Below are 57,671 nucleotides of genomic sequence, written 5' to 3'. Positions count from 1 at the left end.
ATAAATTTAATTCGTTTCGAATAATTATTATTTAAAAATATTTGTGTAATCGATTACAAAGATTATTTTTGTGTAATCTAAAATAAAAATATGACGAGTAAAATTGGAAAATACAGGTGGACTATTTGTGGACTCATTTTTTTTGCCACAACAGTTAATTATCTTGACCGAGCTGTAATAAGTCTATTAAAACCTTACTTGACATCGGCATTCAATTGGAATGAAGAGGAAGCCATTAAAAACTATGCCAATATTGAAATAGCTTTTAAAATCGCTTATGCATTAGGAATGACTTTTGCAGGGAAAGTGATCGATAAATTAGGAACAAAAATAGGTTATGCATTAGCAACAACGCTCTGGAGTATTGCTGCAATATGCCATGCTTTTGCCACTGGAACATTTGGCTTTAGTGTTGCTAGAATCTTTCTAGGAATTACAGAAGCAGGGAACTTTCCTGCCGCCATCAAAGCAACCGCGGAATGGTTTCCAAAAAAAGAGAGAGCGCTTGCAACTGGTATTTTCAACTCAGGGAGTAACATAGGCGCAATTGTTGCACCATTAACCGTTCCTTTTATTGCTGAAAAATGGGGATGGCAATGGGCTTTTATTCTCACAGGAGCCGTTGGTTTTATTTGGTTAATTTTATGGTTTATTTATTATGAAATTCCAACAAAACAGGCTAAACTAACTAAAGAAGAATACGATTACATCCTTTCAAGCGAAGAGAATTCTGAAGAGGATAATAGTGGTTCAGAAAACCAAAACTTTTCTTGGTTAAGCTTATTCAAATTCAAACAAACTTGGGCATTTGCTTTAGGTAAACTTCTTACAGATCCAATCTGGTGGTTTTATTTATTTTGGTTGCCAGATTTTCTGGACAAACAATATCATCTCAAAGGCACAGAAGTTGCACTTCCAGTTGCATTAGTATATATAATAAGTAGTTTTGGAAGTATCGGCGGAGGTTGGCTTCCAATGTTCCTTATTAACAACGGAATGTCATCTTTTATGGCGAGAAAAAAGAGTATGCTGATCTATGCTTTTTTAGTTATCCCAATCATATTTTCACAAATTCTAGGAAATATTAACATGTGGTTTGCCGTAATTGTTATTGGTATAGCAGCAGCTGCACATCAAGCTTGGAGTGCTAATATTTTTACCACAGTTTCAGATATGTTCCCAAAAAACACGACAGCATCAGTAACAGGAATTGGCGGTATGTTTGGTGGTTTAGGAGGTATTTTACTCTCTGCCTTAATTCAAAAAAAACTATTTGTGTACTATGAAAGTATTGGTCAAATAGAAATTGGTTACTACATCATGTTTGTTATTTGTGGCCTAGCTTACCTAAGTGCTTGGATTATAATGCACTTTTTAGTCCCTAGATTTAATAAAGTTACTATTTAATATTACAAAAAAAATGATCAACTATTCATTAAGATATTCTGCTCATCCTGAAGATGTTAAATCTTATGATACAGAAAAACTCAGAGCTCACTTTTTAATCGAAACACTATTTACAACTGATGAAATCAACATAGTGTATTCAATGTATGATAGATATATTGTTGGGGGAATCATGCCAGTAAAATCCACTATTAAACTAGATACAATTCCATACCTCAAATCAGAATATTTTTTAGAAAGACGCGAGCTTGGTGTTATCAATGTAGGTGAAAAGGGAATTGTTTCTGTAGATGGAGAAATTTTCGAACTAGAAAAAAAAGAAGCACTCTATATAGGCAAAGGGGCTAAAGAAATACTTTTTTCAAGTACACAAAAAAAACCCGCTTTGTTTTATATCAATTCAGCACCCGCACACAGCCACTTTCCAAATAAAAAAATCACGAAAGAAAATGCTGAAATAGTTCATTTGGGTGAAGAAAAGTTTGCGAACAAAAGAATTATAAACAAACTCATTGTGAATAGTGTCGTAACTACTTGTCAATTACAAATGGGGTTAACTGAACTTTTACCAGGAAATGTTTGGAACACAATGCCAGCACACACGCATAGTCGACGCATGGAAGCTTATTTTTATTTTGATTTAGAAGAAGGGCAAACCATAGCACATTTTATGGGTGAACCTCAACAAACAAGACATATTTTCATGCAAAACCACCAAGCAGTATTATCTCCTGAATGGTCAATACATTCGGGTTCGGCTACTTCAAGCTACTCATTCATTTGGGGAATGGCTGGTGAAAACCTTGACTATGGAGATATGGATATCTGTGCACCTAATGAATTAAAATAATACACATGAAACTATTTGACTTATCTAATAAAAATGCATTAATCACTGGTGGTACTCATGGACTAGGAATGGCTATTGCCGAAGGTTTAGCACAAGCAGGGGCAAATTTAGTGATCACAGGGACAACACCCTCTAAAATGGAGGAAGCTATCTCGTATTATCTATCTAAAGGATATAGTGCCAAAGGATATTTATTTGATGTTACGAATGAAATTGAAGCGGCAAAACAAGTAGAAATTATATCGAAAGAAATAGGTCAAATAGACATTCTGGTTAATAATGCAGGAATTATAAAAAGGGAATTAGCTACTACAATGCCAGTTGCTGATTTCAGAAAAGTGATAGATGTTGACCTAGTGGGTCCATTCATAATGGCACAACTTGTAGGAAGACAAATGATTGAACGCAAAGAAGGTAAAATCATTAATATTTGCTCAATGATGAGTGAACTGGGAAGAAATAGTGTGTCTGCTTATGCTGCTGCTAAGGGAGGTTTAAAAATGCTGACCAAAAATTTAGCCACCGAATGGGCTAAACATAACATACAAGTCAACGGAATAGGACCGGGATATTTCGCAACCTCACAAACGGCTCCTATTCGTGTTGACAATCACCCTTTCAACGACTTCATAATTAACAGAACTCCAGCAGCAAGATGGGGAAATCCCGAAGATTTAGCTGGTACTGCTGTTTTTTTGGCTTCAAAAGCTAGTGATTTTGTTAATGGGCAAATTATATATGTAGATGGAGGAATTTTAGCCACAATAGGTAAACCTTATAATGAAGAGTAAAAATGAAAAATAATTTTATACACGATAATTTCCTTTTAGAAAACAAATATGCTGAAGAATTGTATCATAACTACTCTAAAAATCAGCCTATAATAGATTACCATAATCATTTATCACCTAAACTAATAGCCGAAAACACAATATTTGAAAACATCACTCAAGGTTGGATTAACGGTGACCACTATAAATGGAGAGCAATGCGCACTCTAGGAGTAAATGAAACTTTTATTACTGGGCAAGCGGCAGATAAAGATAAATTCCTACAGTGGGGTAAAACAGTACCTTACACCATGCGTAACCCTCTGTATCATTGGACTCATTTAGAATTAGCTAGATACTTTGATATTTATGATTTATTAAATGAAAATTCAGCCGAAAAAATATACAATCAAGCTTCTGAAAAAATAAACTCTGCTTCATTTAGTACACAAAATTTACTTCGCAAAGTAAATGCTGAGGTCGTTTGTACTACAGAAGACCCTATTGATTCATTAGAATATCACCAACAATTATCTAAGAGTAATTTCGAAATTAAAGTAAGAACGGCATTTCGTCCTGATAAAGCAATCTTAATAGAAAATGAAGACTATATCGCCTACCTTGATAAACTTGCTTATACATCAGGCATAGCAATAAATAGTTTTACTAACTTATGTGAAGCACTTAAAAACAGAATTGAATATTTTCATCAAAATGGTTGTAAACTCTCTGACCATGGTTTGGATCAAATTCATTTTGAAAAATATACAGAAAATGAGGTAAACCAAATTCTACAAAAGAAAAAAAACAATCAATTTATTAGCAATGAAGAAGGCCGAAAGTTTCAAAGCGCTGTATTAGTTTTCCTTTGTGAAACCTATCATGAATATGGATGGATTCAGCAATTTCATTTAGGAGCGTTACGAAATAACAATTCTAGAATGCACAAACTTTTAGGTCCTGATACAGGTTGGGACTCTATTAGTGACTATCCTCAAGCTAAAAACTTATCCAACTTTTTAAACGCTTTAGACAGTAAAGACAAACTAACAAAAACCATTCTTTATAACCTCAACCCAGCAGATAATGAAGTTATGGCTACAATGATTGGTAATTTTAATGATGGAAGTGTTAAAGGCAAAGTCCAATTTGGTTCAGGATGGTGGTTTTTAGACCAAAAAGATGGCATGATTAAACAAATGAATGCACTTTCTAATATGGGTCTAATAAGCTGTTTCATTGGTATGCTCACAGATTCTAGAAGCTTTCTTTCTTTTCCTAGACATGACTATTTCAGACGTATTTTGTGTAATCTTTTTGGTGATGAAATTGAACGTGGAGAATTACCTAATGATATGGATTGGATTGGTAAAATTGTAGCAGACATAAGCTATAACAATGCAAAAGAATATTTCAATTTCTAAGCAGGAACTAATTAAAAACGATTTTTAAACATAAAGTAAAATCAAATGAGTAAAGTAGTCACCTTTGGCGAAATAATGTTGCGTTTGTCTACTGAGAGTAATCAACGTTTCTCTCAAGCTAAAACATTTTCAGCAAATTATGGTGGAGGCGAATTTAATGTTGCTGTTTCACTGGCTAACTATGGTATCGAAGCAGAATTTGTTACTCGAATTCCAGATAATGAAATAGGTCATGCTGCTTTACAAGAAATTCGAAAAATGAATGTAGGGATGAGTAACATTCAACTAGGCGGTGATAGATTAGGTATTTATTTTCTAGAAACTGGAGTAGGAAACAGAGGTAGTAACGTAGTCTATGATCGATCTAATAGTGCTATAGCTACTATTGAAGAAAACACATTTGATTGGGCGAAAATATTCGAAAAAAAAGATTGGTTTCACTGGAGCGGCATCACTCCTGCCCTATCAGAAAAGGCAGCAAAAGAATGTCTTAAAGCAATTAAAACTGCTCATCAGTTAGGTTTAAAAATTTCCTGTGACTTAAATTATCGTTCAAAACTTTGGAAATACGGTAAAGAACCATTTGAGGTAATGCCGCAAATGCTGAAATATTGTAACGTAATTCTTGGTGACATAGACACTGCTTTTTTTATGCTAGGCATAGATAAGGTAAATCCAGATTATGAAAATGACGAACAATTAAAAAAATATTATTCTAACATAACTGATTTGTGCCCTAATCTAGAAACTATTGCTACTACATTACGGTATTCTATAAATGCTTCACATCAAAAAATAGGAGGTGTTTTATTCAATAATAATAAAATTTATGAAGCCCCTATAACCGATGTTACTAATGTTGTTGACCGTGTTGGAACTGGTGATGCTTTTATGGGTGGGCTATTGTATAGTTTAATTAAAACATCAGATAATTTACAAAGATCCATAGAGTTTGCCGTAGCAGCTTGTAGTTTAAAGCATACCATAGTAGGCGACTATAATTTGGCAACGTTAGCTGAAATTGAAAAAATAGTAAATGGTGATAATTCTGGTAAAGTTTCTAGGTAAAAATTAATTCATTAAATGCTTCATTTTTAAACAATGATCACATTAAAAAAAATAGCACATGTAACTGGTTATTCCGTGTCTACGATATCAAAGGCATTGAATGGAAGGAATGATATTAGTGAGGAAGCAAAAAAAACAATTCTTGATTTTGCAAAAAAAAATCAATATGTACCTAATAAAAATGCTATAGCATTAAGAAGATGTAAATCAAATAATATCGCGGTTATATTACCCCAAATCAATCATAAATTTTATAGTGAAGCATTATCAAACATGCAAAGAATTGCATCTAAGAAAGGTTATAGAATTATGCTCTTTCAATCTTTTGAAGAGAGAGCCAAAGAAATTGAATGTTTGAATGAAGTGAAAGATGGAAGTGTAGACGGAGTTATTATTCTGTCTGTAAATGAAAATCAAAATTTTATCAATACTTACCGAATGTTACATTCAATTCCAGTGCAATTTATACAAATATCAGAAAATCAGCCATTAACTATTTTGAATGAAAACTGCATTTCTGATTTTAAAAATTTATTAAAAAAAATTAACTAAAAATGGCAAAATATAGCAGAATAGAAGTTGCTTTAGAAATGAAAAAAATAGGGATGATCCCTCTATTTTACACTTCAAATGCTGAGTTAGGTAAAAAAACACTTAAAGCTTGCTACGATGGCGGTGCTAGAATAATCGAATTCACCAGTAGAGGTGATTTTGCATTCGAGGTTTTTAATGAATTAAATAAATATGCATTGGCTGAATTACCGGGTATGATGTTAGGAGTTGGATCAATTACCGATGGTGCTGCTGCCTCACTTTATCTTCAAATGGGAGCCAACTTTATAGTCACACCTGTCTTAAGAGAAGATATAGCTATTATTTGTAACCGCCGAAAGGTACTTTGGGCTCCTGGATGTGGATCACTTACAGAGATTGCTAAAGCTGAAGAATTAGGTTGCGAAATCGTAAAACTATTCCCAGGAGATATTTATGGCCCTCAATTTATAAAAGCAATCAAAGGACCTTGCCCTTGGACAAGCATCATGCCTACTGGAGGCGTTTCAACAGACAAAGAAAATTTAAAAAAATGGTTTGAGGCTGGGGCTACTTGTGTAGGCATTGGCTCTCAATTAATTTCTGATGAAATCTTAAAAACACAAGACTTCAAAAAGCTAGAAAACATAATAAAAAACACACTTGAAACTATACATTCAATTAGAGTACAAAATAGTTAAGAATAAAAATCAGGATTTTTTAATCCTATATAACGACACAAAATGAAACAGTTAAACAGAATAAATACGGGATTTACACAACTAAATCCAATAAAAGTACTACAGTTTGGCGAAGGAAATTTCCTTAGAGCATTTGTTGACTTTGCTTTTCAAGAACTTAATGATAAGATCAATTTTAATGCTGGAATTGCTGTTGTTCAACCTATCGAAACAGGCATGATAAACATACTCAACGATCAAGATGGGCTATATACACTTTTTCTTAAAGGTCTTAGCAAAGGGAAAGAAATACAAGAAAAAAAATTAATCACAAACTTGGTCAAAGGAATTAATCCTTACACGCAGTATAGTGACTATCTTGATTTAGCAAAAGAGCCTGAATTATCATTTATTATTTCAAACACAACCGAATCAGGAATAGCTTATGATGCTAATGACAAACTAGATAGCCAACCTCCTTCCTCATTTCCTGCCAAATTAACGGTTTTCCTTTATGAGCGATTTAAGCATTTTAAGGGTGATCCTAATAAGGGTCTAACCATTATTCCTTGCGAATTAATAAACAATAATGCAACTACTTTAAAAGAAATTATACTCACCTATTGCCAAGATTGGAAACTAGAAGAAAATTTCAGTAAATGGATTTTAGAACACAATTCGTTCCATAATACCTTAGTGGATCGTATTGTTCCAGGCTATCCAAGAGCTGAAATTGAAATGTATAACCAACAATTAGATTATACCGACAATCTAATCGTTACCGCAGAAAGTTTCTTTTTATGGGTCATTGAAGGTGGAGAAGATTTAAAAAATAAACTTCCATTTCATAAAACAAATCTTGACGTGAAAATCGTTGACGATATGCAACCTTACAGAACTAGAAAAGTTCGCATTTTAAATGGAGCACATACAGCAATGGTTCCTTTTTCGATCATGTATGGCAGTAAGACAGTGAAAGAAGCAATAGATGATTCATTTATTGGCGAAATGGTCAATCAAATAATGTTTAATGAAATTAATGAAACCATAGCAATGGATAAAGCAGAATTAAATAGTTATGCAGAAGAAGTGCTAGATCGTTTTAGAAATCCTTTTATTAAACACAATCTTTCCTCTATTGCTCTTAATTCTATTTCAAAATTTAAAGTGAGAGTATTACCAAGTTTAACAGGTTTTATTGAAAAATACAATCAGTTGCCAGTTTACTTAACTTTCTCTTTTGCCGCTTTGATTCGATTTTATCAAGGGGAATGGAAAAATGAAAAATTGCCAGTAGATGATAATACTGAAATAGTTGACTTTTTTAATCAACTATGGAAATCAAATAACCTAAATGAAGTAGTCAATAAAACACTTTCCAATTTAGACTTTTGGGAAACTGATTTAAGAGAAATTAATGGCTTAAGTGAAGCTTTGGTTATTGCTTTACAAGAAATAGAAGAAAATGGAATTGAAAAAGGATTTCTGAACTTTAAATCTAAAATAAGTTAGTATGCAAAAGGAATTAATAAAAGTAAATGCTACAGATAACATTGCTGTGGCTTTAATTGATCTTAAAGCAGGAAGTACCATCTATTTTGAGGGAGAAGAGATAAACGTTTTAGAAGATGTAAAAGCAAAACATAAAATAGCATTACAAAACTTCGAAATAGGAGACAGAATCATAATGTACGGAGTGCTCATAGGAAAAGCGAGTGCAAAAATTGAAAAAGGAGGTTTACTCTCTACATTAAATGTAAAACACGAGAGCGATAAAGTAACTGGTAAAACAGAAACTATAGACTGGAACATACCCAATATAGAAAAATGGAAAAATCGCCATTTTATGGGTTATCATAGAGAAGATGGACAAGTAGGAACTGAAAATGTATGGCTATTTTTCCCTCTGGTTTTTTGTGAAAATAGAAATATTGAAATATTGAAGGATATTTTCGAAAAAGAGTTAATGAAGCCAAAAGAAAATGATTACCAACTATTACTAAGATCCCTTGTAAACTCAGAAAAAGGAAATTCAAATTCATTAGATAAAACAAGTGATGATTCGCTCTTCAATAACGTTGAAGTGAGATTCATTACACATCAAGGAGGCTGTGGAGGTATTCGTCAAGATTCACATAGTCTAGCAAAACTTTTGGCTGGTTATGTAAACAATCCTAATGTAGCTGGCGCTACCGTATTAAGTTTAGGATGTCAAAATTTACAAATTCAAATTTTTAAAGACGCTTTAAATGAAATAAATCCTAACCTAAATAAACCTGTATTGATATACGATCAGCAGCAAATAGGTACTATCGAAGAAATGTTGAGTCGTGTGGTAAAAGATTCCTTTGAAGCAATAAAAAAGGCAAATCAATTAAAAAGAGAACCTGCTCCACTTTCTAAACTAAAAATTGGTTTAGAATGTGGTGGATCAGATGGTTTTTCAGGTATTTCAGCTAATCCAACACTAGGGGTTATTTCTGATTTAGTAGCAGCACTAGGTGGTGTTACAATACTATCAGAATTTCCTGAACTATGTGGTGTAGAACAAGAACTGGTAAACAGATGTGTGGAAGAAGAATCAGGCAAACGTTTCCTTGAATTAATGAAATGGTACGAAAAAACGGTCATAGATGCGGGATCAGGATTCGATATGAATCCATCGCCAGGTAACATTAAAGATGGACTGATCACTGATGCTATGAAATCAGCTGGTGCTGCAAAAAAAGGAGGGACCTCTCCTATTGTTGGTGTTTCCGACTATGGAGAATATATTTCAAAACCAGGATTGCACTTACTTTGCACACCAGGTAATGATGTTGAATGTACCACCGCAATGGTTGGTTCTGGAGCAAACATGGTTTTATTTACAACTGGTTTAGGAACACCTACTGGAAATCCCATTGCACCCGTCGTAAAAATTTCCTCTAATTCTACATTAGCCAGCAAAATGTCAGATATCATTGATATCGATACTGGTGGAATTATAACGGGTGAAAAATCAATAGACGAAATGGCAGATGAAATGCTAGAATTTATTATAAATGTGGCAAGTGGTGAAATTAAAACTAAAGCTGCTATTTTAAATCAGAATGATTTCATTCCTTGGAAAAGAGGAGTTTCATTATAAATATAATTTTCTCAGATTTTATTGGTTAACTAAAGCTGTGGCATTGCCCAGCTTTTTCTTTTTTAATTACTCCTAGTTGAAGATTGTCTTATTTGTAATTCAGGTTTTAAAACAACTTTTTTTTCAATCTTAATATTATCTGTATTGTTGATTTGTTCCATAAAAACTTTAGCTGCCATTTTACCCATCTCTAAAGGCGACTGATCTACAGAAGAGATTGATAATTCAAGATATCTTGTAAAAGGCTCATTACCAAAACCAAAAACACAAAATTCATCAGGTATTTTTACCCCTCGTTCTTTTAACTCTTGAATAGCGCCCAAAGCAGCAAAATCACTGGAAGAAAAAATAGCATCTGGCACTTCATTTAATGCAAGTAATTGAACCACAGCATTTTTACCTGCATCCAGATTACTCTTGGTTTGTATCACGTAGTCTTGATTGTATTTTAAACCATTGTCAAGTAAGGCTTGCTTATAACCTTTTAAACGATTTTGATAAATTTCTAAAGATTGGTCACCACACAAATGAGCTATTTTAGTACACCCTTGTTCAATAAGATTTTTTGTTGCTAAATAGCCACCTTCAAAATCATCAATAGTTACAGAACTCACTCCATCAATACTCTTTTTTCTATCAAAAAATATGAACGGTACATTATTTTTAACAACTCTCTTTATTATAGGCTCATTCTCTTCTGACATTTTGGAAATTGACATTAAAATTCCATCGACTTGAGCATTTAATAATGTTGTAATATTATCTATTTCCCTCTTTTCGTCTTCATGCGTTTGACATATAATAACATGATATCCTTCAGGGTGCAACTCGTCTTCAACACCGCGAATAACAGAGGCAAAAAAATTACTATCTATTCTTGGAACAATAACGCCTACATTAAAGCTTTTACCATTGCGCAATGATTTTGCAAGCTTATTTTGCTTGTAATTCATTTTTGCTGCTGTCTCCAATACTAACTTTCGTGTATTCTCACTAATCTTAGGATTATTGTTTAATGCTCTTGATACTGTTGCCGCAGTAATATTTAGAGCTTTAGCAATATCATAAATGGTGTTTTTTTGCTCCATACAAGGATTATTTATCTTAAAGAGATGTAAAATTAATAAAAAATAACATCTTATAAGCAATGTTATCGATTACAATCAAACATAACTTCAACCACGCTCAAAAAGCGACAATATTGCTAAAAGATTATAAAGTAAAAAGGACAGCATATTAGCAATTACGCAATAAAAATATCTTTTTTTTTATTAAGTATTTTTTTTTAAGACATTTTTTTGTTTATGTAAAAAAATATTTTAGATTTGTGTAATCGATTACATAAAAACAACTCACAACATTAAGTAATACATTATGAATAAAAATTTTATTTCTGCTTTTACTTACTTACTACTTTTTTTATCTCTTCAATTCAAATCATTTGGACAGAATGAAGCATTCGATTTGCAAAATGGCTGGAAACAATTAAAAACTGTGGAAAAAGAAATAATTTATCCGCAATTTCAAAATAAAGACTATTCTATACTTGATTTTGGTGCGCAAGCAATTGAAAATTACAATAATTCTGAAGCATTTAGAAAAACAATTGAAACATGCTCAAAAAATGGAGGTGGTAGAGTTATTGTTCCAAAAGGGAAATTTCTAACAGGGCCAATTCATTTAGAAAACAATGTTAATCTGCATCTTGAAGAAGGATCTGAGATCTTGTTTAGCACAAATCCAGATGATTATTATCCACTTGTTCATACTTCATTTGAAGGATTAGAATTAATGAACTATTCACCACTAATTTATGCTTTTAATAAAAAAAACATTGCTGTAACTGGAAAAGGAGTTCTGAATGGTCAAGCAGATAAAAATAATTGGTGGCCATGGAAAGGAAGTAATTCAGAGAATATCGATTTTGGATATAAAGTAGGTGGCCCATCACAACAAGACGAATCAAATCTCCCTCAATTAATGTTAATGGCAGAAAACAACACTCCTGTTGACGAAAGAGTCTTTGGAAAAAATCATTACTTAAGACCAAATTTTATTGAGCCTTTTGAGTGTGAAAACATATTAATTCAAGGAATAAAAATAATTAATGCCCCTTTTTGGATAATCCATCCTGTAAAAAGCAAAAATATAACTATAGATGGTGTACATATAGAAAGTCATGGACCAAATAATGATGGTTGTGATCCTGAATACTCTAAAAATGTATTGATCAAAAACTGCATTTTTAATACTGGAGATGATTGTATAGCAATTAAAGCCGGAAGAGATAGTGAAGGCAGAAGAATAGCCATAAAAAGTGAAAACATTATTGTACGAGACTGTAAAATGATAGATGGTCATGGTGGAGTCGTAATTGGAAGTGAAATGTCAGCTGGTGTATCTAATGTTTTTGTTGTGAACTGCATAATGGATAGTCCTAATCTTGATAGAGCAATTAGAATCAAAACCAATACCAAAAGAGGTGGAACAGTAGATGGATTGTATGTACGAAACCTAAAAGTTGGAAAAGTAAAGGAGTCTGTATTGAGAATAAACATGAATTACTCTGTTTATGGAAATCAAACAGGAAATTTTATACCAGAGGTTAAGAATATTTACTTACAGAACATAACTGTAGAAGACGGTGGCAAATATGCAATCTATGCAGATGGTCTTGAAAAATCAAAAATAAAAAATGTAGTACTAAATAATGTAAAAATTAAAAAAGTAAAAGAACCTTTTTCGATAACACATATAGAAAATCTTAAAATAACCAATAGCAAAATTAACAACCAAAAAATTGAACACTATTAAAAACTAAAAATAAATTATGAAAAGAAAACTAAAAATCTTAAATAGACTAAGGTTGGCTTTAGTACTATTCACATTTTTTAATCTAATTTTTATTAATTCTGCGATTGCGCAAGAAAAAATAAAAATTACAGGGATAGTTTCAGATGCAACAAACAAAGAAACTATACCTGGAGCTAATATTGTTGAAAAAGGTTCGACAAATAATGCTAGCACAGATGTTTCAGGAAAATTTACTATTACTGTAAATGATCCAAATGCTATTCTAATGGTGAGCTTTTTAGGTTATACAACCAAAGAGGTATCTTTAAATGGCAAAAAAAATATTGCAATAGAGTTAAATTCAGAAACTCAAGCACTAAAAGATATTGTAGTTGTAGGATATGGTACTATAAAAAAGTCTGACGCCACGGGAACAGTAAGTACAATATCATCAAAAGATGTTACTAGTAGAAATACCACTGGCGTATTAGAAGCTATCCAAGGAAGTGTACCTGGAGTGCAGATTAGTTCTAACTCAGGAAGATTAGGTGATGGATACAAATTAACTATAAGAGGAAATAACTCAATTTCAGGAGGAAACCCTCTATATGTTGTTGACGGAGCCTTTGTGGATGATATCAGCTATCTAAACCCTCAAGATATTGATAGAATGGATATACTAAAAGACGCTTCTTCATCTGCAATATACGGATCAAGGGGATCAAATGGAGTTGTAATAATCACCACAAAAAGTGGCTCTACCTCAAAAAAGTCATTCAATGTGAACTTTGAAACATCATTTGGAACCAAAGAAGTCGCTAGATTACCGGAAATGATGGATGGACAAAAATGGTTTTATTATCACCAATCTGCATTTCTAGCGACCGTAAATGGTGGGAACTACGCTACAACAACTCCTGCTCAAATCGCTACAGCGGTTGGCGGACCTAACAATCAAGTGTTTTTAAAAAGAGTGGCAAACAATCAAACTTTCGATTGGTATGATGCAGTATTAAAAAGTGGTATTCAACAAAATAATTACTTAAATATATCTGGCAAATCAGAAGGTGGTATAGCTTACAATCTTGGCGTAGGAATACAAAAAGAAACTGGAAACCTAGAAAATGAATCAATTGATAAATATACTCTTAAAGCAGGTTTCAATCATAAAATCAACGAAAAATTTACAACGGGAGTAAATTTAACTATTGCTAAAACCAATGAACAATTGGGAAGTGATGTTGCAATGCGAGATGCATTTCGCTTAAATCCATTTTTGTCACCTTATGCTATAGATGCAAATGGAAATGAAATTATAGGACAATTAACAGATGTTCCTGGAAAACTCTTTTTCCCTAATGGTGCTGCAGCAATAGATAAAACTAGTACTTATAACCCTTTATTGGAAATTCAAAATTCGACTGATGAAATAAAAAAATGGAGACTATTAGGGAATCTATTTTTTGAATATTCGCCAACTAAATGGATGTCATTCAAAACCTCTTATTCTGGAAATTATTTCAATGCTAAAAGAGGAAGAGCATGGGGAATAAAAACAAACGTAGGAGTGGCAAATCAAAATCTTCCGTCATCTTCTCTACTTAATAATGATGGATATAATCAAACTTGGGATAATCAAATAAATATTAAAAAAGTACTTAATAAACATAGTTTCAATTTCTTAGCTTTACAAAGTATCAATACAAATGTTTTCGAATCTAGCAATATAAGTTCACGCTTACAACCATTTGATACACAATATTATAACAATGGGTTTGCTCCGCAAAGTACGTATAATTTAGGAACTGGGTATTCTAAGAAAACGTTGAGTTCATTTGCATTAAGATTAAATTATGCATTTAATAACAAATATTTATTGACCGTTTCAAATAGATGGGATGGTTCATCTGTATTATCACCTGGTAATAAATGGGATTATTTCCCTTCTGCAGCATTAGCTTGGAAACTAAATGAAGAGTCTTTCCTTGAAAATAGTAAAATAATTTCAAACTTAAAAGCAAGAGTCAGTTATGGTTTCACTGGTAATGACAATGTTAATGCTTACACAACTATGTTCACATTAAACCAACAGACTTATTACGATTTCAATAATACTATAGCAAACGGAGGTATCTCTGCTAGTTTACCTAATAAAGATCTCACATGGGAAAAAACTAGGGAAATTAATACTGGTCTTGACTTCGGCTTCTTTAACAATAGAGTAACAGGATCTATTGATGTTTATGACCGTTTATCAGAAAAATTAATATTCCAACAAAAACTACCATTAGAAACAGGCTGGGGAGTAACTTATTCAAACGTTGGTTCAGTTAGCAACAAAGGTGTCGAAGTTTTGTTAACAACAAAAATTATTCAAAAAGAAAATATTTCATGGGATGCCACTGTAAGTTTCACTAAAAATAAAAACAAACTAGAATCTATCTATAATCAAAGTGAGGTTAGTGATATTGGTAATAATTTACATATTGGCCATAGTTTAAATTCATATTATAACTATGTATTTGATGGCATTTGGCAAGAAAGTGAGCGCGCTCTTGCATTAACTTATGGACAAACTCCAGGTCAAGCAAAAGTAAAAGACCTTAATAATGACGGTAAAATTGATGCTAAAAATGACAGAACTATAATTGGTGATTCTGATCCGGATTGGGTAGGAACTTTTAACACTTCTTTGAGGATAAAAAACTTTGACTTATCGATTTCAGCTTTTACAAATCAAGGTGTATTAGCCTACAGCCAATTCCATGAAAACTTTACAGATATGCAAGACAGAGGTAGACAAAGATTAGACATTGCTGACTGGTACATTCCCGTTAATGGAGCTGGTATACAACCCCAAAATTCTAATTCTTACCCAATGCCAAGAAATGAAGGTGCTTACTGGAACACTGCAGGAAATGATCAAGGTCAAAAAATGGGTTATTATAGAGATGCATCATTTATAAAAGTGAAAAATATTACTTTAGGCTATAATCTAGATGCTAATTTACTTTCTAAACTAAAAATTAAAAATTGTAGAATTTATGCCAATGTGTTAAATCCTTTTGTCATTACAGAATATGAAGGATATGATCCAGAATGGGCTACTGCACCATTTACAACAGGTAGAGTTAGTTCAATTACATACCAACTAGGATTTAGTTTTAACTTCTAAAAAATTACAAAATGAAAAAAATACTTTTATATGGTTTATCATTAGTTTCTTTATTTTCTTGTTCAGAGTTTATAGAGGAAGAAAACTTAAGCTTTGTAAATGCAGATGAATACTACAGAACCGCAAGTGGTTACAACGCATTAGTGAATGCTAACTATGCTCAATTAAAAGAAATATATGGAAACGACGCCTATGTTTTTGAAGCTGGTACCGATCTTTGCGCGGTAGGTTCTGGTCGTGGAACAGAACCAGAAGGCTTATCTAGATATACACAATTAAATCCCTCATCAGATGGTGGAATACAAGAACTATATGCGAGTTGTTACAAAGCAATACAAACTGCCAACATGGCAATACACTACTCAACAATAACGGAGCAAAATAGTGATGTTGCAAAATTAGTAGGTGAAGTGAAATACTTAAGAGCAAATGCATATTTTTTATTGGTACAAACCTTTGGTGGAGTTGGAATTGTAACAGAATATTTTACCAGCCCTCAACTTAGCTTTGACAGAAATTCTGCTCAAGAAGTATACAATCTCATAATCAATGATTTAACTGACGCACTTAATAATGTCGGAACCGGAACGTTCAATGGACATGTAAACAAAAGAGCGGTACAACATCTATTAGCAAAAGTATATTTAACTCGAGCTTATGAATCTTTTGGATCAGCTACTGATTTTGCGACCGCTGCTTCTTATGCTGATGATGCTATTGCAGGTCAAGGTCTAACCATCCCTTTTGCAACTTTATGGGCACCACCTACTGGTAATGAGATTATAAATGCTGAAACCTTATTTTCAGTTCAATACTCACCCGCTTCTGCTAGTACAAGCCCAACACAATTAGGGCATAAACAAGCAAATTGGTACAGTTCTTATTTAGGTGGTCCTGAAGTAGCAACTAGTGCAGGCTGGAGAAGTTACAACTTACTCCCTACTCAGTTTGCACTTAGTCTTTATACTCAAGAAGATCAACGTTTTAGAGCAACATTTATGGTAGAGGTGTTATGGCGTTATTATGGTCACTTCGACGGTAACAATCCTACTGGAAAAACAAGACACTATTATGCTCCACAATGGGCAACTCCTGCTGATATTACTTCCTATATAGCATCACATCCAGGTGTTCAAGTGCATCAATGGGGAACTTATGGAGCAGGAGTAGTAAGTAGTGACTATCAAACTATACCTACAAAAAAGTTTGATGATCCTAAAGCTCCATACGCTACAAATGCAAAAGTAAGTACCAGAGACATCATTCTATCAAGATTAGGTGAAACATATTTAATTGCAGCTGAAGCTTATCTAAATACTAACCCAACGGTAGGTTTACAAAGATTAAACGCTGTAAGGGCTAGAGCTGGAATTACCACTCCTTTAACTACATATGATATAGATACGGTTTTAGATGAAAGAGCTAGAGAACTTTTTGGAGAATACCATAGATGGTTTGATTTGAAACGTACCAATAAATTAGTTGAAAGAGCATCACTACATAATTATCTTATCAACGCAGCTAACTTTAATGGAGCTAATGGTGTACTTAAAATTTTAAGACCAATTCCTCAATCAGCTATAGATTTAAACAAGAATAAAAATTTCCCTCAAAACCCTGCATATTTATAAGTTTGAGTAAGTTATATAGATAGTTGAAAATAAAGGGCTTAATCCAACTTTTAAGCCCTTTATGATCAAAATCTCTTATTTTTAAAAACATCAAAATACCATGAAATATTATAATTGCTTACTCTTTTTATCTATTTACTTTACTTCTTGTGGTCAATCTCAAAAAACAACCTCAAGAAATTCAAGTAATAATTCCACACTAGCCGAAATTTCTGTAAAAGAAGGCGGAAAATGGGAAGGAAGAAAATATATTGGTGGTACATTCAAAAATGTTGAAAAACTAAAATTAGCAAAAGAGCACACAGACCATTCTTTTGATATACGCTATGAAGGACCTGGCTGGGAAAGCAATAAAATTGGTTACAGATTGTACCTAGACTGGAGAAATGCTATTGATATTTTTGGTAAAAAAACGAATAAAATCATTCTTCCTCAAGTTGGTCAAGATGGCTTTGATTCCTATCATCAAATGAGTGATTGGGGTCAGGACATTTTAAAAGCTGGCAAAGGGATTGGTATAGGATCCATCGATCGATTCTATAATAAAGAAAGACAACACTTTTATGTAGTTGATTCAACAATCGCTTCTGTTCAAAATAGCACAAATACATCAACTGTAAAAATAAATTATCATGGATGGAAAACAGCAGATGATATAATTGATCTTAGATCAGAATTAACTATAGAAAAAGACCAGAGACATACTAAACATTCCTTTCAGTCATCAAAGAAAATTAACGGAATTTGCACTGGAATAGTGAAACAAAAAAATACCGAAATTCTAAAAGGAATTAGTAAAAATAAAAAATGGGCATACATTGCTACTTATGGGCAACAATCTTTGATTCCTGACAAATTAGGAATGGCAATTTTTTATGAAATGAATACAGTCGAAAATGAGGTTGAAACAGAACTAGATCATCTGCTAGTCTTCAAACCTTCAACTAATCTAGTTGATTTTTACTTTACTGCAGCATGGGAACAAGAGGTTAACGGAATTAATTCTAAGGAAGATTTTAAAAAATACTTAGATGAAAAATTAACACTTTTGAATACTAAAAATAAAATTTAATATTACTACCTATCTGAAGATGAAAAATACCTCCCCAAAATCTATCATCATAACTTTAATAAGCTGTTTTGCAATGCATTTAAATGCTCAAAACAGTATGATTTCAAAAAAACTGAAATGGTCTGAAAGAATGGCCTTAACGATTATGTCACAACATAAAGAATCCTACATGATCGATAATGCAACTTCACCAAAATGGGACTATGTTCATGGTCTAGTTTTAACATCATTTGAAGAACTAAATAAACAATTTCCAAAAAAAACATACCAAGACTATATTAAAAGTTATGCTGATAAATTAATTAAAAATGATGGTTCAATAGAAACTTATAAAATTGATTCATACAATATTGACATGATTGTTGCGGGTCGTTTATTATTTAATCTATACGACACAACAAAAGAAACCAAATATTTAACTGCTCTCCAAACACTAAAAAAGCAAATTGAAGAACAACCTAGAACTATAAGTGGTGGCTTTTGGCACAAAAAAATATATCCTAATCAAATGTGGCTTGATGGTTTGTACATGGGAGAACCTTTTTATGCTCATTACACAAAAACTTTTGAGAATGGTAAAAACTTTGATGATATTGCCAAGCAATTTGAGCTAATAGAAAAGAATGATAAAGATCCAAAAACAAAACTTTTATATCATGCTTGGGATGAAAGCAAACAAATGCCTTGGGCAAATCAATCAACTGGCTCCTCACCTAATTTCTGGTCGAGATCTTTAGGGTGGTATGCAATGGCACTAGTAGACGTACTTGATTATTTCCCAAAAGATCATCCTAAATATAACCAACTTGTTAATTATTTGAATGGACTAGCAGATGCATTAATCCCTTTTCAGGATAAAACAGGTTTATGGTATCAAGTCACTGATAAAGGAGAACTAAAAGGAAATTACCTTGAGGGTTCTGGCTCTGCAATGTTTGTTTATGCATTGGCTAAAGGAGTAAATAAAGGTTATCTCCCAAAAAAATACAAAAAGTTTGCTCTGAAAGGATTTGACGGGATAACTAAACATCTCATAAAAACAAACGAAAAAGGTGAAATCACAATTACACAAGTTTGTGCTGTAGCAGGATTAGGCGGTAATCCTTATCGTGATGGATCCTATGAATATTACATTAATGAAAAGAAAAAAGATAACGATCCAAAAGCTACTGGCCCTTTTATTTTAGCCGCTTTAGAATTAAATAAATAATTATGAAAACGGTGCTTCTATACATAATAGGTTATTTTACCAACTTGTTTGTTTTAGAAACACATCTTGATTACTGGTATAATTTGATCGATATTCAAGATAATAGTAAAATAATTAACAAAATAAAAAATAACAGCGTAAAGCAAATTGACGATTATAATATAATTGTAGATAGTAATGGAAAAGGCGATTTCACTAGTATCCAAAATGCAATAAATGCTGCTCGTTCATATCCAGATAAACGAATTACTATTTTTATTAAAAATGGTCTATATATAGAAAAAGTTAAAATTCATGCTTGGAATACTAAAATAACTTTAATTGGTGAAAGCACAGAAAAAACCATAATCTCCTACAATGATCATTTTAAAAAAATAAATTTGGGTCGCAATAGCACCTTTCACACTTACACTGTTTTAGTAGAAGGCAATGACTGTATTGTAAAGAATTTAACCATTGAAAATTCATCAGGAGAAGTAGGACAAGCTGTCGCGTTAAATGTAAACGCAAACAGAGTAATTGTATCGAACTGCAGTTTACTAGGCAATCAAGATACTTTATATACCTCAGGCGAAAATTGCAAAAACTATTTTAAAGACTGCTATATTGAAGGAACAACCGATTTTATATTTGGTGATGCGACAGTATACTTTGAAAATTGTGTAATACACAGTAAAAGCAATTCCTACATTACAGCAGCATCAACTCCAGAAAATCATGAATTTGGTTATGTATTCAGAGATTGCCAATTAACCGCTAATGAAACGACAACAAAAGTTTATTTAGCTAGACCATGGAGAAACTATGCTAAAACGGTTTTTATTAATTGTGAGATAGGAGTTCATATTCTACCTGAAGGTTGGCATAATTGGTCTAAACCCGAAGCTGAAAAAACTACTTTTTATGCAGAATATAATTGCAAAGGAAAAGGTTCTAACGTTGAAAAAAGAGTAAAGTGGTCACACCAGCTTTCAAAAAAAGAAATTAAACGATATACCATAAGCAATATACTTAAAGACGAGATTAAAAATTGGTATTTAAATTAAGAATAAATAGAAAACAAATAAGATTGCCCTAAAAAACCTGAATTTTTTAATTATTAACTAAATAAATTAAAACCATGAGACTAAAATCAAATTTGTATTGGTCGACACTGCTATCAGCAATTTTTTGCTTTGGATGCAGTTCTAACAATGATGAAGTCATTGTAAACAACGAAATCTCTAAATCATCAACACAAACAGCAAAGGTTGGTGATTGTACATCGGTACCTGGATGGGCATCGCAGAACGGTGGTACTACTGGGGGAAGTAGTGCTTCTGAAACAACTGTTAGCACTTATGCTGCATTAAAATCAGCAATTGAAAATGCTTCAGTTAAAGTTATTAAAGTTACTGGAACTATTACATTTCCATTAGCAGGAAGAATTGCATTCCAAGATCAAACTGGAAAAACAATCTATGGTGCTGCTGGTGCTAAACTAGTTTCTAGTGATCAAACCAAAGCGAACTCAGGAATTATGAATGTTAAAAGATGTAAAAATATCATTTTTAGAAACTTAATATTTGAAGGACCAGGCGCTTATGATACTGATGGTTGGGATAATCTTATTTTAGATAATTGCCAAAATGTTTGGGTAGATCATTGTGAATTTAGAGATGGTGTTGATGGAAATTTTGACATCAAAAATCAATCTGACTATATTTCTGTTAGTTATTGTAAATTTACTTATCTAAAACCTCCAAGAGCTGGTGGATCAGGTGGATCTGATGATCATAGATACTCTAACTTAATTGGATCTAGTGATGGAGCAACTGCTGATAGAGGAAAATTAAGAATTACTTTTGCTCGTTGCTGGTGGGCATCAGGTTGCAAAGAAAGAATGCCAAGAGTTCGTTTTGGTAAAGTTCATATCATAAACAGTCTTTTTAATAGTAGTGTAAGTAATAAATGTATTGCTGCTGGATTTGAAGCTAATATTCGAGTAACTAGTAATGTTTTCGAAAATGTTAATGATCCCATTAGTATTATGAATAGTCCAACTGCCATTACGGTAGAAAATAATAATACTTTTACTAATACTACTGGAAATAGTTCAGGTACAGGAACAGCTTTTACTCCTCCTTATTCTATTGTAACTTTAGCTGCATCTGCAGTTAAAGCAAATGTTACTTCTTCAACAGGTGCTGGAGCAACACTTGGCGGAAATATCTGTGGTTCATTTTAATTTTTTCATAAAAAGAAAGGGCTTCTTAAGGAAGCCTTTCTTTAATTTTTAAAAGATAAACTAATGAAACATTTAATTCTTATAATAAGCTTGTTGACTATAAATTGTTTTTCTCAAAAAACAACAATCTATACGATTGGTGATTCGACAATGGCAAACAAAGAAAATCCTGAAAAAAATCCTGAAAGAGGTTGGGGACAAATGTTATCAACTTTTTTCACTGATGAAGTAGTTATTGATAACCGTGCTGTTAATGGTAGAAGCACTCGCAGTTTTATTGATTTAAAATTATGGGAATCTGTTTATAATTCACTAAAAAAAGGGGATTATGTATTTATACAGTTTGGTCACAATGATGGTAAATTAACCGATCCTACCCGTTATACTAACCCTCATACCAGCTACAGACACAACTTAATTAAGTTCATAGTAGAAACTAGAGAAAAAAAGGCTATTCCTATATTATTTTCTTCTATTACTAGAAGAACTTTTAATGAACAAGGAGTATTAATTGATTCACATGGTGATTATACTCAAGAAATGCGTTTAGTTGCCCAAGAATACAAAGTTCCGTTTATAGATATGCAATACTATACAGAATTATTAGAAGAATCATATGGAGTCGAAAAATCTAAAGAACTCCATTTACATTTCAACCCTGAAGAAAATAGTTATATTCCAAAAGGGATTGAAGACAATACTCATCTATCTATAAAAGGAGCTACTGAAGTTGCAAAAATAGCCGTGCAACAAATAAAACTATTGGATATTCCTCTAAAGAAAGAAGTTAAGTTATAGGAATACTGGTTTTAATCAAAACAAAAAAGAGCTCAATAAATATGAGCCCTTCTTATTAATTTATCTAGAATAAAACCTTAATTACTAAAATTTATCTTCTATTCATATAAACAGAAACGTAATACAACAAGGTTGCAATAGAACCAATTGCTGCCACTACATACGTTCTTGCAGCCCATTTTAAAGCATCTTCAGCTCCTGCATATTCTGCCTGATTAACCATATTCTTGTTTTTTAACCATGCTAAAGCTCGATTACTTGCATCATATTCTACTGGAAGTGTAATTAATGAAAACAATGTAGTTGCTGCAAAAACCACAATACCTATAAGTAATAATCCCGGAAATACTTTAATCATTAAAATTCCTGCCAAGAGTATCCATTGTACAAAGCTTGAAGTTATTTGAACAATAGGAACTAATTTAGAACGCATTTCTAACCATTCGTACCCTACTGCATGTTGCACGGCGTGACCACATTCGTGAGCTGCCACTGCTGCTGCTGCTGCGTTTCGTTGATTATACACTCCTTCTGATAAATTTACAGTTTTGTCTGCCGGATTATAGTGATCTGTAAGCATTCCTGGTGTAGAAATTACTTTTACATCATAGATTCCATTATCTGCCAACATCTTCTCAGCAATTTCGGCTCCACTCATTCCATTTTGCAATTGCAATTTTGAATAGTGTTCAAATTTGCTTTTTAATCTTGAACTCACTAACCAACTCACTAACATAATAGCACCGGCCAATATCATATATCCTGATCCCATAGTTTATTAACTTATATTTTTAAATTTATAAAATTACCATCAAATTACAAGCCATTCTCTAAATTTAGAAATTGAAATGTCAACTTGTCATTTATTTGCAAATTGTTACAAAAGCAATTAATTCGGTAGCTTCATAATACGTAAACGACACATTAATTACTTCATAACCTTGATTTGATTTTTCATTTAAAAAATGCTCAACTTCTTTTGCTAGATCTTCTTTCATACCTTTAAATCCAGCAGATTTTTTTAAAATATGAACTTCGTGTTTTTTCATCTTTAGTTTATTTTTTTGAGATAAATTCAGTCATTGTCTTTACTAATTCAGTAGAAACTGGTAAATCTGGATTATTATATGTAGCAACATTTTCTTGCTTATCTAAAGCTACCATTTTAAAAATATGATTCATCCCTTCAATAATTATCTTTTTTGAATTTTTACTAGAATTTGAAAGTAAATCAGCATCTTTTACACTTACCTGAATATCTGTAGCTCCTTGAACAATTAAAACAGGAATATTCAATTTCTTTATATCTTCCTGTGGATTATGTTTAAACCAAGAAATCATGTACGGTTGAACACTTTTTCTAAATACTGAGTTTAACATTGGATTTACGTCCTCTACTAGTTCACCTTTTTTTAATTTGTCGATAATTGGAAAACACATATCCTTAACCATTTGTGGTTGTGAATCCAATTGTTCTTTTAGAGTCAAATCTGCTGATTGTCCAGCTCCTGCAAGAGACACAAACTTATCGATATTAGACAAATTCATCCCAATCAAAGATCCTTCACTATGCCCTATAACAACAACTTGACTGAAACGTTTGTCTTTTTTAAGAAATTCAACCCAATGTTGCGCATCCGAAATAAAATCTTCAAATCGTAAATCTTCTTCTTTCGTTACAATTGTTGAACTTCCTGCCACTCCTCTTTTGTCATAACGAACAGACGCAATACCATTTTTAGCTAATTCTTGCGCCAGTAATTTCAATGAATTATTTTTCATCATTGGGTTATTACCGTCTCTATCTGTTGGGCCAGAACCAGCAATAATTAAGGCTACCGGTGAGTTTTTCTTTTGATTTGGCAAGCATAAAGTCCCTAATACTTTTCCTTCTTTGATCGATACCTCAACAGGATTTTCAACAAAAGACAAATCTAATGTTGTTTGAGCTTGCATGGCGAAAGACAAAGTTATCATCACCACAAATAGGATTTTTTTCATTTATTGTTTTCTTTATTATACGTAATTTCTTAAAAATGTTACAAAAAGAAATCCCAAATTCGCACTTCGACAAGCTCAGTAACCAAATTTGGGATTTAAAATATTAACTATAAAAATTTCTCTTATTTAGGCTTGACATATTGCAATGCTTCTGGCCCCATAAAGGCTGCTAAAACAAAACCAACTATAACTACCAATATTATTAAAATAAAATATCCTAAAATTGTCAAACCCAAAACACCAAAAACCCTCATCAAAATACTCTTAAAAGGTTTGTCCTTATAAAATTCTTTAAAAAACAATATTAATATAGGTAAAATTAATAAAGTAGAAAATTGTGCAATAGTTCCAAAAACAACAACCGAATGTCTGAAAAAAAACATAATAGGATATACTAAAACTATATATACTAATGTATAATACGACAAAATGTATGCATTAATTACAATGTGTTCATAATAATTGTTACCACATTTACTAAAAGCAATTTTGGTTGCTATTGAAAAGAACGGAATCAGAAGAAGCATTAGTATAGAACTATAACTGGAAAGTAAAGACATGGCATCGACCATGGCTTTCGAATTAATCTGGTTTTGAGAATAAAAAGCATTCATGATTTCATTAAAATTCAAAATTTTATATGAAATAAAAGCAGCAATACTACTTAAAACAAAAATCAATAAAATAGGTTTATAATGATTTACCCTATTTCCGTCTATAAAATCCTTGGCTGTCTTTCCTGGATTACGCAAAATGTTTTTAACTGAATACAGAAATCCTTTATTAGTATGTAATAATGTGTATTGAATTTCGTCCCAGATATACTTTCTGTCAATTCTTTTATATTTCTTTTGTCCGCAATTACCACAAAAACTCGCTGTGATAATTTCATTGCAATTTTGACAACTTTCAGCCATTTTAATTATAATTTACGCGATTTTATTTCTTTTTCATACGTTTTACTATTTATCCACATTACTACTGCGATTGGCAGAAAAAACAAAGGGAAAAATGTAAAAAAACCAATACCTTTTACTGTAGTTGTAAAAATGGCCGATAGAATCATTAATAAAAAAATAATGCTATATGCGATTAGTAAAGTCTTCGCTAATTTATTTTCTTTTAATAATTGTTGGTCATCTAATTTAGAGAAGTCTTTTTGTTTCATTTTGAATAGTATGTTAGATTGTCATTATTCTGTAAATTTTATTTTTTTTATTAAACACAAACAAAATTTGAAAATTCTTACAAGAATAAAACAAAAAACGATTATTTCAAAGAACATTATTTTCAGAATGAACATACAATCCAAAAAAATAATACTCAAAAAACAATTAATTAATTTTTATAAAAAAATAAAAAGTATTATTTTTCCTACATTATAACTAAAAACTAATCAATTATGGAAAAATTTAGTGCTTTTGCATTGAGTAAACAGGAAGCAAAACAAATTAATGGTAATGGACAAGTAACCTACACAATTACTGTTACAGGTGGAGGGACAACTAGTATTACAACTGTGTCATTTAATGATGCTAACAACAATGGTGAATGGGATGCTGGTGAAAGCGGATACGAATGGACTGTTTACAGAGATTCTGAAGGTCCTCAAGAATAAAAAGGCTGCATGATGCAGCCTTTTTTATAGTTATAATCTGAAAATTTTTATCATCCTACTAGATTAATAATCTTCCCAGGAACGATAATCACTTTGTTTGGTGTTCTTCCTTGCAATTGATTTTGTGTTCTTTCGTCAGCCATTACAATTTCTTCGATTTGAGCTGCGGTTAAATCCAATGGTAATTTAATCGTGAAACGCATTTTCCCGTTGAAAGAAACTGGATATTCTTTTTCAGATTCTACTAAATATTTCTCTTCAAACTTAGGGAAAGCCACAGTCGAAATCGAACCTTCATGACCTAAAGCACTCCATAATTCTTCCGCAATATGTGGCGCATACGGCGAAACAATGATTGCCAATGGCTCTAAAATAGCTCTGTGATTACATTTTTGTTGTGCCAATTCATTTACACAAATCATAAACTGTGACACTGATGTATTGAAAGAGAAATTCTCAATATCCTCCGTAACTTTCTTGATGGTTTTATGTAATGATTTGTACATGTCTGCCGTTGGTTCTTCGTCTTTAACAATCAAACCGTTGTCGTCAAAATACAATCGCCATAGTTTTTTCAGGAATCCTGAAACTCCTGTAATACCAGCAGTATTCCAAGGTTTTGCCTGTTCTAATGGCCCAAGGAACATTTCGTATAAACGTAACGTATCAGCTCCGTATTCTACACAAATATTGTCTGGTGTTACTACGTTGTATTTTGATTTGGACATTTTTTCGACCTCGCGAGAAACTATGTATTTCCCGTTATCTTCATAAATAAATTCAGCATTCTTATATTCTTCTCGCCAGTTTTTGAAAGCTTCAACATCCAATTCATCAGAAGAATTTACAAAATTCACATCAGTATGAGGATTTACAACTGAACATCTATAATCGTAGCATTCATCCAATAAATTTTCTTCAGGATTTATAAATTTTAATTCTGGAAACTTTTCACTAATTAATTTATTTAAAACATCGTTATATACAATTCCGTATTCATCCATTTCAAACTCCTTTGAACTAAAAATATTCTTTGAAATACCTATAAAAAAAGGACGAGGAAGATCAACAGCGATTGGCTCTTTATCTCCAAACAAAACTTCTCCAGAATCACGATAACTAATCTCAACCCAAACACCCTGAACAAAAGCACTAGTTCCCAAAATCATCCCTTGGTTAATCAACTTTTTGAATGGTTCTTCGGTTGGTGCAAATCCTTTATCTTTTAAGAATTTATTCCAAAAACGGGAATACAACAAGTGGCCGGTAGCGTGCTCGCTTCCGCCAATGTATAAATCTACATTCTCCCAGTATTTTAAAGCATCTGCAGAAGCAAAATCAGTATCATTGTGTGCATCCATGTAACGCATCCAGTACCATGAACTTCCTGCCCAACCTGGCATCGTATTTAATTCTAATGGGAAAACTTTTTCATCATCAATAAATTCATTACCAACTATTGTATTGTTTACAGTATCCCACGCCCAATTCGTGGCATTTCCTAATGGTGGTTGACCGTCTTCTGTTGGTAAATACTTTTCTACTTCTGGTAAAACGATTGGCAAATGTTCTTTAGCAATCATTTGTGGCAATCCATTCACGTAATATACCGGAAATGGCTCACCCCAGTAACGCTGACGAGAGAAAACCGCGTCACGTAAACGGTAATTTACTTTGGCTTTTCCAGCACCAATTTTTTCTAATTCTTCAATTACTTTCTTCGTTCCCGATTTGTAATCCAATCCGTTTAAGAAATCAGAATCAACCAATTCAAACCCACCTTTTTCGCCATAAGCGGCTTCCGAAATATCTTGATTGAAAATATTTTTAATCGCTGGCATTCCGTTGGTCCCTTTGAAGAAATTAGCAAACGCATAATCACGTTCATCACCACAAGGAACCGCCATAACAGCACCTGTTCCATAACCGGCCAATACATAATCACCAATCCAAACAGGAATTGGTTCTTTTGTGAAAGGATGTTCAGCATAAGCTCCCGTGAAAACTCCTGAAATTGTCTTCACATCGGCCATACGCTCTCTTTCAGAACGTTTTGCTGTAGCTTCTACATAGGCTTCTACAGCTTCCTTTTGTTCAGCAGTAGTAATTTTTGAAACCAACTCATGCTCTGGTGCCAAAGTCATAAATGTCACTCCAAAAATAGTATCAGGACGTGTAGTAAAGACTTCTATAAATTGGTTCTCGACTGCGCTCGAACTGACAGCAAAACGAACCGATGCTCCCACCGATTTACCAATCCAATTACGCTGCGATTCTTTCAACGATTCAGTCCAATCTATGGTTTCCAAACCTTGTAACAATCTTTCAGCATACGCCGAAATACGCATTGACCATTGCGTCATTTTTTTACGGATAACAGGATGTCCTCCACGCTCCGAAACTCCGTTTACGATTTCGTCATTCGCTAAAACCGTTCCTAATGCAGGGCACCAGTTTACTTCAGTTTCTGCTAAATATGTTAAACGATATTGTAATAATACTTGTTGTTTCTTTTCTTCAGAATACGAATTCCAATCAGAAGGGAAAAATATTTCAGTATTATCATCGCAAACCGCATGAATAGTTGCGTTACCACTTCTTTCAAAAATTTGAATCAATTCCGAAATATCCTCAGCTCTATCGGTTTCTTTATTGTACCAAGAATTGAATAATTGGATAAAAATCCATTGTGTATGTTTATAATAATCAGGATTTGAAGTACGTACTTCTCTACTCCAATCGAAAGAAAAACCGATTTTATCTAACTGCTCACGGTAGCGCGCAATATTTTCCTTAGTCGTTTTTTCAGGATGTTGTCCTGTTTGAATCGCATATTGTTCAGCTGGTAAACCAAATGAATCATACCCTTGCGGATGCAACACATTAAATCCTTGATGTCTTTTGTAACGCGCTACAATATCAGAAGCGATGTATCCCAGTGGATGTCCAACATGTAATCCTGCCCCTGAAGGGTAAGGAAACATATCCAATACGTAATATTTGGGTTGATTTGAATCATTTTTGGCAACAAACGTTTGATGGTCTGCCCAATATTTTTGCCATTTGGCTTCGATTTGTTCGTGAAAGTATTTCATCTTTAGCGTTTCAATGTGTCAAAGTGGAAAGTCACAAAGTTCTCCCACACTTAAAATTCAAGCTGCAAATTTACATTTATTATAAGAAACCAGAAATTTACAGGCTAATAAGTTTTGTTTAAAATAACAGACTGGTTTACACCATATCTTCGGGTTTAACCCAAGCGTCAAAATCTTCAGCAGAAACATATCCTAAACGGATTGCTTCATCCTTGAGTGTAGTTCCGTTTTTATGTGCAGTTTGGGCAATTTCGGCTGCTTTGTAATATCCAATTTTTGTATTTAAAGCTGTCACGAGCATCAATGAATTATCAACCAATTCTTTAATTCGGGCATGATTTGGTTCTATCCCTTGAGCACAATGTTCATCAAAAGACACACAAGCATCACCCAATAAACGTGCCGATTGCAATATGTTTGCCGCCATGACTGGTTTAAAAACATTTAATTCATAGTGCCCTTGCATGCCACCAACAGAAATAGCTACATCATTCCCCATAACTTGAGCACAAACCATAGTCATCGCTTCACATTGTGTTGGATTTACTTTTCCAGGCATAATTGATGAACCAGGTTCGTTTTCAGGTATAAGAATTTCACCGATTCCCGAACGCGGACCTGAAGCCAGCATACGAATATCATTGGCTATTTTATTTAATGAAACGGCCAATTGCTTCAACGCGCCATGTGATTCCACAATAGCATCGTGCGAAGCCAAAGCTTCAAATTTATTAGGAGCCGTTACAAAAGGATGACCAGTAAATTTTGCAATGTATTCGGCTACTTTTACATCATAACCTTCAGGAGTATTTAATCCTGTTCCCACTGCAGTTCCGCCCAAAGCAATTTCTGATAGATGCGGCAAAGTGTTTTTAAGCGCTTTTAGTCCGTAGTCCAATTGGGCAGAATAACCTGAAATTTCTTGGCCCAATGTAAGTGGTGTGGCATCCATAAGATGAGTACGACCAATTTTTACAATGTCTTTAAACTTGTCGGATTTCATTTTTAAAGTATCACGTAGCTTTTCTACTCCTGGAATAGTAGTCTCAACAATCATTTTATACGCTGCAATGTGCATTCCTGTTGGGAAAGTATCGTTAGACGATTGCGATTTATTGACATCATCATTGGCTTTGATGATTTGTTCACCTTCCCCAATTTTAAATCCACCCAATACTTGTGCCCGATTCGCAATCACTTCGTTGACATTCATGTTGCTTTGTGTACCCGAACCAGTTTGCCAAATCACCAATGGAAATTGGTCATTCAGTTTTCCAGCCAAGATTTCGTCGCAAACAGCACTGATTGCGTCTCTTTTTTCTGTTGAAAGCACACCCAAATCGCAATTCGCATACGCCGCAGCTTTTTTAAGATAAGCAAAACCCTCGATAATTTCTTTTGGCATGGATGCTGGTGTTCCTATCTTGAAATTATTTCTTGAACGTTCTGTTTGAGCACCCCAATATTTATCGGCAGGTACCTTAACTTCACCCATAGTGTCTTTTTCGATTCTATATTCCATTTTTAGTTTATTTGATAAAATTTGTGCTTTTGAATCTGATTCATTCAAAAACCGCATTATAAAATTACATTTATTAATAAGAAACACGAAACTTTGGGCCTTATTAACTTTAAATAAAGAAATTCTTTGTTATTTTTACCGCAAATAAATTATTTGTATGAGTTCATCTTTTGAAAAATTTCAAAAACGTAGACTAATCACGTCTTATTTTTCGGTTGTATTGAGTGTTTTTCTAGTACTTTTTTTACTAGGAATTCTTGGATTATTCATTATTAACTCCAAAAAACTTTCAAACGATTTTAAGGAAGGGATTGCTATGTCTATTTATTTTAAAGATGAAGCTAAAGACACAACGCTAACCAAATTTGGTGACAGTGTAAAAAGTGCTGTATTTGCTAAATCTGTGAAGTATGTTTCAAAAGAAGAAGCAGCTAAAGAACACGAACAAACTTTGGGTGAAAATTTTACAGAATTTTTAGGCGCTAATCCATTACAAAACTCCTTCGATATTCATATTAAAGCTGATTATGTAGAATATGACAGCATTACTAAAATTGAAAGAAAACTTCGTGAAAATAAACTGATTGCCGATATCGTTTACGACAAGCAATTAGTGAAAATGGTGAACGAAAACGTAAAAAAAGTAAGTATGTGGATTTTAATTGTTAGTGGTTTCCTAACATTAATTGCTGTGTTGCTTATTAATAGCTCAATGCGTTTATCTATTTATGCTAATCGTTTCATCATTAAAACCATGCAAATGGTTGGAGCAACTAAAGCCTTTATTAGAAAACCATTTATTTGGAGAAGTGTAAAGTTAGGAATGATTGGTGCTGGTATTGCAGTAGTAGCATTGCTTGGAGTTTTATTTTATTTAGATTCTAGCTATCCTAACCTTGGCATTATGGAAGATAAAACTTCAATATTGTTTGTATTGCTTGGTGTATTTGGTACTGGTGTTTTAATTACTTGGTTAAGTACTTATTTTGCAACGCAGCGTTTCTTAAACTTAAGAACAGACGATTTATATTAAATTAAAGTAAATGTGACTTCGAGAACGTCAGTCACCGTTGCTTGAGGCTCTCGAAAGCAACACAATTCATATAAGTATGGAAAATAAAAAACAAGAATTCCTTTTTGACAAGGTAAACTATAAATTCTTAATTATTGGATTAGCTGTAATTGCTTTAGGATTTATTTTAATGACTGGTGGCGGCAGCGATGATCCTACTGTTTTTAATCCTGACATTTTCAGTTTCAGAAGAATTCGTTTAGCCCCTACAACCGTACTGGTTGGTTTTGGTATAGTTATTTATTCGATTTTTAAGAAAAACTAAATGAACAATAAAATATTACTATTGTTTTTCTTAATCACTTTTAAAATCTTTTCACAAAGAAAAGAGGTTAAATATATCAGCTATAATCAAAAAAAAATTCCTATTTCACGAATTGACTATTCTAATTATGGTGTTATGAATTTTTTTATAACTGTTAGTGAAGAAGACAATAATAATAAAATCGAAGAGAACGGAAGAGCTTGTTTAAAATATGAAGACCGTTTATATCATACTTTGTATTTTTTTGTTAAAATACCTAAAGGGTTTTCATTAATCGAAAAGGAAGATTTTTTAGCACAACTTGTTCAAAAAATAGATTCTGAAGAAAAAATAAAAGATGTTTATTACTATATCAATTTAGATTCTAATTTTACAAAAAAATTAATCGAAGTAAAATCTGGTCTTGATCCTAATAAGTTCAGAGCTTTTATTGATATTAACTCTGAAAATATCTGCAAGGCTTTACACATAAGATAAATACATGGATTTATTAAAAGCAATACTTATTGCCATTGTTGAGGGAATAACCGAATATTTACCGGTTTCGTCAACGGCACATATGATTTTTACCAGTTCCTATTTCGGAATTCAAGAAGATGATTTTGTGAAATTGTTTCAGGTTTCGATACAGTTTGGTGCTATTTTGGCCGTGGTAGTTTTGTATTGGCGTAAATTTTTCGATTTCACCAAATTGAATTTCTTTATCAAATTGGCCGCTGCAGTAGTTCCTGCCTTGGTTTTAGGAAAATTATTTGACGATAAAATTGAAGCGATTTTAGGAAATCCTATTCCGATTGCAATTGTTTTGATTGTTGGTGGATTTATTCTACTTTTTATTGACCGATTTTTTCAAAACCCAACTGTTTCTTCAGAAGAAGAAATTACTGTAAAAAAAGCGGTTACCATAGGTTTTTGGCAATGTTTGGCAATGATGCCAGGAACTAGTCGTAGTGCTGCTTCTATCATTGGAGGAATGCAACAAGGCTTAACCCGACATGCTGCAGCCGAATTCTCTTTCTTTTTAGCCGTCCCTACCATGTTGGCGGTAACGTGTTATTCGGTGTTTTTAAAAACCTACGAACATAGTCAAATGAAAGGGTACGAATTGATTTTACAATCAAAAGACACCATGACCATGTTTGTTGTAGGTAATATTGTAGCCTTTATCGTAGCGATTTTGGCTATAAAATTCTTTATTGGCATCATCAAACAATACGGTTTCAAACCTTGGGGTTGGTATCGTATCGTAGCTGGAACCTTACTTTTACTTTATTTCTCTTTTCTAAAATAATTCGATTTGTACTCTGCAGAAGATATTTTAAACGGTCAAGTTTTATTAATTGACAAACCTTTGACTTGGAGTTCATTCCAGGCGGTAAACAAATTAAAATACACGTTAAAAAACCGTTTGGGGCTTCCTAAGAAATTCAAAATTGGTCATGCTGGGACTTTAGATCCTTTGGCGAGTGGTTTGCTTATTGTTTGCACTGGAAAATTCACCAAACGAATTACCGAAATTCAAGCCCAAACCAAAGAATATACTGGAACAATTACCGTAGGAGCTACCACTCCATCCTATGATTTAGAAACCGAAATTGATGCAACTTTCCCAACCAACCATATTACGGAGGCTTTAATTCAGGAAACAGTACAACAATTCATTGGTGAAATAGATCAAAAACCTCCCGTTTTTTCGGCCATTAAAAAAGATGGAAAACGATTGTATGAACACGCTCGTGCAGGAGAAGAAGTAGAAATTACTGCCCGAAAAACAACTATTTACGAATTCGAAATCACTCGAATTGCATTACCTGAAATCGATTTTAGAGTAAGCTGTAGTAAAGGCACTTATATCCGTTCGTTGGCCTATGATTTTGGAATTGCATTGCAATCAGGAGGTCACTTAACCGACTTGCGAAGAACCAAAATTGGAGAATATTCGGTCGACAAAGCCATAACTCCTGAGGAATTTGACAAATTGATTCCGAAGTTGGAGAAATAGTTTACATCTTTTGATGGATTAATTCTTCTAAATGCTGCATTAAATCGGCCAATTCATGCATTGTACTTTCTCCTTTATCGTGTAAATACCACATTTGCAATTCAGTTTTAGCGGTTTCATCTACCACTCCATACTGCTTTTTATAACTTGTGATAAGGTTAGTAGCCCCTTCTGGTCGAGGTCCCCAACTGGCTTTCAAATCGTTATGTTCTTTGTCCAATACTATGATTTTTGGTATAGAACGGCTGCCGTTAGTTAAAAAACAATTCATCAACCCTTCGTTTTCATCTCTAAAAACAAATCGTAAATCTATCTTATCGGACATTGAAGCCATTTTAAATAAAATGGGGGTAATTTGAGCGGCATCACCACACCAACCTTCCGTGAGTACCAACCAGATATACTCTCTTTTTAACGAATGTAATTTGTGAATTACCTCATCCGTCACGTGAAGTGTCTTATCCAAACGGTTCATTCGGGTTTGATTGAGCTTGCTATAATGCAACAAATCTTCCGATTGCTCTTTTCCAGTGGATTTTCCCTGTATTAATAAATCAGCAATTATTTTTCGGTATTCGGTGTACGTATGACTGTTTAAAAGTCCTTGTGCGATTTCTGTTTTCATTTTTTGCAACCTTTATTTCTGTAAATTTACAACTTATTCAAAAAGCAATACGTAACAAAAATCACAAAGAATGGAAAAAAAGCGTTGCGCCTGGTGCGAAAAAGATGATTTATACCGCAATTACCACGATAACGAATGGGGAAATCCTGTGTATGATGATGAAACCATTTTTGAATTTTTAGTCTTGGAAACTTTTCAAGCGGGATTGAGTTGGTATACCATTTTGGCCAAACGTGAGAATTTTAGAAACGCTTTTGATCAATTCGATTATAAAAAAATTGCCAATTATACTGAAACTAAAATGGAAGCGTTGAAAGAAGATGCAGGCATCATTCGCAACGGACTTAAAATTAAGGCTACTGTTATCAACGCTCAGGCTTTTATGAAAGTTCAGGAAGAATTTGGCAGCTTTTCCAAATACATTTGGAGATTTGTAGGTGGTAAACCTATTGATAACAACCCAAAATCATTAAAAGACGTTCAAGCCACTACCGAAATATCAGATAAACTGAGCAAAGATTTGAAAAAGCGCGGATTCAAGTTCGTAGGTTCTACCGTGGTGTATGCGCATATGCAAGCCACAGGTATGGTAAACGACCATGTGGAAGATTGTTGGAAAAGAAAATAATTATGATACTATTTAAAACCATTAAAAAAGCTTATCTCTATTTTTTTCTCTTTTTATTAATAAGCATAATTATTACTTTTTTTACCCCTATCGGTGTTAGAAATTATGCTCCAATTGTATTTGGATTAGGTTGTTTCCCAATTTTTGGAATTAATTCCTTCGGTTATCTAGAAAAATTTAGTTCAGAATTAAGACAAAATGAGCCTGAGATTTTTAAAAAAAATGAGGTTTTTTATGGCTATTTTAAAGGAAAACATATCATGATACAAAATGTATTTGATAACGATGATTTCAAAAACATAAAAGATAAAAATACATTTGATCTTTATTTAAAAATGAAAGCTTCAAGTAAGTTAATGATACTATCATTTTTATTAGTTATAATATTTTCGATTCTTGTTATTCAAACAAAACCTTTTCTTTAATAAAGAAAATTAATACATTTGTCTCACTTTAGGGGTGTCTGCAACGCGCAGGCTGAGATTTTACCCTCTGAACCTGATCTAGTTCATACTAGCGTAGGGAAAAGTACGATGACTTCATTACATGCCATTGCGCATACCTTGTAGCCATTCCTAAAGTAGTACATACTAAACCAAAAAGGAATGGAACTAAAAATCAACAACCAACACAAAAAATTCGAAAGCGAAAACCTTTCTGTACAAGCTTTGCTTGACATTGAATTTCCCAACAAACAAAACGGAATCGCTTTTGCCATTAATAAATCGGTCATTCCTAGAACCGAATGGAAAACTACTGTCCTTTCCGAAACAGACGACATTCTCATCATTACGGCCACTCAAGGAGGATAAGCTTATTCTTTTTACAATCAAATACTAAACTAAAACTTATAATTCAAATGAATTCTGAAGAAAAAATATCCAGAAAACCCTTTCCTAATTCCAAGAAAGTGTACATCGATGGTGAAATTCACCCAATCAAGGTTGCCATGCGTGAAATCGAACTTCACGATACCAAATTATCCAATGGAGGCATAGAGAAAAACCCACCAGTAACCGTTTATGATACTTCTGGTCCTTATACCGATCCTAATATTGAAATTGATGTTCGCAAAGGATTGCCACGTATCCGCGAACAATGGATTTTAGATCGTAATGATGTAGAAGAACTAACCGAAATCTCTTCTGATTATGGCAAAGAACGTCTTAACGACGAAAAACTGAACCACTTGCGTTTCGAATATTTACACAAACCCATGCGTGCCAAAAAAGGAGCTAATGTAAGCCAGTTGCATTACGCTAAAAAAAGCATTATCACTCCCGAAATGGAATACATCGCCATTCGTGAAAACCAACGCATCGAGCAATTAGAAACAGCTCAAAAAGCCATGCAATGCCAACATGCGGGAAACAGTTTTGGTGCCAATACACCCAAAAGCAAAATCACTCCCGAATTCGTCCGTAGTGAAGTCGCTGCTGGTCGTGCGATTATTCCAAACAACATCAACCATCCCGAAAGCGAACCTATGATTGTAGGTAGAAATTTTTTGGTAAAAATCAATGCCAATATTGGTAACAGTGCTGTAACCTCATCAATCGAAGAAGAAGTAGAAAAAGCAGTTTGGGCCTGCAGATGGGGAGCTGATACTATCATGGACTTATCGACTGGGAAAAATATACACGAAACCCGTGAATGGATTATTAGAAATTCGCCAGTACCTATTGGAACTGTACCCATTTACCAAGCATTAGAAAAAGTAAAAGGAGTTGCTGAAGATTTAACTTGGGAAATTTATCGTGATACATTGATTGAACAGGCAGAACAAGGCGTTTCTTATTTCACTATTCACGCTGGTGTTTTACTACGCTACATTCATTTGACAGCAAACCGTGTTACCGGAATTGTTTCCCGTGGTGGTTCGATCATGGCCAAATGGTGTTTGTTCCACCATAAAGAAAACTTTTTATACACCCATTTTGAAGAAATCTGTGAAATCATGAAGCAGTATGATGTAGCTTTCTCTTTAGGTGACGGTTTACGCCCGGGTTCGATTGCCGATGCCAATGATGCTGCACAGTTTGCCGAATTGGAAACATTAGGTGAACTGACTAAAATTGCTTGGAAACACGATGTACAGGTATTTATCGAGGGTCCGGGCCACGTGCCTATGCACATGATCAAGGAAAACATGGATAAACAATTGGAACATTGTGCCGAAGCACCCTTTTATACTTTAGGCCCTTTAACTACTGATATCGCACCGGGTTATGACCATATTACCTCAGCTATCGGTGCTGCCATGATTGGTTGGTATGGCTGTGCGATGTTATGCTATGTAACCCCGAAAGAACATTTGGGCTTACCCAACAAAAAAGACGTAAAAGATGGTGTGATTACTTATAAAATTGCTGCCCATGCCGGTGATTTAGCCAAAGGTCACCCAGGCGCACAATACCGTGACAATGCTTTGAGTAAAGCCCGTTTCGAATTTAGATGGGAAGACCAATTTAATTTAGCTCTTGACCCTGATACAGCGAGAGAATTTCATGATGAAACATTACCTGCTGATGGTGCCAAAGTAGCGCATTTCTGTTCGATGTGCGGACCGAAATTCTGCTCCATGAAAATCTCTCAGGAAATACGTGATGTTGCCGAAGCCGAAAAAGGAATGAAAGCCAAATCGGAAGAGTTTATTGAAACTGGTAAGGAAATTTATATCTAAAATGATTGTCATCACCAATCCGATAGCTGTCAGCAATGAAACCAATATTATCCATTCTCTTTTTGAAAATGGATTGGAGTTGTTGCATGTCCGTAAGCCTGATTATTCAGAAACGGAAATGATTTCTTTTCTTACCGCTGTGGGTAGTGATTACAAAAAGAAGTTGGTTTTACATAGCCATCATCATTTGGCGAATGAATTTGGAATTAGTCGAATTCATTATACGCAAAAAGATAGAAATACTGACCTCATGATTCATAACCCTGCTTTCAAATCAACCTCAGCACATTCTGTTGAAGAATTCAATACTTTGGAAAATTTTGATTATGCCTTTTTGAGTCCGGTGCATCCCAGTATTTCAAAATCTGGTTATGTATCACCCGAAAATCTTTTAGAATCAGTAAAAAACAGAACCAATTTCAGCACAAAACTGATTGCTTTGGGTGGAATTTCACCTGAAAACATTTCAGAAACTCTTAAAAAAGGTTTTGACGATGTGGCTCTCTTAGGAACCCTTTGGAACAGTACTAATACGTTAGAAAATTTTAAAAAATGTCAGCAAGTCGTCCATTCGTTTTAAGTATTGCGGGATTTGATCCTTCGGGAGGTGCGGGAATCTTGGCTGATGTCAAGACTTTTGAACAACATCAAGTCTATGGTCTGGCCATAATTACCGGAAATACCATTCAAACAGAAGATTCGTTTCATGCCATGCAATGGATGGATTTGGATTTTGTTTTAAAATCTATTGAAACGCTGTTTGAGAAATATGATATTCAAGCGGTTAAAATTGGCATTGTTCCTTCATTGGATTACTTAAAAAGTATTGTCGAAGAAATTAGAAAACATTCATCTGAGGTTAAAATCGTTTGGGATACTATTTTAAAATCGACTACCGAATTTGAATTCATCAGTATTGAAAATCAATCGGAATTAATAAGTGTTTTAGAAAAAATCGCCCTCATTACACCCAATTATCAAGAAATTCTGAAACTGCTTCCACAAAAAACATCTGCAGAAAATACTGCCAAAATACTTTCTGAACATTGCGCTGTTTTACTCAAAGGTGGCCATAATACTGAAGAAATCGGAACTGATTATTTGTTCACCAAAAATGAAAAGATTACACTTAATCCAAAAACCACTATAGCTGCAGAAAAACACGGTTCTGGTTGTATTTTATCCTCAGCCATAACCGCAAATCTGGCACTAAACAACGATTTACCCAAATCCTGCCAAAAAGCTAAGCTTTACATTGAAAACTATTTAAACACAAACAACACAAAATTAGGGTACCATTATGTTTAGCAAATTACAATACATTTCACAAGGTGAAACAATTTACAGCCAAATACGAAATATTCATCATGCCCTAGACACTGGCTGTGATTGGATTCAATTGCGATTTAAAACCGATAATCAAGAACAATTATACGGCTTAGCCGAAGCGGCCAAATTACTTTGCGATACCTATTCAGCAACATTTATTATCAACGACAATCCGTATTTGTGTCAAGAAGTGGATGCCGATGGTGTTCATTTGGGTTTAACGGATATGAATGTGAAAGAAGCCCGAACCATTCTTGACGAATATAAAATCATTGGCGGAACAGCCAATACGTATGAAGATGTTATACGAAGATTTGAAGAAAACTGCGATTATATAGGTCTTGGTCCTTATAAATTCACCACTACCAAACAAAATTTGAGTCCTTTACTTGGTCTCGACGGATACCAGAACATTCTGCAAAAACTAAAAGCAGAAAAAATTCAGATTCCTATCTATGCTATCGGCGGAATTCAAATGGAAGATGTCGAAAACCTAATGAAAATGGGGATTCATGGAATAGCTGTTTCAAGTTTAATTACCAATGAATATCAAGAAAACAACTACTCACAACTAAACACAACACTGTATGTCAACTCTTAAAATAGCCGATAAAGAATTCAGCTCCCGTCTTTTTTTGGGAACAGGAAAATTTGGTTCTAACCGACAAATGGAAGAAGCAATCTTAGCTTCGGGAAGCGAATTGGTAACCGTTGCCTTAAAACGCGTCGATTTAGAAACCGAAACCGATGCGATTTTATCTCATATCAATCATTCGCACATTAATTTGTTGCCCAATACATCTGGCGCCAGAAATGCCAAAGAAGCCATTTTTGCGGCACTATTAGCCCGTGAAGCCTTGGAAACCAATTGGCTAAAGCTAGAAATACATCCCGACCCAAAATACCTTTTGCCCGACCCTATTGAAACCTTAAAAGCTACAGAAGGACTGGCTAAACTCGGGTTTATCATTTTACCTTACATTCATGCTGACCCAGTTTTATGTAAACGGCTGGAAGAAGTGGGAACTGCCGCAGTAATGCCATTAGGTTCTCCCATAGGAAGCAATAAAGGATTAAAAACCGAAGATTTTCTAGAGATTATCATTGAGCAAAGTAAAGTTCCAGTCATTGTAGATGCCGGAATTGGAGCACCCTCACATGCTGCACGTGCCATGGAAATGGGTGCCGATGCTGTCCTGGTGAACACAGCCATTGCGGTTGCTGGAAATCCTGTACTCATGGCTGAAGCATTTGCAGCAGCTGTTATTGCCGGAAGAAAGGCTTACGAAGCGCAATTGGCACAAACAACAAATAAGGTAATAGCATCCAGTCCGTTAACTGATTTTTTAACCGAATAAGTGATGAGTACTTTTGCTTCTGTTTTTGAAAAATACAACTGGGATGAGGTGCAAAACTTGATTTACAATACCACTTCAAAAGAAGTCGAATCAGCCTTGGCAAAAACCAAAAAGAATCTAAATGATTTTCTGGTTTTAATTTCACCAGCTGCACAACAGTATTTGGAACAAATGGCACAAATGAGCCATCAGTTAACCAAAAAACGTTTCGGAAAAACGATCCAAATGTATGCGCCCATGTACCTCAGCAATGAATGCCAAAACATTTGTACGTATTGCGGCTTCAGTTTGGACAATAAAATCAAACGCAAAACCCTTACCGATAAGGAAATAGAATTAGAAGTAGCAGAACTTAAAAAAGCTGGTTTTGATCATGTATTATTAGTTACCGGTGAAGCCAATTATACCGTCAACATCAATTATTTCCTGAAAGCAGTTGAGCAGATTAAAAAGGATTTTGCTAATATTTCAGTCGAAGTACAACCTATTTCACAAGAAGAATATGAACAATTACATGATGCAGGAGTTCACACAGTTTTAGTTTATCAGGAAACCTATCATCGAGAAGTGTACAAACAATACCATCCAAAAGGAAAAAAATCCAATTACGATTTTCGGTTGGAAACTCCTGATCGCATTGGTAAAGCAGGAATTCACAAAATAGGTTTAGGAGTTTTACTCGGTTTAGAAGATTGGCGTACCGACAGTTTTTTTAATGCTTTGCACTTGGATTATTTACAAAAGACCTATTGGCGGAGCAAGTATTCCGTTTCCTTTCCGCGTTTGCGTCCAGCCGAAGGCATTATCGAACCGAATTTCATCATGGAAGACCGTGATTTACTCCAGTTGATTTGTGCCTACAGATTGTGGAACGAAGATTTGGAAATTTCTATTTCGACACGAGAAAATGAAAAATTCCGTGATAACATTATCCCAATCGGAGTTACTTCTATGAGTGCAGGCTCGAAAACCAATCCAGGCGGTTATGCAGTTGATGTAGAATCGTTGGAACAATTTGAAACCAGCGATGAACGTTCGGCCTTTGAAATTGCGAAGATTATAACTCAAAAAGGTTATGAGCCCATTTGGAAAGACTGGGACAGAAGTTACATGTTATAAATACTAAAAACAGTTAATGCTTACTATATCTGATATTTTACGTTACGGAAAACCCATGTTACTGCCTGAAGTAGGCGAAACTGGTCAATTAAAACTTAAAAATGCCAAAGTTTTAGTTATTGGAGCTGGCGGATTGGGTTGTCCCGTGTTACAATATTTAGCAACTTCTGGTGTTGGCACCATTGGAATAATTGATTTCGATCAAGTGGAACTGCACAATCTACATCGACAGATTTTATATACTGAAGATGAGGTTGGAACTCCAAAAGTCATTTCGGCCAAATCAACTTTGGAACGTTTAAATCCGAATGTGGATTATGTAATTTTTGAAGAAAAACTGACTTCTGAAAATACGGAAAGAATAGTATCTGAATTTGATGTGGTTGTGGATGGATGCGACAATTTCACCACACGCTATCTAGTCAATGACACCTGTGTAAAACTGGGCAAACCTTTGGTTTACGGAAGTATTTTAAAATTTGAAGGACAGATGGCCGTTTTTAACCATAAAGGCTCTAAAAATCTTCGCGACCTGTTTCCTCTGCCTCCAAACCCAGAAGATGTCCCAAATTGTAGTTTAAATGGCGTATTAGGTACATTACCCGGTATCATCGGCACGATGATGGCACAGGAAACTTTAAAGCTACTTATGGAGTTACCTATATTAGAAAACGAACTTTTGATTTTCAATACGTTACACTGGCAATTTAACAGACTGAAATTTTAATTATATTTATACATTGAAAGAAACAACCAAATACTACTTTTTCAATGTTTAGACATCAAGGTAAAAACAGAACATTTAAACACAATCTGCGATTAGCATCTAATCTGTCTTTGATTGCCGGCATTGTGAACAGTGTGGGCGTGTTGGCTATTGGAACACTCACTACCAATGTAACGGGTCATTTTGCCTATTTTTCAGAAGAATTTATTACTGGAAGATATAGTAACGCTGTTCCCTACATCCTTTATATCTTGTTTTTCTTTTTGGGTGCTTTTGTTTCGAATTCTTTCATTGAAATAGCCGCTATCAGAAAAAAGAAATACCTACATACAACCCCTATGTTTCTTGAATTATTCTTGCTTGTGTTTGTAGGTTTTTGGAATTACTGGAATTTTAAAAATACCGCAGATACAAACCAAATCGCCTACCTACTTTTGTTTGCAATGGGTTTGCAAAACGCTTTGGTAACCAAAATATCACAGTCAACAGTTCGAACTACTCATTTAACTGGGCTTTTTACCGATTTGGGGATTGAAATATCACAGTTTATTTTCTATAGAAATCATCCAAATACACCAAAATTAAAAAAGAACATTTTCCTTAAACTTTCCATTGTGTTCTTCTTTTTTACCGGATGTATTTCAGGCACCTTGTTGTTTTATCAAATTGGACTGAAAACACTACTACTTGCCGCTATCCTAATTGCAATTGTCTTGACAATGGACAACCTGATATTTTATTATAATTTTACGCTGAGAAAACTGAGAAGAAAAACACCTGTTAAATAAATTAAAAATGAGCAACGACCCTTTACACGGAAAAACTCTAAAGACCATTGTTGAAACTCTGGTGGATTTCTATGGATTTGATACTTTGGAAGAATTGATTCCTATAAATTGTTTTAAAAATAATCCATCGGTTAAGTCTAGTCTGACTTTTTTACGCAAAACAGACTGGGCCAGAAAAAAAGTAGAAGAATTGTATGTCAAAACTTTACCAAAGCTAACTTCTTAGGATTTATTCTTCAAAATATCCAAAAACTCTTCTCTCGGAATTTCGCGACAACCTAAACTCGCCAAATGGTCGTTATACATTTGACAATCTAACAATTTATAATTGTTTTTCTTTAAGTAAGCGACCATAGCCACAAAGGCAACTTTTGAGGAATTACTCATGTGGGAAAACATACTTTCACCACAAAAAACATGGTCCATATCCACACCATACAAGCCTCCGACCAATTTATCTTCAAACCAAACTTCAACTGACATTGCTTTACCAATTTCATGTAAAAAAGTATAAGCATCAATCATCTCTTCATTGATCCAAGTTCCGTATTGCCCTGGACGATATATTTGTTGGCAATTAATCATTACCTCTCTAAAAGCTTTATTAAAAGTAACTGTATAAATGCCTTTATTAATTACATTCCGCATGCTTTTAGATGGTTTAAATTCATCGGGAAATAAAACCATTCGTTCAGGAGGACACCACCATAAAATGGGATCAGTATCATCAAACCAAGGGAAAATTCCATTTTTGTAAGCCAATAGCAATCGCTCTGGAGACAAATCGCCTCCTACTGCCAAAACACCTTCAGGTGAAGTTTGCTCAACTGGTGGAAAATACAATTCTTTGGTTATAAAATACATTTATAAAAATAAATTAAAGATTTAAAAAAACGAATGTCATACTTTGCCCAGCTCAGTATGACATTTTAATATCTAAATTCTAAAATTTGCAATCAGAAATTAGAATGGAAGATCATCATGCTCTTCTTCATTAAAACTTGGTGCTGGCTCAAAAGCTTGTGCTGCTGGCATTGCAGGCATATCTTGTCCTGCAGGTGCTGCTTGCTGTAAACGCTCAATTCTCCATCCCTGGATAGAGTTAAAATATTTCGTTTCACCTTGAGGATTTGTCCATTCACGACCACGTAAATTGATAGATACTTTCACTTGCTCACCAACTTGGAAGTTATTCAAATCATCTACTTTTGCTTGAGTAAACTCAATCATAATGTGTTGTGGGTACTGCTCATCAGTAGTAACAACCAATTCTCTTTTCTTGAATGATGCGCTAACGTCCTGTGTAGGGTTAATCACTTTAATTCTTCCTGTAACTTCCATAATCTCTAAATTTATTGCTTTGCCAATAATACTTTCCATGCCGAAAGTATGTCTTGTTTTTCTAAATACTCTTTTGCTAATTGATTGACCTTTAAACGATCATCAGCACTCAAAACTGCTTTCACAGTAAAATTTTCTTGGACAAATATAGCGATTTCTTCGTCGCTTGGCAACGATTCTATATTTCCTAACATTCCCAAATCATTCCCTGTAAAAAATGGATCTTTTCTTATATAATCAGGGATGGCATCGACACCAATTCCTAGTGTTACCAGTGGTTTTGGTACTTCAAACAATCCCATGTTTGAACGTGAGTACCAGTTTCCTCCTAAACGAGAAACCAAATCAATTTTATATTGGTCAATTCCACCAGCTTCACTTAAAACTTCCTCTCTAATATGAACTTTTACAATTTCACAAATTACTAAATTCCCTGCTCCTCCTTCTATTCCTAAAGCAATTACATCATTAACTTTACACTCAAACTGCACTGGTGATTCAGCCACTCGAAAAGGTTTTACTAGATCTGAAGCCACAGCTGTAAGTCCCGCTTTTTCAAATTCATTAACTCCATCACCATATTCTGTACTCGCCAAAGAAGTTTGTTGTACGGTATCATAATTTACAACATTAATTACTACTTCTTTAGTAGCTAAAACATTTTCTAAGGTATGTTTTGTTGTATTATCCCTAACACGTCTTGAAGGTGAAAAAACTAAAATAGGCGGATTTGCACTAAAAATGTTAAAAAAACTAAACGGAGATAAGTTTGGGACTCCTTCTTCGTTAAGAGTACTAGCAAATGCTATTGGTCTTGGGGCAATAGCACCTTGCAAATAAGTTTGTAATTGAGCCGTTGGCAATTCAGACGGTTGGAAACTTTTCATTTTAAAAATCGTTTAAAGCAAAAGTAATAAATAGAAATGTTTTTAAAGCAGTATTGCAAACTGATATTTTAGATTTTACTATATTTAACCACACTTTTCATTTTTATGCTTTTTTCAGAAAAAAATAGTATTACACGTTGGGTTCTAGTTGGATTTTCATTTCTGATAATCGTACTGATTTTGTGGAATACATATACATTGGTACAAATTTTTAAAAAAGAGGAAAGAAATAAAATGGAACTTTGGGCAACTGCACAAAAAACCCTTCAAAATGCAACCGACGATACCGAAGTTGATTTACCCCTCCAGATCTTAACCAACAACGGAACCATTCCAACCATACTTGTTGATAAAAACGATAGTATTCTAAGCGTTAATAACATTGATGAGGAAATATTAAAAGATTCTATAAGATCTAAAAGGCTTTTACAGCAATTTAAAACTGCCAATAACAAAATTGAAATTAGTATAGATAAAAACAATTACCAATACTTGTATTACACTAATTCCCAATTGTTAAAGCAATTAAAATATTATCCTATTGCTCTAATTACTATTATTATCCTTTTTGGAGCATTGGTTTACAATTACTACAAAGCCTCAAAAGTATCAGTTCAAAACAAACTTTGGGCCGGAATGGCTAAAGAAACCGCACATCAAATTGGAACTCCTTTGTCATCACTTATTGGTTGGGTAGAAATAATGAAAGCCGACAATATTGATTCAACAATGGTTGAAGAAATTGAAAAAGACATTACTAGGCTTCAAAATATTACTGATCGTTTTTCTAAAATCGGTTCTGAACCTATCTTGGAAATAAAAGATTTAATTTCAGAAACTAAAAATGCCTACAACTATTTAGAATCACGATTTGAAGGTCAAGTTAATTTCACGTTTAAAGCACCTGAAAAAGAAATTCCTGTTAAACTAAATCCAACGCTTCACGGATGGACCATAGAAAATTTAGTAAAAAATGCTATTGATGCTATGAGAGGAAGAGGTTCTATACTTATCACTATCGAAGAAGAATTTGGTAATGCAAAAATTAAGGTTTCAGATACTGGAAAAGGGATTCCTAAAAACTTATTTAATGCTATTTTTGACCCTGGATTTACAACCAAAAAAAGAGGATGGGGATTGGGACTTTCACTTACCAAAAGAATTGTTGAGGAATACCACAAAGGGAAAATTAAAGTACTTCATTCTGAAATAAATAAAGGCACAACTTTTCAAATTAGTTACAAAAAATGCACTTAAGTTATTGGGAGATAAAAAATTGGTTTACCAATGTTGATTACACTATTGTTGGAAGTGGTATTGTTGGTTTACAAACAGCTTTAAGACTTCGTGAACGTTTCCCTGAAAGTAAAATTTTAGTACTTGAAAAAGGAATGTTACCAGAAGGAGCTAGTACTAAAAATGCTGGCTTTGCCTGTTTTGGAAGCCTATCTGAAATTATTGAAGACTTAAAAACACATTCGGAAGAAGAAGTAATCGAACTGGTAAAAAAGCGCTGGTCTGGTTTACAATTGCTACGCAAAAATTTAGGCGATCAAGCCATAGATTTAAAACCTTATGGTGGTTATGAATTATTTCTTGAAAATGACGAAACCACTTATAATGAATGTCTACAGAAATTACCATTTATAAATGATATTTTAAGACCATTATTTAAAACCGATGTTTTTGAAAAAAATGTAGATCGGTTTGGTTTTTCACGCATAAAGGAATATACCATTTTCAATCCTTTTGAAGCACAAATTGATACCGGAAATATGATGCAGGCTCTTTTGAAAGAAGTCTATTCAAAAAACATCATGATTTTAAATAATCAAACAGTCACACAATTTTCTGATACAGGGAATACTGTTGAGGTGCAACTGAATGATTATACTTTTAAAACCAAAAAATTATTGTTTGCAACCAATGGTTTTGCACAAGAATTAACAAAAGGAGAAGTAAAACCGGCACGGGCTCAGGTTTTAATTACTGAACCTATTCCTGACTTAGATATTAAAGGTACTTTTCATTTAGATAAAGGATATTATTATTTCAGAAACATAAACAACAGAATTCTTTTGGGCGGTGGTAGAAATCTTGATTTTGAAGGAGAAACGACTACAATCCTAGAGCAAACTGAATTAATTCAAAATAGATTGGAAAGTTTGTTAAAAACTGTAATTTTACCGCAAATTGAAGTAAAAATCGCACACAGATGGAGCGGTATTATGGGAATTGGTTCTCATAAAAAACCTATCGTAAAACAATTATCATCCAATATCTATTGCGGAGTTAGAATGGGCGGAATGGGTGTTGCAATTGGAAGTTTAATTGGACAAGAATTAGCAGATTTAATATAAAACTAATAAAAAACGCATGCAGAAAAATTACAATTTAAAAGCAATTTTCCTTGTTTTCATATTATCATTATTTTCAAACTCATCTTTTTATGGGCAAATAACAACCCTTGACCCTTCAGGGAACTTCAAAGTAAATGGGTATAGTGGTTTATGGTGGGATTACCAATACAAACCTACTGGTAGTAGTACATATACTCAGTCACAAATTCAGTATTCAGCATCTTCATCATTCGTTAAACTAAATCCTTTTATTTCCTGGGATTTTAGAATTAGATATTACAACTCATTTGGGCAGCCAGGTGTTTGGGAGCCTGAACATACTGTTAATTCTAATTACTTTAATATCTCGAAATCTGTTGGTTATAATTTTAATTTTAACACTTCCTTTTTAGACGAAGGATGGAGAGGATATAGGCTTCAAAACACGACTTCAGAGTATTACAGTTTTATAATGGAATCCAACTACCTAGTAAACGGTTCATCAGGAAAGTCAATTGATATGAAATGGTCTTCTGGGTATGGGATGATGATGGTTTCTCCTAAAATAACAGATTTATCATCAGATAAAATGTTTTCAATTTATGCTAATAGTTATCAAGGCGCATACTCAGTAGTGTTAGGAACTATGAGCAATCCTTATGACCCAACCACATTTCATCCATTAAAAACAGTTAATTTACCTTATGGGGGTTACAACAAGATAAATGTTTTTTTAAACAATTATGTTAGTAACGATCAATATATTGCAATAAAAAGTAATGGAAATTATGGAGAGGTCTTTTTTGATGATTTTAGTTACGAGCAGTCTGTTAATTGTTATGACTTAACTAATGTTGCATTAAATAATATTTCTGAACACAACGCTACTTTATCATACAATTCAAATACTGCAAGTTCTTATGAAATTAACTTAAAAAATCTATCAACAGGAGCTACACAAACTTTTACGACCAATTCAAGTTCATATACTTTTACAAATCTTGCAGGGTTAACTAATTATGAAGTAAAAGTTAGAGGAAATTGTGCACCTGATTTATATACAAATTGGTCACAAGTAATATCCTTTTCAACTCCTTGCAACATTGTTACGGCAGATTATTTTACCTCATTTGGTGAAGAATATACGATTGATCCTTGTTGGAAAAAAATTACATATTCAACAACCATTACAAACTCTTCTAGCATAACTGTCAACAGCATATTGGCAGTTTCTCCAAAAAGCGGTTCGAAAATGGTTAATATTTATGCCAGCAGTGAATTAAACCAGAAAGGATATTTAATATCTCCTTTTATTTCTGATTTAAACACAAACAAACGTATAAAATTTTACCTAACTTCATATGGTTCCGATTATGTAGACAGGTCAATCACCATAGGAACAATGTCAAATCCAGCTGACGAATCAACCTTTGTTCCTCTAGAAAACATATTTCCTGACGACATAAACCAATATAATGGATATAAAGTAAATGGGCACTTTAAACAGCATATAGTTTATTTTAACAATTATAACCAAAATTTAAATCATAATTATATTGCGTTTAAAGTTAACAACTCTACAAATTTTAATTCAATCAATCTATACATAGATGATTTTACATACGAAAACAGTCCTTCATGTAAAGAACCAACAAATTTAAAGTGCATTAGAACTGATTTTAACTATGCTAAAATAAAATGGACTGATTTTGATCAATCTTCAACAGAATGGGAAGTCGAGTATGGCATTAAAGGATTTACAATTGGAACAGGAACTAGAATTTCTGTAAATTCAAATCCGTTTACGATTAACTCAAATTTAATTCCTAATCAGGAGTATGATTTTTATGTTAGAACAAAATGTGGTAACAACATTTATAGTAACTGGTCAGATCGTGGTACCTTTAAGACCAAATGCTCTGGTTTTACTGTAGGATACACTACAAGTTTTGAAAACGAAAGCATTCAAGCAAATAATACTTGTTGGTCAAGAACAGAACCAAATATCAGAAATACTTTTTATGCCAATTCGTTTGTAGAATTTATAACTTATCCTAACGGAAATACTCCTGTTCCTTTATCAGGATCTACTCTTGCTAGAATATTTAGCCGTAAAGATTGTCCAGATCCTTTGGTAAACGAAAAATCTATTTTGATTACGCCTAGGTTAACCGATCTGGACTCAAACAAAAAAATATTGTTTTCTGCATACATTAACTCAAGTATGTATTCATCTATAAATAGTATTCAAATAGGTACAATGTCTGACATTGACGATTATACAACATTTGTTCCTTATCAATCGATTACAAATGAGCTGGTTGTAAATCAATGGAAAGAATATACAGTGGATTTCTCAAGCTATACAGGCTCCAACCAATTTATTGGAATTAGAATTTTTTCTAATAGTTCTTCCAACGATATTGTTTTTATTGATAATTTTAAATACTTAAACAATGACTGTACACGTCCAGGTAATTTAAGTGCATATCAAAATGGTTCATCAAGCGCTTTATTAAATTGGAATACAAACAATAACAATTCTGTTAATTGTGAGATAGAATATGGTCTTGAAGGTTTTACGCTTGGAACAGGGCAAATAATTCAAGTAACTCAAAATCCTTTTGTATTAAACAATTTAAATTCGAACTCAAAATATCAATTTAGAGTAAGAAACATTTGTAATTCAGGAGTTGTAAATTGGAGTGATTTATATACTTTCAAAGTATCATGCAGTGTAAGTAGTCCTTTTGTAGAAAATTTTGATCAATATCCAGCAACAAATGCCTTCTTAATACCTGATTTCTGCTGGACAGTTAATGACGTTTCAAATGATAATCTATATGGTGGTGTTAAAAATGTTTACTACGAGAATTTTAACAGCCCTCCTAATGTAGGTCACTTTTATAACTCAAATACTGCAGGTAAGTTTATATATTTTATTTCTCCCTATTTATCTGATTTTGATAATACTAAAAAAATTAAATTTTGGATAAATAATGTACGTGAAATAAGTACTTCGCAGGTATTAATTTTAGGAACCCTTTCAAATTCAGTAGATTTTAACACATTCACACCTTATCAAACAATAGATCTGGCAAATTTACCTGCTTATGGAAAAGAAATAAACATTGATTTTTCAAATTATACAGGAACAAATAAACATATTGCCTTCAAACTAAGTGGTGAAAATATTTCTGATTACTTTTATATAGATGATTTTCAATATTTAAACAATAGCAACTGTACTGAACCAATTAATGTTCAGCTTTTAAACATCTCAAGTAATTCTTTAAAAATTACATGGGATAACAATAGTGCTCAAAACACACAAATTGAATATGGCCCTTTCGGTTTTATTCCAGGTTCAGGAACTATTTTAAATAGTAATACTAATGAAATTGTTATTACTAACTTACAACCTACTACAAAATATGATTTTTATCTTAGATCTAATTGTTCATCGAATCAATCCATAACTATTGGACCTAAAACTGTTGAAACAACTTGTACTATAGAACCCCTTCCTTGGCTGGAAGATTTTAGTAATTTACCACAATATGGAAGTAATTTACTTCCAGAATGTTTTGAAAAACTTCCGGGAGGAACTATTACATCATATAACTCACCTCTTGTTTTAAACACCAATTATTACAACCCAAATCACACTCTAAACGGTAATGGGGATAGCTCTTATTTATGGGCAAATAATTTCTCTGGCCCAGATGGTTATAGAGGAATCATAGTGCCAATGTTTAATTTAATGGCCGGAACTACTTACACATTTAGTTTAGATGCCAGAAAAGCTTATGAATATGATGCCCAATCACTTAGACTATTTGTAGGAAAAGGTAAAAAGATGCATTATATGGAAGCAGAACTTAGCAGGTTAGGCACATTGAGTGAGTATAATTATAATACAAACTCATTCTCTTTTACCCCAATTACTTCTGGTGACTATAGTTTCATTCTTCATACTCAGGCAAGTGGATCTACTAATATGTCATTGGATAATTTCAAAATTATTGAAGGGTATACAAATATTGTAACAAGTAACAATGATCTATTTAATTTTGACAACGGAAACAACAATAAATTAATTATAGAAAGCACACAAAATTCCTTTGCTAGTATTGTAACTGATGTAAATAATATCTCTAATAAAGTATTAAAAATGTCAGGATCAAATAACTCATCTACATGGAGAGTAGACCAAACCAATATATGGGAAAGTAATCAAAATCATATAACGAAGGTTAATATGAAAATCAATGCTACTTCGATGACAAGTCTATTCTTGCTATTTGATTTAAAACAAACTTTTGTTAATTTTAATAATGAATCGATGTTTAGAGTAGTGGTAAATGGAGTTGTTTTAGGTAACATTATCCGTCCAACAACTAATAACCAAGATATTTTTAAAACATTCCAATATGACTTAACTCCTTTTGTAGGTGGTGATATTAGAATTTCGTTGCAGCATATTGGAAAATCTTCGAACGACATTGGAGATAATGCTTATTTAGACAATCTTAGATTTAGCCCAGTGCCTTTGTTATCTACAAATGAAAATAATTTTATTGGACTGAAATATTATCCAAATCCAGTTGATAACATTTTAAATATCGAAAATAATTCAGTTATTTCTTCTGTTGAAATTTTATCTGTAACTGGTCAATCACTTTTTATTAAAAGCTTCTTGACTAATAACATTACAATCGATACCAACAATTTTGCCCATGGTGTATATTTCATAAAAATTACTTCTGAAAACAAGAGCAAAACACTCAAGATAATAAAAGACTAATTCTATATTTTTTAGAAAAAATAAATGCATTACAAATCATTAAATGTTTAAACCTTTTTTAGATTTGTAATGCATTTATTCTATTTAATATAATGGCAGCAAAAAAACCTACACCTACAAAAAATACCAAACAACCTAAAAAAAAGGAAAACTTAACCTTTTGGGGTAAAGTAAAGAAATTTCTTTTAAAGCTTTTCATATGGTTTAATGTTATCTCTATTTTATTGGTTCTCTTATTCAAGTTTGTTCCAGTGCCTTTCACACCACTTATGATTGTGAGAGCATTCGAACATAATGCCGATGGTAAGGAAATGGTTTGCAGTCACGATTGGGTGCCTTTAGATGATATTTCAATGAACTTACAAAAAGCTGTCGTTGCAAGTGAAGACGGACTATTTCTGAAGCACAATGGCTTCGATTTTTCTGCAATGAACAAAGCCATGACTGGTAATCTCAAAGGTAAAAAATTAAAAGGGGGAAGTACTATTTCGCAACAAACTGCAAAAAATGTTTTTTTATGGCAAGGCCGAAGTTATGTTCGCAAAGCTTTAGAAGCGTATTATACTGTACTCATTGAACTCATTTGGGGTAAAAAACGTATTATGGAAGTCTACCTAAATAGCATAGAAATGGGCGATGGTGTTTATGGTGCCGAAGCTGCAAGTCGTCATTGGTTTCACAAAAGCGCAAAGAACCTTACTAAATATGAAGCAGCATCGATAGCGGCTATTTTACCGAGTCCCAGAAAATACAAAGCCATTAACTCTTCTTCTTATGTGGAGAGAAGAAAAAACAAAACACTACGTGTGATGCGTCATGTAGGAAAATTGAATTATTAATTAAAAAGAAATGTTTCAAAAACCGAAAATCTTATTTCTGATTGTTTTTTTAATTAATTCTAGCATTATTTATGGTCAAAATAAGAAAATACAAACATTTCTTGTAGATTTCAAAGTAGATTGTAAAATTAATGAAACTCCTTTTTTTGAATTTCAACCTGTATTTTTAACAGATATTGAAAATAATCCAGATGAGACTAATTATGTATTTTACTACAACGGAAATAAATACAAGACTAAAGCCGAGTTTTTAAATGTTAATGATTCGATAAAGGATATTATAAAAGTATTATCAAATACTGAAAAAGACAGTATACTTTCTAAATCAAAATCAAAATCATTTCTGATTGAAAAACTTGAAAAAAATTTAGCTCAATCTAGTTATGAAAAAATTAAAAACAAGCCTATTGCATTAAGTTTTTATTCTTATTTCGATGATGAAAGTCAAGAAGTTGTTGGTAAGAGATTATACTTTAATCTAACTCAAAAAACTATTAAAAAAATTAAATTAAAAGCTAATGGCTATGACGAATATGGAACATATTTAGGTTCAAAAACTATAATTCAAAATCAAATAATAAAACCAAAGAAATCCTTTAAGTTCAATCCAATATCGTGGAGTAATTCAAACCTATATAAACTTGATCTAAATGAAGTTACAATAGAGTATAATGATGGAACAAAGACTACAACTCAAGATAGAAACATACCAAGCATTAAGTATTATTATCTACATTTAATATTTGGCAATAATGCTCTTTTAACGAATTAACTACCACAAAATGGTTTAAAAACATTGCTATTCTACTTACTCTGAAAACATTCTCTTTTCTTAACTTAGGGCATCGCTAAATTTTTTGGCTAAATTTTTGATATGGAATTAAGTAAGTCAAACCTTATAAATTCTATATCTTATGCGTACACCATTTATCATTCTTTTTGTCGCCATTATTTTTGTTTCTTGTAAAGATGCTGAAGAAGGAAGTGCTAATTCATCAATGCAATTAATGAAACTTGAAATGCCAAGTAAAGTTGCTTCTTCAGAAGATGCAAATTATGAAGCAGCAGCTGTTGCAGTTGACTCTGCAGCCGTTGTTGTAAGCTCCCCTCAATCACAAACCAAAATTATCAAAACAGCCGATTTACGTTTTCAAAGCACCGATTTGAATACTTCTTACGAAAATCTTAAAACAGGCATTACCAAATACAAAGCTATTATTCAAAATGATGAATCGGGAAAAACAGATGAATCAGTATATCGTAATTTAACAATCCGAATTCCTAGTCAGCACTTTGATTCTTTTATTGCCGATATCAGCAAAGGAGTTCAACATTTCGACAGAAAAGAAATATCTCAGCAAGATGTTACCGAAGAATACGTAGATACCGAATCCCGAATGAAATCTAAAAAGAAACTGGAAGAACGCTATTTACAATTGTTAGCAAAAGCTACCAAAGTTTCTGAAATGATGGAAATAGAAAAAAAACTGGCTGAAATTCGTGAAGAAATCGAAGCTAAAGAAGGGCAACTTAAATACATGCAAAACCGTGTTTCGATGAGTACCATCAATATTCAAATGTACACATACAATGCTTCAGAAAGTGGTGCTACAGTTTCCTATGGAGGTAAAATTTGGAACTCTATAAAGGAAGGTTTTAACGGTTTGTCCAATTTTATGTTAAGTATCATCAGTATTTGGCCCTTTATTCTTATTTTCGTAGGAGTGTTCGCGTTCATTAAACGAAGATTCTTCAAGAAAAAAGGATAATTATGTTGGCTACAATCAAAAAGAGGTATATTCTTCCTGTGCTTGCAGGTGGTTTTTTATTTGTGGGAGTAAGTTTCAAAGAGGATTTTTTTGAAATTGCCAAACAAATTGAAATTTTTACAACACTTTTCAAAACGGTGAACATGAACTATGTTGATCAAACCAATCCAGCCGATTTAATGGATAAAGCAATTAAAACAATGCTGGTTGAACTTGATCCGTACACTGTTTATTTTAATGAACAAGATGTTGCTAAATTCAAAATTAACAACACTGGAGAATACACCGGGATTGGCGCTTTGGTATCGCGTAAAGAAGGAAAGTTAATCATTCGTGAGCCTTACAAAAACTATCCTGCAGACAAAGCGGGCTTAAAAGCAGGTGATGAAATTATTCAGATAGGTGATGTAAATCTAACCGATTTTAAAGAAGATGCTTCTCAGTTATTAAAAGGAAGTAAAAACACTAAAATTGATATTAAATACAAACGAAACGGTCAGGTAAATTCTGCACAAATTGTTTTAGAAGAAGTAGATATTAAAGCTGTTCCATTTTTTGGTAAAACCGATGACAAAACGGGTTATATTGTACTTTCTCAGTTTAGTGCCAAAGCCTCATCAGAAACCAAAGATGCTTTAGAAAAACTGAAAGATCAAGGCGCAACAAGAATTATCCTTGACCTACGAGGAAACCCTGGAGGTTTATTGGGCGAAGCTGTAAATATTTGCAATTTATTTGTTCCTAACGGAGAAACTATTGTTACCACAAAATCTAAAATTCAAAAGCATAACAACACTTACAAAACAACTCGACAACCAATAGACACACAAATTCCTTTGGCTATTTTAGTTGATGGAAAAAGTGCTTCGGCAAGTGAAATTGTGGCTGGTGCTCTACAGGATTTAGACAGAGCTGTAATTATTGGAAGCAGAAGTTTTGGTAAAGGATTAGTACAAAGACCACTTGACTTGACGTACGGAACGCAACTTAAGGTTACTATTTCTAGATACTACACTCCTTCTGGCAGATGTATTCAGGCGTTAGATTATTCTAAAAGAGATGCTTCGGGCAAAGCAATACGTACTGAAGCCAAAAACTATAATGCCTTTAAAACCAAAAAAGGAAGAACGGTTTATGATGGAGGAGGAATCCAACCTGACATCGAACTTTCGGAAACAAAAACAAATGTTATTGTTGATGCCTTACAGCGTAACGATGCATTCTTTGACTATGCAACGCAATATGTTCAAAAAAACAATGCATTAAAAGAAATTACAGATGCAGATTATATTCAGTTTAAAGCCTTTTTAAAAGCTAAAAACTTCACTTTTGACACCAAGTCTGAATTGCTATTAAAAGATGTTTTATCGGAAGCAAAAAAGGAGAATATTGATGCTTCTATAAAATTGCAATACGATGCTTTGGCTTCGGCTATTCAAAAAGCAGAAGAATCACAATTAGACAAATACAAAGCTGAGATAATGAAATTGCTTAAAGCAGAAATCATTACACGCTACAACTACCGTGAAGGGTTGTATGATTATTATCTTAAAAATGATATTGAGATTAAAAAAGCAACTTCACTACTTAATAATCAGCCGGAATATAATAAAATATTGTTACAGTAATTCTTGTATAAAATAGTTCTCGATACGCTTCGCTACTTGAACTGACGATACTAAACAACTTAGGCTACTTCTGAATTTTCATTTGAATGTGCGGAATATCATCTTCCAAGTACATTTCTGAAGTTTTTACAAACCTGTGACTTTCGTAGAATTTCTGTAAATACATTTGGGCAGATATGGTAATTTGTTTTTTATTGAAGTTGTTCTCTACAGCCTCAATAGCCACTTTCATTAAGTCGTGACCAAATTTCATATCTCTGTATTTTGGAGAAACAATAACCCTCCCAATAGAAGCTTCATCAAAATAATATCCAGCATCAAAAATGCGACAATAAGCTGCTAGTTCACCGTTGTAATATCCTAAAACATGAATTGCTTTTTGATCTTTCCCATCAATGTCTTGATAAACGCAATTTTGCTCCACCACAAACACTTCAATTCGTAGTTTTACTATTTCATATAA

Annotated in this window: 55 protein-coding genes and 1 riboswitch (1 of these 56 only partly in view); of the genes, 42 read left to right on the top strand and 13 right to left on the bottom strand. The window is 33.3% G+C overall.

Annotation, left to right across the window (positions count from 1 at the left end; genetic code table 11):
• Positions 1-90 precede the first annotated feature (90 nt).
• From LJY17_RS12140 to LJY17_RS12100, 9 genes are read left to right on the top strand one after another with little or no spacing between them, the layout of a single operon-like run.
• Positions 91-1,407, top strand: coding sequence for an MFS transporter (locus tag LJY17_RS12140; protein WP_264544088.1), 1,317 nt, complete (start codon positions 91-93; stop codon positions 1,405-1,407).
• Positions 1,408-1,420: 13 nt separating this feature from the next.
• On the top strand, positions 1,421-2,257 hold the full coding sequence (gene kduI, locus LJY17_RS12135) for a 5-dehydro-4-deoxy-D-glucuronate isomerase (protein ID WP_264544087.1): 837 nt from the start codon (positions 1,421-1,423) through the stop codon (positions 2,255-2,257).
• A gap of 5 nt (positions 2,258-2,262) precedes the next feature.
• Complete coding sequence (locus LJY17_RS12130; protein WP_264544086.1) at positions 2,263-3,048, top strand: gluconate 5-dehydrogenase; 786 nt, start codon at positions 2,263-2,265, stop codon at positions 3,046-3,048.
• 2 nt (positions 3,049-3,050) lie between these two features.
• On the top strand, positions 3,051-4,451 hold the full coding sequence (gene uxaC, locus LJY17_RS12125) for a glucuronate isomerase (protein WP_264544085.1): 1,401 nt from the start codon (positions 3,051-3,053) through the stop codon (positions 4,449-4,451).
• A gap of 45 nt (positions 4,452-4,496) precedes the next feature.
• The gene (locus tag LJY17_RS12120; protein WP_264544084.1) at positions 4,497-5,519 is read left to right on the top strand and encodes a sugar kinase; all 1,023 of its coding nucleotides are present in this window, start codon (positions 4,497-4,499) and stop codon (positions 5,517-5,519) included.
• 33 nt (positions 5,520-5,552) lie between these two features.
• The gene (locus tag LJY17_RS12115; RefSeq protein ID WP_264544083.1) at positions 5,553-6,071 is read left to right on the top strand and encodes a LacI family DNA-binding transcriptional regulator; all 519 of its coding nucleotides are present in this window, start codon (positions 5,553-5,555) and stop codon (positions 6,069-6,071) included.
• Between the two features lie 2 nt (positions 6,072-6,073).
• On the top strand, positions 6,074-6,751 hold the full coding sequence (locus tag LJY17_RS12110) for a bifunctional 4-hydroxy-2-oxoglutarate aldolase/2-dehydro-3-deoxy-phosphogluconate aldolase (protein WP_264544082.1): 678 nt from the start codon (positions 6,074-6,076) through the stop codon (positions 6,749-6,751).
• A gap of 42 nt (positions 6,752-6,793) precedes the next feature.
• On the top strand, positions 6,794-8,242 hold the full coding sequence (locus LJY17_RS12105; RefSeq protein ID WP_264544081.1) for a tagaturonate reductase: 1,449 nt from the start codon (positions 6,794-6,796) through the stop codon (positions 8,240-8,242).
• Between the two features lies 1 nt (position 8,243).
• Positions 8,244-9,860, top strand: a complete 1,617-nt coding sequence (locus LJY17_RS12100) for a UxaA family hydrolase (protein WP_264544080.1) — start codon at positions 8,244-8,246, stop codon at positions 9,858-9,860.
• Positions 9,861-9,922: 62 nt separating this feature from the next.
• Here the strand turns inward: LJY17_RS12100 and LJY17_RS12095 are convergent, their stop codons facing one another.
• Positions 9,923-10,948, bottom strand: a complete 1,026-nt coding sequence (locus LJY17_RS12095) for a LacI family DNA-binding transcriptional regulator (protein WP_264544079.1) — start codon at positions 10,946-10,948, stop codon at positions 9,923-9,925.
• Positions 10,949-11,234: 286 nt separating this feature from the next.
• Between LJY17_RS12095 and LJY17_RS12090 the strand changes: the two genes are divergently transcribed.
• The 8 genes from LJY17_RS12090 to LJY17_RS12055 all read left to right on the top strand — a co-directional run bounded on the left by LJY17_RS12090 (position 11,235) and on the right by LJY17_RS12055 (position 22,766).
• The gene (locus tag LJY17_RS12090; protein WP_264544078.1) at positions 11,235-12,674 is read left to right on the top strand and encodes a glycoside hydrolase family 28 protein; all 1,440 of its coding nucleotides are present in this window, start codon (positions 11,235-11,237) and stop codon (positions 12,672-12,674) included.
• Positions 12,675-12,690: 16 nt separating this feature from the next.
• On the top strand, positions 12,691-15,828 hold the full coding sequence (locus LJY17_RS12085) for a SusC/RagA family TonB-linked outer membrane protein (protein ID WP_264544077.1): 3,138 nt from the start codon (positions 12,691-12,693) through the stop codon (positions 15,826-15,828).
• Between the two features lie 11 nt (positions 15,829-15,839).
• Complete coding sequence (locus tag LJY17_RS12080; protein WP_264544076.1) at positions 15,840-17,459, top strand: RagB/SusD family nutrient uptake outer membrane protein; 1,620 nt, start codon at positions 15,840-15,842, stop codon at positions 17,457-17,459.
• A gap of 100 nt (positions 17,460-17,559) precedes the next feature.
• On the top strand, positions 17,560-18,531 hold the full coding sequence (locus LJY17_RS12075) for a DUF4861 domain-containing protein (RefSeq protein WP_264544075.1): 972 nt from the start codon (positions 17,560-17,562) through the stop codon (positions 18,529-18,531).
• Positions 18,532-18,628: 97 nt separating this feature from the next.
• Positions 18,629-19,741, top strand: coding sequence for a glycoside hydrolase family 88/105 protein (locus LJY17_RS12070; RefSeq protein WP_413614511.1), 1,113 nt, complete (start codon positions 18,629-18,631; stop codon positions 19,739-19,741).
• A gap of 2 nt (positions 19,742-19,743) precedes the next feature.
• Positions 19,744-20,787 (top strand): pectinesterase family protein, encoded by a 1,044-nt coding sequence (locus LJY17_RS12065; protein WP_264544074.1) that lies wholly within the window; start codon positions 19,744-19,746, stop codon positions 20,785-20,787.
• A gap of 74 nt (positions 20,788-20,861) precedes the next feature.
• Positions 20,862-21,968: a pectate lyase family protein gene (locus tag LJY17_RS12060; protein WP_264544073.1), complete on the top strand. Its 1,107-nt coding sequence runs from the start codon at positions 20,862-20,864 to the stop codon at positions 21,966-21,968.
• Between the two features lie 63 nt (positions 21,969-22,031).
• Positions 22,032-22,766, top strand: coding sequence for a rhamnogalacturonan acetylesterase (locus LJY17_RS12055; protein ID WP_264544072.1), 735 nt, complete (start codon positions 22,032-22,034; stop codon positions 22,764-22,766).
• Between the two features lie 91 nt (positions 22,767-22,857).
• Here LJY17_RS12055 and LJY17_RS12050 read toward each other — a convergent pair whose 3' ends face one another.
• The 5 genes from LJY17_RS12050 to LJY17_RS12030 form a co-directional block, all read right to left on the bottom strand.
• Positions 22,858-23,538: a zinc metallopeptidase gene (locus LJY17_RS12050; protein ID WP_264544071.1), complete on the bottom strand. Its 681-nt coding sequence runs from the start codon at positions 23,536-23,538 to the stop codon at positions 22,858-22,860.
• A 91-nt stretch (positions 23,539-23,629) separates the two neighbouring features.
• The gene (locus LJY17_RS12045) at positions 23,630-23,815 is read right to left on the bottom strand and encodes a hypothetical protein (protein ID WP_264544070.1); all 186 of its coding nucleotides are present in this window, start codon (positions 23,813-23,815) and stop codon (positions 23,630-23,632) included.
• A gap of 7 nt (positions 23,816-23,822) precedes the next feature.
• A complete protein-coding gene (locus LJY17_RS12040) occupies positions 23,823-24,767 on the bottom strand; it encodes an alpha/beta hydrolase (RefSeq protein WP_264544069.1) in 945 nt (314 codons plus the stop codon).
• 122 nt (positions 24,768-24,889) lie between these two features.
• Positions 24,890-25,684 (bottom strand): DUF3667 domain-containing protein, encoded by a 795-nt coding sequence (locus tag LJY17_RS12035; RefSeq protein WP_264544068.1) that lies wholly within the window; start codon positions 25,682-25,684, stop codon positions 24,890-24,892.
• Between the two features lie 5 nt (positions 25,685-25,689).
• Positions 25,690-25,935 carry a hypothetical protein gene (locus LJY17_RS12030; protein WP_264544067.1) on the bottom strand — a complete coding sequence of 82 codons (246 nt, stop codon included), beginning with the start codon at positions 25,933-25,935 and terminating at the stop codon, positions 25,690-25,692.
• A 234-nt stretch (positions 25,936-26,169) separates the two neighbouring features.
• On the opposite strand from LJY17_RS12030, the gene LJY17_RS12025 reads away from it, so the two are divergent.
• On the top strand, positions 26,170-26,385 hold the full coding sequence (locus LJY17_RS12025; RefSeq protein ID WP_264544066.1) for a hypothetical protein: 216 nt from the start codon (positions 26,170-26,172) through the stop codon (positions 26,383-26,385).
• A 50-nt stretch (positions 26,386-26,435) separates the two neighbouring features.
• On the opposite strand, the gene LJY17_RS12020 is transcribed toward LJY17_RS12025, so the two are convergent.
• Positions 26,436-29,480 (bottom strand): leucine--tRNA ligase, encoded by a 3,045-nt coding sequence (locus tag LJY17_RS12020; protein ID WP_264544065.1) that lies wholly within the window; start codon positions 29,478-29,480, stop codon positions 26,436-26,438.
• A gap of 136 nt (positions 29,481-29,616) precedes the next feature.
• A complete protein-coding gene (gene fumC / locus LJY17_RS12015; protein WP_264544064.1) occupies positions 29,617-31,002 on the bottom strand; it encodes a class II fumarate hydratase in 1,386 nt (461 codons plus the stop codon).
• 157 nt (positions 31,003-31,159) lie between these two features.
• Here fumC and LJY17_RS12010 point away from each other — a divergent pair, with 157 nt between their 5' ends.
• The 5 genes from LJY17_RS12010 (at position 31,160) to truB (ending at position 34,341) form a co-directional block, all read left to right on the top strand.
• On the top strand, positions 31,160-32,035 hold the full coding sequence (locus LJY17_RS12010) for a cell division protein FtsX (RefSeq protein WP_264544063.1): 876 nt from the start codon (positions 31,160-31,162) through the stop codon (positions 32,033-32,035).
• Between the two features lie 76 nt (positions 32,036-32,111).
• Positions 32,112-32,339, top strand: coding sequence for a DUF3098 domain-containing protein (locus tag LJY17_RS12005; RefSeq protein ID WP_264544062.1), 228 nt, complete (start codon positions 32,112-32,114; stop codon positions 32,337-32,339).
• Positions 32,340-32,816, top strand: a complete 477-nt coding sequence (locus LJY17_RS12000) for a hypothetical protein (RefSeq protein ID WP_264544061.1) — start codon at positions 32,340-32,342, stop codon at positions 32,814-32,816.
• Positions 32,817-32,820: 4 nt separating this feature from the next.
• Positions 32,821-33,630 (top strand): undecaprenyl-diphosphate phosphatase, encoded by an 810-nt coding sequence (locus LJY17_RS11995; RefSeq protein WP_264544060.1) that lies wholly within the window; start codon positions 32,821-32,823, stop codon positions 33,628-33,630.
• Between the two features lie 6 nt (positions 33,631-33,636).
• Entirely contained in the window at positions 33,637-34,341 is a 705-nt protein-coding gene (gene truB / locus LJY17_RS11990) for a tRNA pseudouridine(55) synthase TruB (RefSeq protein ID WP_264544059.1), read from the top strand.
• A 1-nt stretch (position 34,342) separates the two neighbouring features.
• Here the strand turns inward: truB and LJY17_RS11985 are convergent, their stop codons facing one another.
• Entirely contained in the window at positions 34,343-34,966 is a 624-nt protein-coding gene (locus tag LJY17_RS11985) for a thioredoxin family protein (protein WP_264544058.1), read from the bottom strand.
• A gap of 70 nt (positions 34,967-35,036) precedes the next feature.
• Between LJY17_RS11985 and LJY17_RS11980 the strand changes: the two genes are divergently transcribed.
• The 12 genes from LJY17_RS11980 to LJY17_RS11925 all read left to right on the top strand — a co-directional run bounded on the left by LJY17_RS11980 (position 35,037) and on the right by LJY17_RS11925 (position 43,824).
• A complete protein-coding gene (locus LJY17_RS11980) occupies positions 35,037-35,594 on the top strand; it encodes a DNA-3-methyladenine glycosylase I (protein ID WP_264544057.1) in 558 nt (185 codons plus the stop codon).
• A 2-nt stretch (positions 35,595-35,596) separates the two neighbouring features.
• Positions 35,597-36,019: a hypothetical protein gene (locus tag LJY17_RS11975; protein WP_264544056.1), complete on the top strand. Its 423-nt coding sequence runs from the start codon at positions 35,597-35,599 to the stop codon at positions 36,017-36,019.
• Between the two features lie 20 nt (positions 36,020-36,039).
• A riboswitch (TPP riboswitch) is annotated at positions 36,040-36,136 on the top strand.
• Between the two features lie 63 nt (positions 36,137-36,199).
• A complete protein-coding gene (gene thiS / locus LJY17_RS11970) occupies positions 36,200-36,406 on the top strand; it encodes a sulfur carrier protein ThiS (RefSeq protein WP_264544055.1) in 207 nt (68 codons plus the stop codon).
• Between the two features lie 47 nt (positions 36,407-36,453).
• Positions 36,454-38,277, top strand: a complete 1,824-nt coding sequence (gene thiC, locus LJY17_RS11965) for a phosphomethylpyrimidine synthase ThiC (RefSeq protein WP_264544842.1) — start codon at positions 36,454-36,456, stop codon at positions 38,275-38,277.
• 1 nt (position 38,278) lies between these two features.
• Complete coding sequence (locus LJY17_RS11960; RefSeq protein WP_264544054.1) at positions 38,279-38,857, top strand: thiamine phosphate synthase; 579 nt, start codon at positions 38,279-38,281, stop codon at positions 38,855-38,857.
• Complete coding sequence (locus tag LJY17_RS11955) at positions 38,830-39,585, top strand: hydroxymethylpyrimidine/phosphomethylpyrimidine kinase (RefSeq protein WP_264544053.1); 756 nt, start codon at positions 38,830-38,832, stop codon at positions 39,583-39,585. Before LJY17_RS11960 ends, LJY17_RS11955 begins: the two co-directional genes overlap by 28 nt.
• Positions 39,578-40,207 (top strand): thiamine phosphate synthase, encoded by a 630-nt coding sequence (locus LJY17_RS11950; protein ID WP_264544052.1) that lies wholly within the window; start codon positions 39,578-39,580, stop codon positions 40,205-40,207. Before LJY17_RS11955 ends, LJY17_RS11950 begins: the two co-directional genes overlap by 8 nt.
• Entirely contained in the window at positions 40,194-40,964 is a 771-nt protein-coding gene (locus tag LJY17_RS11945; protein ID WP_264544051.1) for a thiazole synthase, read from the top strand. Before LJY17_RS11950 ends, LJY17_RS11945 begins: the two co-directional genes overlap by 14 nt.
• Positions 40,965-40,967: 3 nt before the next feature.
• Entirely contained in the window at positions 40,968-42,083 is a 1,116-nt protein-coding gene (thiH, locus tag LJY17_RS11940; RefSeq protein WP_264544050.1) for a 2-iminoacetate synthase ThiH, read from the top strand.
• 16 nt (positions 42,084-42,099) lie between these two features.
• A complete protein-coding gene (locus tag LJY17_RS11935; protein ID WP_264544049.1) occupies positions 42,100-42,810 on the top strand; it encodes a HesA/MoeB/ThiF family protein in 711 nt (236 codons plus the stop codon).
• 44 nt (positions 42,811-42,854) lie between these two features.
• Entirely contained in the window at positions 42,855-43,598 is a 744-nt protein-coding gene (locus tag LJY17_RS11930) for a YoaK family protein (RefSeq protein WP_264544048.1), read from the top strand.
• Between the two features lie 7 nt (positions 43,599-43,605).
• Positions 43,606-43,824, top strand: coding sequence for a VF530 family protein (locus tag LJY17_RS11925; protein ID WP_264544047.1), 219 nt, complete (start codon positions 43,606-43,608; stop codon positions 43,822-43,824).
• On the opposite strand, the gene aat is transcribed toward LJY17_RS11925, so the two are convergent.
• The 3 genes from aat to LJY17_RS11910 all read right to left on the bottom strand — a co-directional run bounded on the left by aat (position 43,821) and on the right by LJY17_RS11910 (position 45,826).
• Complete coding sequence (aat, locus tag LJY17_RS11920; RefSeq protein ID WP_264544046.1) at positions 43,821-44,462, bottom strand: leucyl/phenylalanyl-tRNA--protein transferase; 642 nt, start codon at positions 44,460-44,462, stop codon at positions 43,821-43,823. The genes LJY17_RS11925 and aat overlap by 4 nt on opposite strands.
• Before the next feature lie 99 nt (positions 44,463-44,561).
• Positions 44,562-44,939: a DUF3127 domain-containing protein gene (locus tag LJY17_RS11915; RefSeq protein WP_264544841.1), complete on the bottom strand. Its 378-nt coding sequence runs from the start codon at positions 44,937-44,939 to the stop codon at positions 44,562-44,564.
• Positions 44,940-44,950: 11 nt separating this feature from the next.
• Positions 44,951-45,826, bottom strand: coding sequence for a flavin reductase family protein (locus tag LJY17_RS11910; RefSeq protein ID WP_264544045.1), 876 nt, complete (start codon positions 45,824-45,826; stop codon positions 44,951-44,953).
• Between the two features lie 105 nt (positions 45,827-45,931).
• Here LJY17_RS11910 and LJY17_RS11905 point away from each other — a divergent pair, with 105 nt between their 5' ends.
• From LJY17_RS11905 to LJY17_RS11875, 7 genes are all read left to right on the top strand, one after another.
• Complete coding sequence (locus LJY17_RS11905; protein WP_264544044.1) at positions 45,932-47,083, top strand: sensor histidine kinase; 1,152 nt, start codon at positions 45,932-45,934, stop codon at positions 47,081-47,083.
• Positions 47,074-48,186 carry an NAD(P)/FAD-dependent oxidoreductase gene (locus LJY17_RS11900; protein WP_264544043.1) on the top strand — a complete coding sequence of 371 codons (1,113 nt, stop codon included), beginning with the start codon at positions 47,074-47,076 and terminating at the stop codon, positions 48,184-48,186. Before LJY17_RS11905 ends, LJY17_RS11900 begins: the two co-directional genes overlap by 10 nt.
• 16 nt (positions 48,187-48,202) lie before the next feature.
• Positions 48,203-52,972, top strand: a complete 4,770-nt coding sequence (locus LJY17_RS11895) for a T9SS-dependent choice-of-anchor J family protein (RefSeq protein ID WP_264544042.1) — start codon at positions 48,203-48,205, stop codon at positions 52,970-52,972.
• A 92-nt stretch (positions 52,973-53,064) separates the two neighbouring features.
• Positions 53,065-53,811 carry a monofunctional biosynthetic peptidoglycan transglycosylase gene (mtgA, locus tag LJY17_RS11890; protein WP_264544041.1) on the top strand — a complete coding sequence of 249 codons (747 nt, stop codon included), beginning with the start codon at positions 53,065-53,067 and terminating at the stop codon, positions 53,809-53,811.
• Between the two features lie 10 nt (positions 53,812-53,821).
• Positions 53,822-54,583, top strand: a complete 762-nt coding sequence (locus tag LJY17_RS11885) for a hypothetical protein (protein ID WP_264544040.1) — start codon at positions 53,822-53,824, stop codon at positions 54,581-54,583.
• A 142-nt stretch (positions 54,584-54,725) separates the two neighbouring features.
• Positions 54,726-55,580: a DUF4349 domain-containing protein gene (locus tag LJY17_RS11880; protein ID WP_264544039.1), complete on the top strand. Its 855-nt coding sequence runs from the start codon at positions 54,726-54,728 to the stop codon at positions 55,578-55,580.
• 2 nt (positions 55,581-55,582) lie between these two features.
• Complete coding sequence (locus LJY17_RS11875) at positions 55,583-57,208, top strand: S41 family peptidase (protein WP_264544038.1); 1,626 nt, start codon at positions 55,583-55,585, stop codon at positions 57,206-57,208.
• A gap of 64 nt (positions 57,209-57,272) precedes the next feature.
• Here LJY17_RS11875 and LJY17_RS11870 read toward each other — a convergent pair whose 3' ends face one another.
• Positions 57,273-57,671 carry the 3' portion of a GNAT family N-acetyltransferase gene (locus tag LJY17_RS11870; protein WP_264544037.1) on the bottom strand. It continues 51 nt past the right edge of the window, so the window shows 399 of its 450 coding nt (coding positions 52-450); the start codon falls outside the window, past its right edge; its stop codon occupies positions 57,273-57,275.

The organism is Flavobacterium hankyongi, from assembly GCF_036840915.1.
Lineage (GTDB): Bacteria > Bacteroidota > Bacteroidia > Flavobacteriales > Flavobacteriaceae > Flavobacterium > Flavobacterium hankyongi.
This window is presented reverse-complemented; position numbering and strand designations above follow the sequence as displayed.

Bases quoted from the DNA above. Each gene is read 5' to 3' on its own strand.
- LJY17_RS11935 (WP_264544049.1), top strand. From the start codon at position 42,100: ATGCTTACTATATCTGATATTTTACGTTACGGAAAACCCATGTTACTG.
- LJY17_RS12020 (WP_264544065.1), bottom strand. From the start codon at position 29,480: ATGAAATACTTTCACGAACAAATCGAAGCCAAATGGCAAAAATATTGG.
- LJY17_RS12140 (WP_264544088.1), top strand. From the start codon at position 91: ATGACGAGTAAAATTGGAAAATACAGGTGGACTATTTGTGGACTCATT.
- LJY17_RS11915 (WP_264544841.1), bottom strand. From the start codon at position 44,939: ATGGAAGTTACAGGAAGAATTAAAGTGATTAACCCTACACAGGACGTT.
- LJY17_RS12030 (WP_264544067.1), bottom strand. From the start codon at position 25,935: ATGAAACAAAAAGACTTCTCTAAATTAGATGACCAACAATTATTAAAA.
- LJY17_RS11905 (WP_264544044.1), top strand. From the start codon at position 45,932: ATGCTTTTTTCAGAAAAAAATAGTATTACACGTTGGGTTCTAGTTGGA.
- LJY17_RS12110 (WP_264544082.1), top strand. From the start codon at position 6,074: ATGGCAAAATATAGCAGAATAGAAGTTGCTTTAGAAATGAAAAAAATA.
- thiH (WP_264544050.1), top strand. From the start codon at position 40,968: ATGAGTACTTTTGCTTCTGTTTTTGAAAAATACAACTGGGATGAGGTG.
- LJY17_RS12085 (WP_264544077.1), top strand. From the start codon at position 12,691: ATGAAAAGAAAACTAAAAATCTTAAATAGACTAAGGTTGGCTTTAGTA.
- LJY17_RS11980 (WP_264544057.1), top strand. From the start codon at position 35,037: ATGGAAAAAAAGCGTTGCGCCTGGTGCGAAAAAGATGATTTATACCGC.
- LJY17_RS12105 (WP_264544081.1), top strand. From the start codon at position 6,794: ATGAAACAGTTAAACAGAATAAATACGGGATTTACACAACTAAATCCA.
- LJY17_RS11995 (WP_264544060.1), top strand. From the start codon at position 32,821: ATGGATTTATTAAAAGCAATACTTATTGCCATTGTTGAGGGAATAACC.
- LJY17_RS11945 (WP_264544051.1), top strand. From the start codon at position 40,194: ATGTCAACTCTTAAAATAGCCGATAAAGAATTCAGCTCCCGTCTTTTT.
- LJY17_RS12005 (WP_264544062.1), top strand. From the start codon at position 32,112: ATGGAAAATAAAAAACAAGAATTCCTTTTTGACAAGGTAAACTATAAA.
- mtgA (WP_264544041.1), top strand. From the start codon at position 53,065: ATGGCAGCAAAAAAACCTACACCTACAAAAAATACCAAACAACCTAAA.
- LJY17_RS12060 (WP_264544073.1), top strand. From the start codon at position 20,862: ATGAGACTAAAATCAAATTTGTATTGGTCGACACTGCTATCAGCAATT.
- LJY17_RS12120 (WP_264544084.1), top strand. From the start codon at position 4,497: ATGAGTAAAGTAGTCACCTTTGGCGAAATAATGTTGCGTTTGTCTACT.
- LJY17_RS12065 (WP_264544074.1), top strand. From the start codon at position 19,744: ATGAAAACGGTGCTTCTATACATAATAGGTTATTTTACCAACTTGTTT.
- fumC (WP_264544064.1), bottom strand. From the start codon at position 31,002: ATGGAATATAGAATCGAAAAAGACACTATGGGTGAAGTTAAGGTACCT.
- LJY17_RS12100 (WP_264544080.1), top strand. From the start codon at position 8,244: ATGCAAAAGGAATTAATAAAAGTAAATGCTACAGATAACATTGCTGTG.
- LJY17_RS12075 (WP_264544075.1), top strand. From the start codon at position 17,560: ATGAAATATTATAATTGCTTACTCTTTTTATCTATTTACTTTACTTCT.
- LJY17_RS11880 (WP_264544039.1), top strand. From the start codon at position 54,726: ATGCGTACACCATTTATCATTCTTTTTGTCGCCATTATTTTTGTTTCT.
- aat (WP_264544046.1), bottom strand. From the start codon at position 44,462: ATGTATTTTATAACCAAAGAATTGTATTTTCCACCAGTTGAGCAAACT.
- LJY17_RS11955 (WP_264544053.1), top strand. From the start codon at position 38,830: ATGTCAGCAAGTCGTCCATTCGTTTTAAGTATTGCGGGATTTGATCCT.
- kduI (WP_264544087.1), top strand. From the start codon at position 1,421: ATGATCAACTATTCATTAAGATATTCTGCTCATCCTGAAGATGTTAAA.
- LJY17_RS12035 (WP_264544068.1), bottom strand. From the start codon at position 25,684: ATGGCTGAAAGTTGTCAAAATTGCAATGAAATTATCACAGCGAGTTTT.
- LJY17_RS11900 (WP_264544043.1), top strand. From the start codon at position 47,074: ATGCACTTAAGTTATTGGGAGATAAAAAATTGGTTTACCAATGTTGAT.
- LJY17_RS11895 (WP_264544042.1), top strand. From the start codon at position 48,203: ATGCAGAAAAATTACAATTTAAAAGCAATTTTCCTTGTTTTCATATTA.
- LJY17_RS12040 (WP_264544069.1), bottom strand. From the start codon at position 24,767: ATGAAAAAAATCCTATTTGTGGTGATGATAACTTTGTCTTTCGCCATG.
- LJY17_RS12010 (WP_264544063.1), top strand. From the start codon at position 31,160: ATGAGTTCATCTTTTGAAAAATTTCAAAAACGTAGACTAATCACGTCT.
- LJY17_RS12130 (WP_264544086.1), top strand. From the start codon at position 2,263: ATGAAACTATTTGACTTATCTAATAAAAATGCATTAATCACTGGTGGT.
- LJY17_RS12050 (WP_264544071.1), bottom strand. From the start codon at position 23,538: ATGGGATCAGGATATATGATATTGGCCGGTGCTATTATGTTAGTGAGT.
- LJY17_RS12055 (WP_264544072.1), top strand. From the start codon at position 22,032: ATGAAACATTTAATTCTTATAATAAGCTTGTTGACTATAAATTGTTTT.
- LJY17_RS11975 (WP_264544056.1), top strand. From the start codon at position 35,597: ATGATACTATTTAAAACCATTAAAAAAGCTTATCTCTATTTTTTTCTC.
- LJY17_RS12115 (WP_264544083.1), top strand. From the start codon at position 5,553: ATGATCACATTAAAAAAAATAGCACATGTAACTGGTTATTCCGTGTCT.
- LJY17_RS12090 (WP_264544078.1), top strand. From the start codon at position 11,235: ATGAATAAAAATTTTATTTCTGCTTTTACTTACTTACTACTTTTTTTA.
- LJY17_RS11875 (WP_264544038.1), top strand. From the start codon at position 55,583: ATGTTGGCTACAATCAAAAAGAGGTATATTCTTCCTGTGCTTGCAGGT.
- LJY17_RS11930 (WP_264544048.1), top strand. From the start codon at position 42,855: ATGTTTAGACATCAAGGTAAAAACAGAACATTTAAACACAATCTGCGA.
- LJY17_RS12000 (WP_264544061.1), top strand. From the start codon at position 32,340: ATGAACAATAAAATATTACTATTGTTTTTCTTAATCACTTTTAAAATC.
- LJY17_RS12080 (WP_264544076.1), top strand. From the start codon at position 15,840: ATGAAAAAAATACTTTTATATGGTTTATCATTAGTTTCTTTATTTTCT.
- LJY17_RS12045 (WP_264544070.1), bottom strand. From the start codon at position 23,815: ATGAAAAAACACGAAGTTCATATTTTAAAAAAATCTGCTGGATTTAAA.
- uxaC (WP_264544085.1), top strand. From the start codon at position 3,051: ATGAAAAATAATTTTATACACGATAATTTCCTTTTAGAAAACAAATAT.
- LJY17_RS11910 (WP_264544045.1), bottom strand. From the start codon at position 45,826: ATGAAAAGTTTCCAACCGTCTGAATTGCCAACGGCTCAATTACAAACT.
- LJY17_RS12025 (WP_264544066.1), top strand. From the start codon at position 26,170: ATGGAAAAATTTAGTGCTTTTGCATTGAGTAAACAGGAAGCAAAACAA.
- LJY17_RS11985 (WP_264544058.1), bottom strand. From the start codon at position 34,966: ATGAAAACAGAAATCGCACAAGGACTTTTAAACAGTCATACGTACACC.
- thiC (WP_264544842.1), top strand. From the start codon at position 36,454: ATGAATTCTGAAGAAAAAATATCCAGAAAACCCTTTCCTAATTCCAAG.
- LJY17_RS11960 (WP_264544054.1), top strand. From the start codon at position 38,279: ATGATTGTCATCACCAATCCGATAGCTGTCAGCAATGAAACCAATATT.
- LJY17_RS12070 (WP_413614511.1), top strand. From the start codon at position 18,629: ATGATTTCAAAAAAACTGAAATGGTCTGAAAGAATGGCCTTAACGATT.
- LJY17_RS11950 (WP_264544052.1), top strand. From the start codon at position 39,578: ATGTTTAGCAAATTACAATACATTTCACAAGGTGAAACAATTTACAGC.
- LJY17_RS11885 (WP_264544040.1), top strand. From the start codon at position 53,822: ATGTTTCAAAAACCGAAAATCTTATTTCTGATTGTTTTTTTAATTAAT.
- thiS (WP_264544055.1), top strand. From the start codon at position 36,200: ATGGAACTAAAAATCAACAACCAACACAAAAAATTCGAAAGCGAAAAC.
- LJY17_RS11925 (WP_264544047.1), top strand. From the start codon at position 43,606: ATGAGCAACGACCCTTTACACGGAAAAACTCTAAAGACCATTGTTGAA.
- LJY17_RS12095 (WP_264544079.1), bottom strand. From the start codon at position 10,948: ATGGAGCAAAAAAACACCATTTATGATATTGCTAAAGCTCTAAATATT.